General features: G+C 52.2%; 59 protein-coding genes (2 of these 59 running past the window's edge). 9 read left to right on the forward strand and 50 right to left on the reverse strand.

Features of this window, described 5'->3' with window-relative positions; translation table 11 throughout:
* A protein-coding gene (locus tag QWJ20_RS18205; RefSeq protein ID WP_433993163.1) for an SDR family oxidoreductase crosses the window boundary here: on the reverse strand, positions 1-441 show its 5' portion. The gene continues 411 nt to the left of window position 1, outside the view; the window shows 441 of its 852 coding nt (coding positions 1-441); it begins with the start codon at positions 439-441; the stop codon falls past the left edge of the window.
* A gap of 127 nt (positions 442-568) precedes the next feature.
* Here QWJ20_RS18205 and QWJ20_RS18210 point away from each other — a divergent pair, with 127 nt between their 5' ends.
* Positions 569-964 carry a winged helix-turn-helix transcriptional regulator gene (locus QWJ20_RS18210; protein ID WP_433993164.1) on the forward strand — a complete coding sequence of 132 codons (396 nt, stop codon included), beginning with the start codon at positions 569-571 and terminating at the stop codon, positions 962-964.
* Positions 965-1,009: 45 nt separating this feature from the next.
* On the opposite strand, the gene QWJ20_RS18215 is transcribed toward QWJ20_RS18210, so the two are convergent.
* Positions 1,010-1,561, reverse strand: coding sequence for a TetR/AcrR family transcriptional regulator (locus QWJ20_RS18215; RefSeq protein ID WP_039514237.1), 552 nt, complete (start codon positions 1,559-1,561; stop codon positions 1,010-1,012).
* 103 nt (positions 1,562-1,664) lie between these two features.
* Here QWJ20_RS18215 and QWJ20_RS18220 point away from each other — a divergent pair, with 103 nt between their 5' ends.
* Positions 1,665-3,167, forward strand: a complete 1,503-nt coding sequence (locus tag QWJ20_RS18220; protein ID WP_433993165.1) for an MFS transporter — start codon at positions 1,665-1,667, stop codon at positions 3,165-3,167.
* A 122-nt stretch (positions 3,168-3,289) separates the two neighbouring features.
* Here the strand turns inward: QWJ20_RS18220 and QWJ20_RS18225 are convergent, their stop codons facing one another.
* From QWJ20_RS18225 to QWJ20_RS18235, 3 genes are read right to left on the reverse strand one after another with little or no spacing between them, the layout of a single operon-like run.
* A complete protein-coding gene (locus QWJ20_RS18225) occupies positions 3,290-3,949 on the reverse strand; it encodes a DUF799 domain-containing protein (RefSeq protein ID WP_039514235.1) in 660 nt (219 codons plus the stop codon).
* Positions 3,946-4,305, reverse strand: a complete 360-nt coding sequence (locus tag QWJ20_RS18230; protein WP_095701050.1) for a DUF4810 domain-containing protein — start codon at positions 4,303-4,305, stop codon at positions 3,946-3,948. Before QWJ20_RS18230 ends, QWJ20_RS18225 begins: the two co-directional genes overlap by 4 nt.
* Positions 4,306-4,323: 18 nt before the next feature.
* Complete coding sequence (locus tag QWJ20_RS18235; RefSeq protein WP_095701051.1) at positions 4,324-4,995, reverse strand: CsgG/HfaB family protein; 672 nt, start codon at positions 4,993-4,995, stop codon at positions 4,324-4,326.
* 442 nt (positions 4,996-5,437) lie between these two features.
* On the opposite strand from QWJ20_RS18235, the gene aegA reads away from it, so the two are divergent.
* The 3 genes from aegA (at position 5,438) to QWJ20_RS18250 (ending at position 8,913) form a co-directional block, all read left to right on the forward strand.
* Positions 5,438-7,462: a formate-dependent uric acid utilization protein AegA gene (gene aegA / locus QWJ20_RS18240; protein ID WP_174877019.1), complete on the forward strand. Its 2,025-nt coding sequence runs from the start codon at positions 5,438-5,440 to the stop codon at positions 7,460-7,462.
* On the forward strand, positions 7,459-7,980 hold the full coding sequence (locus QWJ20_RS18245) for a 4Fe-4S binding protein (protein WP_119889347.1): 522 nt from the start codon (positions 7,459-7,461) through the stop codon (positions 7,978-7,980). Before aegA ends, QWJ20_RS18245 begins: the two co-directional genes overlap by 4 nt.
* Positions 7,981-8,169: 189 nt before the next feature.
* Complete coding sequence (locus QWJ20_RS18250; RefSeq protein ID WP_039475214.1) at positions 8,170-8,913, forward strand: 4'-phosphopantetheinyl transferase family protein; 744 nt, start codon at positions 8,170-8,172, stop codon at positions 8,911-8,913.
* Positions 8,914-8,968: 55 nt separating this feature from the next.
* On the opposite strand, the gene QWJ20_RS18255 is transcribed toward QWJ20_RS18250, so the two are convergent.
* Positions 8,969-10,306 carry an NCS2 family permease gene (locus QWJ20_RS18255; RefSeq protein ID WP_039487851.1) on the reverse strand — a complete coding sequence of 446 codons (1,338 nt, stop codon included), beginning with the start codon at positions 10,304-10,306 and terminating at the stop codon, positions 8,969-8,971.
* 256 nt (positions 10,307-10,562) lie between these two features.
* On the opposite strand from QWJ20_RS18255, the gene yieH reads away from it, so the two are divergent.
* Entirely contained in the window at positions 10,563-11,231 is a 669-nt protein-coding gene (gene yieH, locus QWJ20_RS18260; RefSeq protein WP_433993166.1) for a 6-phosphogluconate phosphatase, read from the forward strand.
* A gap of 181 nt (positions 11,232-11,412) precedes the next feature.
* On the opposite strand, the gene QWJ20_RS18265 is transcribed toward yieH, so the two are convergent.
* From QWJ20_RS18265 to QWJ20_RS18280, 4 genes are all read right to left on the reverse strand, one after another.
* Entirely contained in the window at positions 11,413-12,141 is a 729-nt protein-coding gene (locus QWJ20_RS18265; RefSeq protein WP_433993167.1) for an amino acid ABC transporter permease, read from the reverse strand.
* A 1-nt stretch (position 12,142) separates the two neighbouring features.
* Entirely contained in the window at positions 12,143-12,886 is a 744-nt protein-coding gene (locus QWJ20_RS18270; RefSeq protein WP_095701056.1) for an amino acid ABC transporter permease, read from the reverse strand.
* A gap of 279 nt (positions 12,887-13,165) precedes the next feature.
* Positions 13,166-14,002 carry an ABC transporter substrate-binding protein gene (locus QWJ20_RS18275; RefSeq protein WP_095701057.1) on the reverse strand — a complete coding sequence of 279 codons (837 nt, stop codon included), beginning with the start codon at positions 14,000-14,002 and terminating at the stop codon, positions 13,166-13,168.
* A gap of 127 nt (positions 14,003-14,129) precedes the next feature.
* Positions 14,130-15,314 (reverse strand): benzoate/H(+) symporter BenE family transporter, encoded by a 1,185-nt coding sequence (locus QWJ20_RS18280; RefSeq protein ID WP_433993168.1) that lies wholly within the window; start codon positions 15,312-15,314, stop codon positions 14,130-14,132.
* Between the two features lie 91 nt (positions 15,315-15,405).
* Between QWJ20_RS18280 and QWJ20_RS18285 the strand changes: the two genes are divergently transcribed.
* Positions 15,406-15,972, forward strand: a complete 567-nt coding sequence (locus QWJ20_RS18285) for a helix-turn-helix domain-containing protein (RefSeq protein ID WP_433993169.1) — start codon at positions 15,406-15,408, stop codon at positions 15,970-15,972.
* Between the two features lie 61 nt (positions 15,973-16,033).
* Here the strand turns inward: QWJ20_RS18285 and phoU are convergent, their stop codons facing one another.
* The 26 genes from phoU to glmU all read right to left on the reverse strand — a co-directional run bounded on the left by phoU (position 16,034) and on the right by glmU (position 41,256).
* Positions 16,034-16,765 (reverse strand): phosphate signaling complex protein PhoU, encoded by a 732-nt coding sequence (phoU, locus tag QWJ20_RS18290; RefSeq protein WP_039487837.1) that lies wholly within the window; start codon positions 16,763-16,765, stop codon positions 16,034-16,036.
* A 12-nt stretch (positions 16,766-16,777) separates the two neighbouring features.
* Positions 16,778-17,551 carry a phosphate ABC transporter ATP-binding protein PstB gene (pstB, locus tag QWJ20_RS18295; protein ID WP_010681437.1) on the reverse strand — a complete coding sequence of 258 codons (774 nt, stop codon included), beginning with the start codon at positions 17,549-17,551 and terminating at the stop codon, positions 16,778-16,780.
* Positions 17,552-17,637: 86 nt separating this feature from the next.
* Positions 17,638-18,525 carry a phosphate ABC transporter permease PstA gene (gene pstA, locus QWJ20_RS18300; RefSeq protein ID WP_433993170.1) on the reverse strand — a complete coding sequence of 296 codons (888 nt, stop codon included), beginning with the start codon at positions 18,523-18,525 and terminating at the stop codon, positions 17,638-17,640.
* Entirely contained in the window at positions 18,525-19,484 is a 960-nt protein-coding gene (pstC, locus tag QWJ20_RS18305; protein ID WP_039487834.1) for a phosphate ABC transporter permease PstC, read from the reverse strand. Before pstC ends, pstA begins: the two co-directional genes overlap by 1 nt.
* 162 nt (positions 19,485-19,646) lie before the next feature.
* Complete coding sequence (gene pstS / locus QWJ20_RS18310; RefSeq protein ID WP_039487833.1) at positions 19,647-20,687, reverse strand: phosphate ABC transporter substrate-binding protein PstS; 1,041 nt, start codon at positions 20,685-20,687, stop codon at positions 19,647-19,649.
* Between the two features lie 212 nt (positions 20,688-20,899).
* On the reverse strand, positions 20,900-22,327 hold the full coding sequence (locus tag QWJ20_RS18315) for a DUF4026 domain-containing protein (protein WP_127157486.1): 1,428 nt from the start codon (positions 22,325-22,327) through the stop codon (positions 20,900-20,902).
* Positions 22,328-22,354: 27 nt separating this feature from the next.
* On the reverse strand, positions 22,355-23,581 hold the full coding sequence (locus QWJ20_RS18320) for a beta-ketoacyl-ACP synthase (protein ID WP_433993190.1): 1,227 nt from the start codon (positions 23,579-23,581) through the stop codon (positions 22,355-22,357).
* Positions 23,581-24,312 (reverse strand): 3-ketoacyl-ACP reductase FabG2, encoded by a 732-nt coding sequence (locus QWJ20_RS18325; protein WP_039518089.1) that lies wholly within the window; start codon positions 24,310-24,312, stop codon positions 23,581-23,583. The genes QWJ20_RS18320 and QWJ20_RS18325 overlap by 1 nt, the downstream gene beginning before the upstream one ends.
* Before the next feature lie 38 nt (positions 24,313-24,350).
* Complete coding sequence (locus QWJ20_RS18330) at positions 24,351-24,833, reverse strand: ApeP family dehydratase (RefSeq protein WP_433993171.1); 483 nt, start codon at positions 24,831-24,833, stop codon at positions 24,351-24,353.
* Positions 24,826-25,983, reverse strand: coding sequence for a beta-ketoacyl-[acyl-carrier-protein] synthase family protein (locus QWJ20_RS18335; protein ID WP_433993172.1), 1,158 nt, complete (start codon positions 25,981-25,983; stop codon positions 24,826-24,828). Before QWJ20_RS18335 ends, QWJ20_RS18330 begins: the two co-directional genes overlap by 8 nt.
* Position 25,984: 1 nt before the next feature.
* Positions 25,985-26,560 carry a DUF3261 domain-containing protein gene (locus tag QWJ20_RS18340; protein ID WP_433993173.1) on the reverse strand — a complete coding sequence of 192 codons (576 nt, stop codon included), beginning with the start codon at positions 26,558-26,560 and terminating at the stop codon, positions 25,985-25,987.
* Entirely contained in the window at positions 26,557-28,878 is a 2,322-nt protein-coding gene (locus tag QWJ20_RS18345) for an MMPL family transporter (protein WP_433993174.1), read from the reverse strand. Before QWJ20_RS18345 ends, QWJ20_RS18340 begins: the two co-directional genes overlap by 4 nt.
* Complete coding sequence (locus QWJ20_RS18350; protein WP_233967634.1) at positions 28,850-29,455, reverse strand: LolA family protein; 606 nt, start codon at positions 29,453-29,455, stop codon at positions 28,850-28,852. Before QWJ20_RS18350 ends, QWJ20_RS18345 begins: the two co-directional genes overlap by 29 nt.
* The gene (locus QWJ20_RS18355) at positions 29,452-29,874 is read right to left on the reverse strand and encodes an acyl-CoA thioesterase (protein WP_010681449.1); all 423 of its coding nucleotides are present in this window, start codon (positions 29,872-29,874) and stop codon (positions 29,452-29,454) included. Before QWJ20_RS18355 ends, QWJ20_RS18350 begins: the two co-directional genes overlap by 4 nt.
* 2 nt (positions 29,875-29,876) lie before the next feature.
* Positions 29,877-31,589, reverse strand: coding sequence for a glycosyltransferase family 2 protein (locus QWJ20_RS18360; protein WP_433993175.1), 1,713 nt, complete (start codon positions 31,587-31,589; stop codon positions 29,877-29,879).
* Positions 31,580-31,969 carry an ApeI family dehydratase gene (locus QWJ20_RS18365; protein ID WP_433993176.1) on the reverse strand — a complete coding sequence of 130 codons (390 nt, stop codon included), beginning with the start codon at positions 31,967-31,969 and terminating at the stop codon, positions 31,580-31,582. The genes QWJ20_RS18360 and QWJ20_RS18365 overlap by 10 nt, the downstream gene beginning before the upstream one ends.
* The gene (locus QWJ20_RS18370; protein WP_433993191.1) at positions 31,956-33,311 is read right to left on the reverse strand and encodes an AMP-binding protein; all 1,356 of its coding nucleotides are present in this window, start codon (positions 33,309-33,311) and stop codon (positions 31,956-31,958) included. The genes QWJ20_RS18365 and QWJ20_RS18370 overlap by 14 nt, the downstream gene beginning before the upstream one ends.
* Complete coding sequence (locus QWJ20_RS18375; RefSeq protein WP_433993177.1) at positions 33,308-33,883, reverse strand: hypothetical protein; 576 nt, start codon at positions 33,881-33,883, stop codon at positions 33,308-33,310. The genes QWJ20_RS18370 and QWJ20_RS18375 overlap by 4 nt, the downstream gene beginning before the upstream one ends.
* A 15-nt stretch (positions 33,884-33,898) precedes the next feature.
* The gene (locus tag QWJ20_RS18380; protein WP_095701072.1) at positions 33,899-34,147 is read right to left on the reverse strand and encodes an acyl carrier protein; all 249 of its coding nucleotides are present in this window, start codon (positions 34,145-34,147) and stop codon (positions 33,899-33,901) included.
* Between the two features lie 23 nt (positions 34,148-34,170).
* Positions 34,171-34,437 (reverse strand): phosphopantetheine-binding protein, encoded by a 267-nt coding sequence (locus QWJ20_RS18385; protein WP_039493950.1) that lies wholly within the window; start codon positions 34,435-34,437, stop codon positions 34,171-34,173.
* A gap of 19 nt (positions 34,438-34,456) precedes the next feature.
* Positions 34,457-35,245 (reverse strand): lysophospholipid acyltransferase family protein, encoded by a 789-nt coding sequence (locus tag QWJ20_RS18390; RefSeq protein WP_095701073.1) that lies wholly within the window; start codon positions 35,243-35,245, stop codon positions 34,457-34,459.
* Positions 35,238-35,966, reverse strand: coding sequence for a beta-ketoacyl synthase chain length factor (locus QWJ20_RS18395; protein ID WP_433993178.1), 729 nt, complete (start codon positions 35,964-35,966; stop codon positions 35,238-35,240). The genes QWJ20_RS18390 and QWJ20_RS18395 overlap by 8 nt, the downstream gene beginning before the upstream one ends.
* A gap of 69 nt (positions 35,967-36,035) precedes the next feature.
* Positions 36,036-37,103, reverse strand: a complete 1,068-nt coding sequence (locus tag QWJ20_RS18400) for an SAM-dependent methyltransferase (protein WP_095701075.1) — start codon at positions 37,101-37,103, stop codon at positions 36,036-36,038.
* Between the two features lie 91 nt (positions 37,104-37,194).
* Positions 37,195-37,584, reverse strand: a complete 390-nt coding sequence (locus tag QWJ20_RS18405) for a hypothetical protein (RefSeq protein WP_095993261.1) — start codon at positions 37,582-37,584, stop codon at positions 37,195-37,197.
* 267 nt (positions 37,585-37,851) lie between these two features.
* On the reverse strand, positions 37,852-39,684 hold the full coding sequence (glmS, locus tag QWJ20_RS18410; protein WP_174869541.1) for a glutamine--fructose-6-phosphate transaminase (isomerizing): 1,833 nt from the start codon (positions 39,682-39,684) through the stop codon (positions 37,852-37,854).
* 201 nt (positions 39,685-39,885) lie between these two features.
* Positions 39,886-41,256: a bifunctional UDP-N-acetylglucosamine diphosphorylase/glucosamine-1-phosphate N-acetyltransferase GlmU gene (gene glmU, locus QWJ20_RS18415; protein ID WP_433993179.1), complete on the reverse strand. Its 1,371-nt coding sequence runs from the start codon at positions 41,254-41,256 to the stop codon at positions 39,886-39,888.
* A 324-nt stretch (positions 41,257-41,580) separates the two neighbouring features.
* Between glmU and pelX the strand changes: the two genes are divergently transcribed.
* The gene (gene pelX, locus QWJ20_RS18420) at positions 41,581-43,815 is read left to right on the forward strand and encodes a pectate disaccharide-lyase PelX (RefSeq protein ID WP_433993180.1); all 2,235 of its coding nucleotides are present in this window, start codon (positions 41,581-41,583) and stop codon (positions 43,813-43,815) included.
* Positions 43,816-44,120: 305 nt separating this feature from the next.
* Here pelX and QWJ20_RS18425 read toward each other — a convergent pair whose 3' ends face one another.
* The 13 genes from QWJ20_RS18425 to asnC form a co-directional block, all read right to left on the reverse strand.
* Positions 44,121-44,540 (reverse strand): F0F1 ATP synthase subunit epsilon, encoded by a 420-nt coding sequence (locus tag QWJ20_RS18425; protein ID WP_005976558.1) that lies wholly within the window; start codon positions 44,538-44,540, stop codon positions 44,121-44,123.
* Positions 44,541-44,559: 19 nt separating this feature from the next.
* Positions 44,560-45,942: a F0F1 ATP synthase subunit beta gene (atpD, locus tag QWJ20_RS18430; RefSeq protein WP_039317443.1), complete on the reverse strand. Its 1,383-nt coding sequence runs from the start codon at positions 45,940-45,942 to the stop codon at positions 44,560-44,562.
* Positions 45,943-45,988: 46 nt separating this feature from the next.
* On the reverse strand, positions 45,989-46,852 hold the full coding sequence (atpG, locus tag QWJ20_RS18435; RefSeq protein ID WP_039487788.1) for a F0F1 ATP synthase subunit gamma: 864 nt from the start codon (positions 46,850-46,852) through the stop codon (positions 45,989-45,991).
* Positions 46,853-46,904: 52 nt separating this feature from the next.
* The gene (gene atpA, locus QWJ20_RS18440) at positions 46,905-48,446 is read right to left on the reverse strand and encodes a F0F1 ATP synthase subunit alpha (RefSeq protein ID WP_005976551.1); all 1,542 of its coding nucleotides are present in this window, start codon (positions 48,444-48,446) and stop codon (positions 46,905-46,907) included.
* A 12-nt stretch (positions 48,447-48,458) separates the two neighbouring features.
* Positions 48,459-48,992 carry a F0F1 ATP synthase subunit delta gene (atpH, locus tag QWJ20_RS18445; protein ID WP_039498322.1) on the reverse strand — a complete coding sequence of 178 codons (534 nt, stop codon included), beginning with the start codon at positions 48,990-48,992 and terminating at the stop codon, positions 48,459-48,461.
* Positions 48,993-49,006: 14 nt separating this feature from the next.
* Entirely contained in the window at positions 49,007-49,477 is a 471-nt protein-coding gene (atpF, locus tag QWJ20_RS18450; RefSeq protein WP_010681466.1) for a F0F1 ATP synthase subunit B, read from the reverse strand.
* Between the two features lie 63 nt (positions 49,478-49,540).
* On the reverse strand, positions 49,541-49,780 hold the full coding sequence (atpE, locus tag QWJ20_RS18455) for a F0F1 ATP synthase subunit C (RefSeq protein ID WP_005976545.1): 240 nt from the start codon (positions 49,778-49,780) through the stop codon (positions 49,541-49,543).
* 49 nt (positions 49,781-49,829) lie between these two features.
* Complete coding sequence (gene atpB / locus QWJ20_RS18460; protein WP_039487786.1) at positions 49,830-50,630, reverse strand: F0F1 ATP synthase subunit A; 801 nt, start codon at positions 50,628-50,630, stop codon at positions 49,830-49,832.
* Between the two features lie 22 nt (positions 50,631-50,652).
* The gene (gene atpI / locus QWJ20_RS18465) at positions 50,653-51,036 is read right to left on the reverse strand and encodes a F0F1 ATP synthase subunit I (protein WP_433993181.1); all 384 of its coding nucleotides are present in this window, start codon (positions 51,034-51,036) and stop codon (positions 50,653-50,655) included.
* A 623-nt stretch (positions 51,037-51,659) separates the two neighbouring features.
* Entirely contained in the window at positions 51,660-52,280 is a 621-nt protein-coding gene (gene rsmG, locus QWJ20_RS18470) for a 16S rRNA (guanine(527)-N(7))-methyltransferase RsmG (protein WP_433993182.1), read from the reverse strand.
* An 82-nt stretch (positions 52,281-52,362) separates the two neighbouring features.
* Positions 52,363-54,252 carry a tRNA uridine-5-carboxymethylaminomethyl(34) synthesis enzyme MnmG gene (gene mnmG / locus QWJ20_RS18475; RefSeq protein ID WP_433993183.1) on the reverse strand — a complete coding sequence of 630 codons (1,890 nt, stop codon included), beginning with the start codon at positions 54,250-54,252 and terminating at the stop codon, positions 52,363-52,365.
* Positions 54,253-54,642: 390 nt separating this feature from the next.
* Positions 54,643-55,086, reverse strand: a complete 444-nt coding sequence (gene mioC, locus QWJ20_RS18480; protein ID WP_039275940.1) for an FMN-binding protein MioC — start codon at positions 55,084-55,086, stop codon at positions 54,643-54,645.
* An 89-nt stretch (positions 55,087-55,175) separates the two neighbouring features.
* Positions 55,176-55,637, reverse strand: a complete 462-nt coding sequence (asnC, locus tag QWJ20_RS18485; RefSeq protein ID WP_010300103.1) for a transcriptional regulator AsnC — start codon at positions 55,635-55,637, stop codon at positions 55,176-55,178.
* Between the two features lie 152 nt (positions 55,638-55,789).
* On the opposite strand from asnC, the gene asnA reads away from it, so the two are divergent.
* The gene (gene asnA, locus QWJ20_RS18490) at positions 55,790-56,782 is read left to right on the forward strand and encodes an aspartate--ammonia ligase (protein WP_119889319.1); all 993 of its coding nucleotides are present in this window, start codon (positions 55,790-55,792) and stop codon (positions 56,780-56,782) included.
* Here the strand turns inward: asnA and viaA are convergent.
* A protein-coding gene (gene viaA, locus QWJ20_RS18495) for an ATPase RavA stimulator ViaA (protein ID WP_433993184.1) crosses the window boundary here: on the reverse strand, positions 56,779-57,671 show its 3' portion. It continues 586 nt past the right edge of the window; only the last 893 of its 1,479 coding nucleotides appear in the window; the start codon falls outside the window, past its right edge — the gene reads right to left on this strand; the stop codon is at positions 56,779-56,781. The genes asnA and viaA overlap by 4 nt on opposite strands.

Consider the following 57,671-nt stretch of genomic DNA (forward strand, 5'->3'; position numbering starts at 1 on the left):
GCTGGCCGCGTAGTTTTCGGTATACCAGCCGTTACGCAGCAGGACATGCGGTAAGCCAGACGCTTTCAGAAGCGCTTCGGTCTGCTGGTGTTCTGCCGCCAGCGCCAGAGGCGATTTATCCGCGTGCAGCAGGCTGGTGTACGCCACCAGTTTCACACCAGCTTTCACCGCCGCATCAATGACATTGCGGTGTTGTACCGCACGCTGACCCACTTCGCTCGAAGAGATCAGCAGCACCTTATCCACATCTTGCAGCGCGGAAGCCAGCGCTTCTGGCTGATTGTAATCCGCGGCTTTCACCTGCACGCCTTTTGCAGACAGATCGGCCACTTTATTGACATCACGCACCAGCGCCACGATGTCGCTCGCCGGAACCTTCTCTAACAGTTGTGCGATAACCAAACGGCCCAGTTGGCCAGATGCACCAGTAATAGCAATCATCTCGAGCTCCTTTTATTGACTGTCTTTATTAACCATCTTTTGTTAACCATCTTTTGTTAACAAGAACTGGCTGGCATAATATCGGCAAAGCTAATTTTAAGTAAGTACATACATAAAGGTAAGTATAGTGAGTCAACCCAAAACGCCCATCGACTTATTGCCGCCCATTCTGCCAACCGGCAATGTCTTTGCTGAGAAATGCCCGTCTCGCCAGATACTTAACCACGTCACCAGCCGCTGGGGCGTACTGATTCTGATCGCATTACTTGATGATACGCATCGCTTCAGTCAACTGCGTCGACGGATTGGCGGCGTGAGCGAGCGCATGCTGGCGCAGACCCTGCAATGGTTGGAAAGTGATGGTTTTGTCCTGCGAACGGCCTATCCGGTTGTCCCGCCACATGTTGAGTATAGCCTCACCCCATTAGGCAGAGAGGTGGGTGTGCGGGTAAAAGAGCTGGCGATATGGGTCGAAGGGAATCTGGATGAGATTATGGCGACGCAGCAGTCAGGCGAACAATAATCCACCAAACCATAATCAATGCGCCTTCTGAAAAGAGGTGCTTACTCAGGAAGCAGTGCGCTCGGGTAGCAGGCGGGAAATATCAGAGAAAATGGCTTTCCAGGTCTCGTCATCGACCGTCATAAAGCCAAAATAGCGCAGCAGGAATGCCCCTTCGGATGCCAGAAACGCCAGCCGAGCATCTCGCCCTTCCTGTGAATTCAGATCAAGCCCAGCCAACTGGCTGTCATACCACGCCTGCGATCTAGCAAGGTGCTCAGGCGTATTCAACAACGAGGCCATCATGCCCGCCGCCCGATCGCCTTCTGCGGCATCCGTCCGATAAGTGATGTCAACGTGCGCACGCACTCTGGCTTCCCGACTATCATCCGTACCGATGCACACGGCAGCCATCTCATCAAACTCATCTTCCCAGCGCTGATACATCGCGTGAATCAGCTCATCTTTCGTCCCGAAGCACGACTGAATACCGCCTTTTGTCACGCCCGCCGCTTTAGCGACCGCATCGATCGTCAGCGCAGCCGTTCCCTGCGTGCGGACAATCTGCTCCGCCGCATCCAACACGCATGCACGATTAATGCTCTTATGACGCCCCATATCTTCCCCAATTTAAAATACGTTTGTATTTAAAAAGCAATTCTATATCATCAGAACGCTATCCAACAGATGAAAAATAGAAGTTCAAGGTAGAGATCCTGCTATGCAATCACCAAAAAAGTGGCTGATCCTGGCCATTGTTTCCAGCGCACTGTTCCTGATTGTTATCGACATGACGGTGCTGTACACCGCACTCCCCACACTGACTCACGACCTGCACGCCTCTGCATCGGAAAAACTGTGGATCGTTAATATCTATGCGCTGGTTGCCTCCGGTTTACTGCTGGGGATGGGCACGTTGGGCGATAAGCTGGGCCATAAACCTCTATTTATTTCCGGACTGCTGGTCTTTGGTGCCGCGTCACTGTTTGCCGCTTATTCGCCCACGCCCAGTATGCTTATCGCTGCTCGCGCGCTGCTGGCAGTCGGTGCCGCAATGATGATGCCCGCCACACTGTCGATTATTCGTCTGACCTTTACTGATGAACGGGAACGCGCACTGGCGATCGGTATCTGGGCTGCGGTGGCCTCCGGCGGCGCGGCGTTTGGCCCCGTGATGGGCGGGATACTGCTTGAGTACTTCTGGTGGGGATCGGTTTTCCTCATTAACGTGCCGGTCGTTTTGCTTGCGCTCATCATGGGAATCACCGTGATTCCACACCGGCCAGGCAACGCCTCCCACCGCTGGGATTTCATCGGATCCCTATTAATTATGGTGGGTTTGATTGGTATCACCTATGCCATAAAAGAGCTGGGCAAGCGGATTCCGTCTTATGAAGATGCGCTAATCGCTCTGCTCATCGGCGTGACGTTCATTACCCTGTTCGTTCGGCGGCAGCGTAACAGCAAACATCCCCTGGTCGATTTTTCTCTCTTTCGCCTGCGGCCTTTCAGCGCCGCCGTGGCCGCCGCTATCGTAGCCGCTGCCGCCTTGATCGGAATGGAACTGGCTTTCACCCAGCGATTGCAGCTAGTCGTCGGGCTATCTCCGCTAGAGGCGGGGTTGTTCATTTTACCGCTGTCGCTGGCGTCCTTTATATCTGGCCCGTTAACCGGAAAGATACTGCCGCGCGTGAATAGCGGGACAATGCTAGCCGCTGGCCTGTTGATTTCGGGGCTTGGAATGGGAAGCTATTTGCTGCTGCACAATGCGCCCACCATTATACAAATCATCAGCTTGACCGTTATTGGCGCAGGAGTGGGCTCCACCATGACGGCCGCATCGAGCACTATTATGCAGGTTGCGCCAGCGTCAAAAGCGGGTATGGCGGCGTCAATCGAAGAAGTGTCGTATGAATTAGGGGGCGCAACAGGCGTGACGCTGATGGGCAGTTTGCTGTCTTTCGCTTATTCCGCAACGTTTATGCTGCCCGCTGGGTTTGCCGCACCGGACACCGCCTATGACAGTCTGGACGAAGCGTTAATTTTTGCCGAATCCTTACCGGAAAATATGCGGCAGATACTCACCACGCAAGCCCATTCCGCCTTTGATTCGGGTTTTTCCATTGTGCTGGCCGCGGCCACGCTGATCCTGCTGCTGACCGCTGCCTTCGTCTGGACAACCCGCCATAATAAACCGCATCGTCATCAAGCTGCTGATGTATAGCACCACTGACTCATCGGTTAAGACAATAAAAAACGCCGTTCAATTACGAACGGCGTTGATGATTTAGCGATGTATTGCACTATAACGACGTACTGCAAGGTAACGATGTACTATCTGGAAACTTAGTAGGTTTCTTTACCGTATTGCAGTGAACGAGGTCCGTACAGCATACCGCGTGAATTTCCCGCGGCCAGCAGGCGCGCGCTAGTCACGCCAGCAATATCGTGGCCTTTGTCAGAGATCGTGTGCGCAATCTGGTTTACCGCAGCCTGCACCAGAATACCGATGATGCCGCCGTTAGCGTTTGATTGCTGCTCGTTGCTGGACGCTGTTGCGCTTCCGCTCCACAGCAGTTTTCCGGTACGCAGATCAACCAGACGAGCATCCGCAGAAACGCGGGTTTCGCTATTAATCACGATGTATGACGTGCCGTACTCTTTTACGTCCAAATACAGCGCAGCGTCAGCACCAAAGATTTGTTGCAGCTTCGCCGTACTCAGCGCATGAATATCCGACGCCGTCACCAGACCATTCTGCTTGAATGTCTCTTCTACAACCGCGACAGGGAATACGTAGTATCCCGATTCCGCCAGCGGATACGTGACCTGGGAAAGCAGGCTATAGCTCGCTTTCACATCAGGGGAATGGTTAACCGGTGGCAATACCAGAATGGACTTAGGCTTGCTCTGCTTAAACGCCGTGTAGTCATAAGGCACGGGTTTAGCACAGCCGGTCAGCACCAGCGCAAAAACCAGACCACATAATCCTAAGAAACGATTCATTTAATGCTCCCTTTATTTTTACTCAACAGGAAGTCCATAAAAGGTGCTGATTCAGGGAATTTCGCTTTTTCAGTTTCAAACTGTTGGCGAGCTTCACTATCACGGCCAGTATTGGCGTACAGCAACCCAAGTTGAGCATAGAGTCCCGGCGGGACAGGTTTGTTTGCGGCTTTCGCTTTTTCGATCGATTCATTCAAAGCAAGAATCTGCTGATCGGGGCCGACTTTATCCTGTTGATAATAATCATAAAGTGCAGGCTGATATTTATCCCAGCTGTAAATCGTTTTTGGCGCGGATGCACAGCCTGCTAATACTGTCGCTGCCAGTAGCAGGACAATTTTCTTATGAGATAACATTGTTATATTCCTATTCCATTAGTTCGTTGGGCGCCAGGCACCACTTTCAATTCCCGTAACCAAATTATTAACAGCCTCACGAATCGCCAAATCCAGCACTTTGCCGTTCAGCGTCGAGTCATAGCTGGCCGTGCCGCCGAAACCGATAATTTCACGGTTGGACAAGGTGTACTCGCCCGCACCCTGTACGGAATACACCACTTCAGAGGTTTGTACGTTCACCACGTTCAGCGTGGTTTTTGCGTAAGCAACCTGTGTTTTACCGCGACCCAGAATGCCCCACAGCTGATGGTCACCGACTTCTTTGCGGCCAAATTCGGTCACATCGCCGGTAATCACATAGCTAGCGCCTTTCAGCGTCTGCGTTTGTCCTTTAATACCCGCTTCCGCTTTCAGCTCTTCCATGTTGGTACGATCCAACACATTAAAGCGGCCGCTCTGCTGGAGATGGCTAACAAGAATGGTTTTGGATTGATTACCTAAACGGTCAACACCATCAGAAAAAATACCGTTCATGTAGTTAGAGCGGTTTTCAAATTTTCCGATGGAAATCGGGCTACGAACACCCTGATAAGGCGTACTGTAAGAAGTGACTTTCTGTGCTTCTACGGTACGGGAAGACTCTGTGGCACATCCGCTCAATAACGCAGCTGACATGAATACAGAACAAAGAACGACTTTTTTATTCATAACACTATCCCTTAGTGACAATCCATTAACCTGAGCAACGCCCTGTTATTGATTCATAATGAAAATGCCGTAAACACACTATTTAGCTGCAACATTGTTTTGATGCAACAATGTTTTGATGCATGTAAATAGCGCCCAACATTATGAGGGGAGTAAGTAAAAGTAACGAGTTATTTCATGGGGAAATTAACAAGAATAATGAAAACCAGAATGTTTACCCGAGATAAACCACTGTAAACCAGACAAAAAACAAGGTTATATGCAACCAGACCATTACTTTCACATAACATTACAACTTACTGAAACGATTCAATAATTTTATTAGCAACACGTGTGAGATTTAACATTAACCGACTTTTTACCTGCTCTATATCAAGGTCAGGGTGTTATCCAACTATTAGGATAAAGGCCACGATCGAGGGATCCAGAGTGGGAAAAGGTAATGAACCGATTTGTTATTGCCAGTACTCAAGACTGTATGGGGTGCCATGCATGTGAAATCGCCTGTGTCATTTCACACAATGACGAGCGCTATCCAGATAGCGCCGCGGTGTTTCAGCCCAGAATCAAGGCATTCAATACGCCAACGCTGCGGGCTGCGGTGACCTGCCGTCACTGTGAAGATGCCCCTTGCGCCAGCGTGTGCCCAACACAGGCCTTGATCAGAAAAGACAATAGCATTCAGCTCGTTCAGGAAAAGTGTATCGGCTGCAAAAGCTGTGTACTGGCTTGCCCGTTCGGCGCAATGTCCATGGTGACAAGCCCTGTAGACAACAGCGCCATCGCCCACAAATGCGATCTCTGCGCCGATCGTCCAGAAGGGCAAGCGTGCGTAGAAGCCTGCCCGACTCAGGCCTTACAGCTCGTCAGCGAGCAAACGTTAGCCGCCCGCCGTCAGGAGAAACAACAGGTAATGGCGCTGCGTTCCTCCGCTCACTGGCAGCGTGAAACCCCCGTGCTGAAAACGCTGACGACCCATCCGCTCAGCAAAAGAAAAAACTGGCCGCGCCGGGATGCCGAGAAAAAGCCGCTGACCCAGAGAACATCCACGTTTGATGAAATCTATCATGGCTTCTCCATGCAGCAGACGGAAGATCAGGCCGATCGCTGCCTTTCTTGCGGCAAACGCGCGATCTGCGAGTGGACCTGCCCGCTGCATAACAATATTCCCGAGCTGCTGAGTCTAGCGAAGCAGGGGCGCATTCTTGAAGCCGTAGAACTGTCGCACCAAACCAGCAGCCTGCCGGAAATCTGTGGCCGAGTGTGCCCGCAGGATCGGTTATGTGAAGGAGCCTGTACGCTGGGTAAGGAGTACGGTGCGATTACCATCGGTAACGTTGAACGCTACATTACCGATACCGCGATAAAAATGGGCTGGTCGCCCGATATGACGAATGTTGTTCCCAGCGGCAAACGCGCGGCGATCGTCGGTGCTGGTCCTGCTGGGCTAGCCTGTGCCGATGTGCTGGCACGCAACGGTGTGCAGGCCGTGGTGTTCGATCGTCACCCGGAAATTGGTGGCTTGCTCACATTCGGTATTCCGTCGTTCAAGCTGGATAAAGACGTCCTGATCCATCGTCGTGAAGTGTTCAGCGCCATGGGAATAGAGTTCCGACTGAATACCGAAGTGGGGAAAGATATTTCTCTGGCTCAGTTGCTGGACGATTATGACACCGTGTTCCTCGGCGTAGGCACCTACCGCTCCATGAAGGCCAACATTGATAATGAAGAGGCTCCCGGCGTCTTCGATGCGCTGCCGTTCCTGATCGCCAATACCAAGCACGTCATGGGGCTACCTGAATTAGAGGATGAGCCTTATATCTCGATGGCGGGCAAACGCGTCGTGGTGCTCGGCGGCGGCGATACTGCGATGGACTGCCTGCGCACGTCCGTTCGCCAGGGCGCAGCATCCGTCACCTGCGCGTATCGTCGTGATGAAGCCAATATGCCAGGATCGAAAAAAGAGGTGAAAAACTCCCGCGAAGAAGGCGTGGAGTTCCTGTTTAACGTTCAGCCACAAAAAATCTGCCTCAATGAACAGGGTGAAGTATGCGGCATTAGTCTGGTTCGCACCGAACTGGGCGAGCCTGACGCTAGCGGCCGCCGTCGTCCGCGCCCTATTCCTGATTCAGAATTCGTGCAGCCTGCGGAAGCCGTGATAACCGCATTTGGCTTTCAGTCACACAACATGCCGTGGCTGGAAGACGCCGACGTCGGTCTGGATAACTGGGGATACATCACCGCCCCGCTTGATAGTCAGATACCTTGCCAGACCAACCATCCGCGTATTTTTGCCGGGGGCGATGCCGTACGCGGTGCCGATCTGGTCGTGACTGCCATTGCCGACGGACGCAAAGCCGCATTGGGAATGATTGCGACAATGGGGCTGACCGCCGTCACGGGAACCATTCCCGCACACCCGCAGCGCCCCGAAATGAACGCAACCCGCGAGGAGCTTCGCTCATGAATCAATTTGTTATCGCCGAAGCAGAAAAATGTATCGGCTGCCGGACCTGTGAGATCGCCTGCGCGGTAGCCCATAGCGGTGGCCATAGTGCACAGCTGCGGCCTTCTCACTTCTTTCCCCGCCTGAAGGTCGTTAAAAGCGCCAGTGTCAGCGTCCCCGTTCTTTGCCGCCAGTGTGAGAACGCGCCCTGTGCCAGCGTATGTCCGAATGACGCGCTGGTGCGCGATCGGGATAGCATTCAGGTTATTCAGTCCCGCTGTATCGGCTGCAAAAGCTGCGTCGTCGCCTGCCCTTTCGGAGCCATCAATGTGGTGACAAAAGCATCGAATGACGAGGGGGAAACACACCTCATGCAAAGCGAGGTTCACAAATGTGATTTATGCGTGGATGTCGCCCAGAGCCCTTCCTGCGTCAGCGTGTGTCCGACATCGGCGCTGCGATTAGTGACAGCGGATGAGTTGCGCAAACAGACGCTGGAAAAACAGCGGCGTTCCGCACTAGGGTGGCCGAGCCATTAAAACAGACTGGAAGGTGGCGGGCAGGGAAGGATCGCCACGAAACATACGATGCAGAAAATTCGGTGTGCCTAATTAATAATTATCGCCGATTTATCCATCGATTTTTCTTTAGATCACATATTAGTCTGATAATATGCATCGGTAATGCCTGATAGGTTCCCATCTTTTATCACGATCACGGAGTGAACAATGACCTGCCATTTTGTCAGGTGGACAAGCACGGAAGCGCTTCCTGACTTACAAAGACTGCCCGATAGGCTCATCTCATCAACACAGGGTTTTTCAGCCAAACGCCGCGAGCGTTATCTGAAAAGTCGAGTGCTGCTGGCTGAGATGATGTTCTATTTTTTCGGCTATCCGCTGTTGCCCACGCTACTCGTGTCCCCTGAGGGACGCCCTTATTTTGCCGATCCCAATATGCCCGATTTCAGCATCGGCTACGCAGGCAATACTATCGCCATCCTCCTGAGTGAAGAAGGCAGCGTCGGTATGGATATCGAAATCGTTCATGTCAGGCCAACGAATCAGGTCGTCCCACAGATGCAGGCGCAGACACAGGCCGAACAGGCGTGGATTGACGCGCAGCGCGATCCGCTGGAGGCAGCAACGCAGCTATGCACCATCCGCCAGTCATTGATGAAGATCCCTGGCGTGAACAGCCACCCTCCCAATAACCTGAAACTCCACCCCGCCTCTGGCAGGTTGCGTTCAACCTGCACCCCCGCCGTAGAAGTGATGAGCGATGTTGATGATTACCTTGCCTGGGCCTGCGCCCATATCCCCACACTTAACCGATTGATCATGTGGAAATACACGTCAGCAACGGGCATGAGAAAGTCGGGGGAAATACTACAGCAGCAGCGCCAGTCTTTACGCTATATGAAATTAACCAGCCATACGATAGAAAAAGCCACCTCTACCGCCTCACAGTAGCCAGCCGCCTTGTCGCAGGCTGAGGCTCCGGGAAAGCCCCGGAGCCACGAACACATTAATGCCCGTCGATAAACACGATTTTCAGCAGGAACAGCAGCGCAACCACGACCACGCAAGGGCTGATTTCACGCCAGCGGCCCGTCGCCAACTTCATCACACAGTAAGAAATGAAGCCCAGCGCGATCCCTTCAGTAATAGAGAAGCTGAACGGCATCATCACCGCGGTAATAAAGGCCGGAACGGCTTCCGTCAAGTCATCCCACTTCACGCGCGCCAGGCTGGACGTCATCAATACGCCCACGTAAATCAGTGCGCCAGCGGCCGCATAGGCAGGCACCATACCCGCTAACGGCGACAGGAAGATCACCAGCAGGAACAGCAGACCCACAACCACAGCCGTCAGGCCGGTACGCCCACCCACAGACACGCCAGAGGAGCTTTCAATATACGCCGTAACGGATGACGTTCCGATAAACGAACCGGCTACAGAGCTGATGCTATCAACATACAGCGCCTGCTTCATGCGCGGGAACTTACCGCGAGCATCAACCAGACCGGCTTTATCCGTCACGCCAATCAGCGTACCGGAGGAGTCAAACAGGTTAACCAGCATGAAGGAGAAAATAATGCCGGACATCCCGAGATTCAGCGCCCCAGCCAGATCGACCTGACCCACCACCGACATTACGCTCGGCGGCATAGAGAACACGCCAGAATACGTCACATCGCCCAGCAGCAGGCCAATTGAGGTGGTCACCACGATGGAGATCAGTACCGCGGCATGAATATTACGTGAAGCCAGTGCCACAATAATGAAAAAGCCCAGCGCACCCAGCAGCACGCTGTGTGACGTCAGGTTACCAATCGTCACCAGTGTTTCAGGGTTAGGAACAATAATGCCGGCGTTTTTCAGGCCCATCATGGCAATGAACAACCCGATACCGCTGGCGATACCCAAACGCAGGCTAAGCGGGATATTGGCGATCATCCAATAGCGAATCTGGAAGATGGTCAGCAACAGGAAACCGATTGCGCCCCAGAAAATAGCACCCATCGCAACCTGCCATGGCAGACCCATCGCACCGACGACGACAAACGCGAAAAACGCATTCAGCCCCATTGCAGGTGCTAGCGCCACAGGCAGGTTAGCCAGCAGCCCCATCAAAATGCTGCCGAATGCCGCAATCAGACAGGTGGTCACAAAGACCGCTTTGGTATCCATCCCCGCCACACCCAGAATCTGCGGGTTAACAAAAACGATGTAGACCATCGTCAAAAACGTCGTGAAACCGGCAATCGTTTCCGTACGTGCTGTCGTGCCGTGTTGTTTAAGTTTAAACACGCGCTCCAGCAGGCCTTGCTCGGTAGCAAGACCGGGTTGTGATTTATTCATTAGTAACAATCCAAAGAAGGGAATAACTGTCGTCGGGTATCCTATAACAAAACGCTGCGTTTTTACGTTGATCCCACGTTTTTTTTCATCGAATAAGAAGAACCTATTAACGTCATGGCTATTGCTCCGCCATCCCTCGGTTGAAACCCCTTAATTTTATGCAAGATCGCTCTGAAAATGGCTTTGTAGGTCGCAATATCGGGTCAATTGGTTAAAGTAGGAGCCTCATCTTTTATTTCATCGATAAGGATTGGTCATGCCCCGTATTGAATGCGTCTTCTTCGACTGTGATGGCACGCTGGTTGATAGCGAAGTGCTGTGTTGCCAGGCTTATGTGAATATCTTCATCCCGTATGGGGTGAACTTATCGCTAGAGGAGGTGATAAAAACCTACAAGGGCGTGAAGCTGTACGAGATTATTGCCCGCATCAGCCAGCAGCATGGATTAACCGTATCGGTAGACGATGCGGAGCGTCATTTCCGGCAAGAGGTGAAGCGTCTGTTCGATGAATTCCTGCAACCTATCGAGGGCGCACGTGAGTTAGTGCGGTCGATTACCGTCCCGATGGCCGTGGTGTCCAATGGTCCGGTCAGCAAGATGCAGCATTCGCTCGGCCTGACGCACATGCTCGATCTGTTTGGCGACCATCTCTACAGCGGCTACGATCTGAAAAAATGGAAGCCCGACCCGGCGGTGCTGTATCACGCCGCCGAGCAGTTACAGCTTCCTATCGAGCACTGCATTCTGGTTGAAGATTCCGCCGCTGGCGTACAGGCTGGCATCGCTGCGGGCATTCCGGTGTTCTATTACTGCGCCGATCCCCACAACCAGCCGATCCATCATCCGCTGGTCACGATGTTCGATGATATGCGTGAACTGCCGCAAATCTGGCGCGAAAAAGGCTGGAATATCACCGCGCAGTAGCAACCATTCAGACTTATGTCAGACCGTCGGCAAATCTATTTACGGAACGAAAACGGTGGTAATGGAATAGAAGAGTAAAGCGTTTGCGCCAGGGATGGCGCAAGCCGAGCGTACACGGACGTATTCACAGCGTCTTTACGATCTATCCATTACCACCGCACAACGCACGTGATCTTCATCCTCAGGCTGGCTTATTCCGCCACCACAGAATACGGCGTTTCGGCTGCTTTTCCTGCTGGTTAAAGCGGGCATTAACCCCGTTCGCCAGCAGCTCCAGCGACAGACAAAACACAAAGTAGACCAGCGCGACAAACAGGAAAACCTCCATCGGGTAGACCATGCTGCGGTTATTAACCTGCGTAGCAAGAAACGTCAGCTCGCCGACGCCGACAATGTAGGCCAGTGAAGTGTCTTTAATCAGGGAAATCCATTGGTTGATGAAAGAGGGCACCATCATCCGCAGCGCCTGCGGCAGGACAATCTGCCACAACACCTGCCAGCGGCTTAATCCCAGCGAGAGCCCAGCCTGCCACTGACCGCGCCCGATGGCGACAATACCCGCCTTCACGCCATGCGCCAGATACGCCGAGGCGATCAGCGCCAGCGCACAAACTACGGTCGTAATTTCAGGGATATCAACGCCAAAAACGATCGGCAGCAGGAAGTAGGTCCAGAAAATCAGCATGATGACGGGAATCGCACGGAAGAACCCCAGCACCATCGCCAACAACGCACTCCACCATCCCCGGGACATCGCCAGCGCCACGCCCAAAATCGTACCCAATATGGCAGAGGCTACGCCAGCCAGCAGGCTCATCACCAGCGTCAGCGCCGCGCCACCCAGCGGACCATCCGGGAACGTGCCCCACATCAAATAGTCGATGTTATCGGTGATAACGGTAAAATCCATCTTAGTGTCTCTCCGCCAGACTGCGCTGCTGACGCCACATGCCCCAGCCTTCCATCACGGCAATAATCACGATGTACAACACCGTCGCCACGCCAAATGCCTGAAACGTGCGCAAGGTTTCCGTCTCCACCTGACGCGATGCGTAGGACAGTTCAGCGACGCCAATTGCCATCGTCAACGATGAGTTCTTAACGATATTCATGTACTGCCCAAGCAGCGGCGGCAGGGCGATTTTTAGCGCCTGCGGCAATACCACATAGCGCATGGATTGGAAGCCGGTTAATCCCAGAGCATGCGCCGCGTACTTCTGTCCACGCGCGACGCCACGGATACCGGAGCGGATTTCCTCCGCAATAAACGCGCTGGAGTAGAGCGTCAGCCCTGCCAATCCTGCCAGAAACTCAAAAGAAGGCCACGCTAACGTCATGCCCAACAGCGAAATAACATGCGGGGTGTTCAGCCATTGCATCATCCCTGAGGGAAAAAGCTGCCCGGCACCGAAATACCAGAAAAACAGCTGCACCAGCAGCGGCGTATTACGAAATAGCGAGCTATACGCCACCACAATGCCGCGCAGCACACGAATCTGGCTGTCTCTGGCCGCCGCCAACAGAAAGCCCAGCATCGTAGACAGCACGATCGTACTCAGGGAAAGACCCAGCGTGATCAGAAAACCGTGCCACAGCCAGATGAGGTATTGAGGAGCCAACAGCCACGATTCAAGCGATTGCAGCGCCGTATCCATGCGTTTTATCTCTCTTTGTCATTGCTACGAGATACAAATAGAAATGCCCCCTGCAATACAGAGGGCTGAAGTTGCTGACAAAGTCTGTCGAGCGGAAGTAACGGATAGATCGTAAAGACGCTGCAAGTACGTCCATGTAAGCTCGGATTGCGCCATCCCTGGCGCAAACGCTTTACTCTTCTATTCCGTTACTCCCGTTTTCGTTCTGCAAATAGGTTTGTCAACGGTCTGTGCCCTCTGGGTGCAGAGGGCTGAGATCATAGCACTAGGCGTCAGCTATCAGGATTTAGGTTGTTGATCCAACGAGGCAAAGGTGAAATCGCCGCGCGGCTGGGATGATTTCGTGCTCGGCCCGAACCAGCGGTCGTAAATCGTCTTCGCTTCACCCTGTTTTTCCAGATTAATCAGCGTGTCGTTAATTTTCGCCGTCAGACGTTCTTCGCCCTTCGGAATCCCGACGCCCTGATACTCTTTGGTAATGCTGAACGGAGAGATTTCAAACTCCGCCTTCTGGGCATCGGGCACGTTAGCCAGCAAGCCGACCAACTTGGCGTCATCCTGCGTGATGGCCTGAACGTTGCCGTTACGCAGCGCGGCGAAGGCCAGCGGCGTATCGTCGTAGGAAATCACTTTGGCAGTCGGGTAATGCTCGCGCAGGGTAATTTCCTGCACGGTGCCTTTATCCGCGCCAATACGCAGCGTTTTGATGTCTTCCGGCGTTTTCAGCACGCCTTTACGGGCGATGAATTTTTGCCCAGTAGCGAAGTAAGGAATACTAAAGTTAACCTGCTTGGCACGCTCATCGGTGATGGTGAAGTTCGCGGCGATCAGATCGACTTTCTGCGAGCTTAATAGCGGGATACGGTTAGCCGGATTAGTTGCGCGCAGCTCAACCTTCACGCCCAGCGCCTTACCAATTGCCTCGGCGATGTCCACGTCATAACCCACCAGCTTTTTGCTCTGCGGATCGACATAGCCGAACGGCGGATTGCTGTCGAAGACGGCAATTTTCACTACGCCCGCCTTCTGAATATCATCTAATTTATCTGCCTGTGCAGCACCAGAAACGGAAGCCAACCCGGCCAATAAACTCACTGTCAAAATATGCTTTTTCATTCCCTGCCCCTTAATTATTGCTGTATTAACAGCAGGCTATCAGCAGGGCGAAAACGCGGGAAATAACATAAATAGCTATAATATAACCTTATGTTACTTCGGTATTCTGGCAGATTATCCTGACGATTCAACGTGCCTTATCAGCGTATGCTGACAGAATAAACCAGGTCATCATCCCCCCAATCAGTCCCCAAAACGCTGCGCCGATTCCCCACAGCGTCAATCCAGAGGCGGTGATCAGGAAGGTGACCACCGCGGCATCCCGCTGTTTTTCATCCAGCAACGCGCGATACAAACTGCCTGAAATGGTGCTGAGCAGCGCCAAACCGGCGATAGCGTGAATCAGCGGCTGCGGCAAAGCTGTGAAAAGCTGCCCGATAGAACCGCCAAAAACGCCCGCCAGCAGATAAAAGCCACCAGCAGTAACGGCAGCAAGATAGCGTTTCTTCGGATCGGGATGCACGTCCGGCCCCATACAGATCGCGGCGGTAATCGCGGCGATACACACGGAAAAACCACCGAACGGCGTCAAAACCAGCGCGATTAATGCAGTAATGGTAATCAGCGGTGATATGGGAACCTGATAGCCCGCCGCTTTCAGCGTGGCAACGCCCGGTGCGTTCTGCGATGCCATCGTGACAATGAAAAACGGAATGCCGACGCCCAGCAGAGACGCCAACGAAAAATGCGGCGTAATGAATTCCGGCACAGCGAATACCAGCGGCGAATCAGAAACCGCAATTTGCCCACGAAATAAGGCCAGCAGCAGGCCAGCTAGCAGCGTCAGCACAATGGCAAAGCGCGGCAGCAGCCGACGGCTGAGCAAATAGGTCACACACATCGCAAAAGCCAGCCAGAAGTCCTGTTGCAGGGAAAGAAAGGCATCCGCACCAAAGCGCAGCAAAATACCCGCCAGCATTGCGGCAGAAATGGCCTGTGGTATCACATTCATCAAGCGGGCAAAAAGACCAGTGATCCCGCAGATAAAGATAAGCGCGGAGGCAAACAGGAACACGCCAATCGCCTCATTGAGCGACGTACCCGGCAGGCTGGTAACCAGCAGCGCTGCTCCCGGCGTTGACCAGGCCGCCAGTATCGGCGCGCGGTAATACAGCGACAGGCTAATCGACGCCAACCCCTGGGCAATCCCCAACATGCTTAACCAACCGCCGATCTGCACCGCACTGGCACCCGCCGCTTCCGCTGCCTGAAAAATGATGGCGGCTGAGCTGGTGTAGCCCACCAGCACCGCAACGAAGCCAGCGATGAGGGTCGAAAAGGTGACATCTTTTAGCGCAAATGACGCAGGCATGGTATACCTTCACTCTTGTTGTGCGTTATAACGCACAGAAAGCGTTAACATAGCAGCGTGCGTTATAACGCACAAGTAGGAGCCAATATTGATGTCTGATGAGCTAACCAGCCACATTGGCAATACGTTGAAAACGTTAAGGCAAGAGAAAGGCTGGAGCCTCACGCGGGCGGCAGAAGAGACGGGTGTGAGCAAAGCAATGCTCGGCCAGATCGAGCGCGGTGAATCCAGCCCGACGGTCGCCACGCTGTGGAAAATTGCGACCGGCATGAATGTGGCGTTTTCTACCTTTATCGAACCGACGCTCGCGGATGAAGACGTGACCTATCGCTCGGGTGCGGGATCGTCATTCAGGGAAAACGAAGCGGGAATGCACGTGGTTCCCCTCTTCCCCTTCGACGAAAAACTGCGTTTTGATATGTTGGTTATTGAGCTAGCGGCGGGTGCAAGCAGCACCTCATCGGCGCATGAAAACGGGGTGATCGAGCATATTATTGTGCTGGAAGGCCAACTGGAGATGACCGTTGATGGACAGACGCATGTGTTGTCCGTCGGGGATGCGCTACGATTTGCCGCCGACAGAGAACACCGCTACCACAATCCTGCCGATACCACGGTGCGCTTCCACGATTTGATTCACTATCCTGATAAAAGCTAAATCCTGATAAAAAATAACGCCCTGCAAGCAGGGCGTCAGCATGATAAGCGTAAGAACGGGCTTACTCTTCTTCTTTCTTATCTTTCTGCGCCAGCAGTTTTTCCAGCGCATCGCCGCCCAGATGACGGAAATCCTGACCTTTGACGAAATAGAAGATAAATTCACAGATGTTCTGGCAACGGTCACCGATACGCTCGATAGAACGGGCGCAGAACAACGCCGTTAGTACGCTTGGGATGGTGCGAGGATCTTCCATCATGTGGGTCATCAGTTGACGCACAATCCCTTCGTACTCTTTATCCACTTTTTTGTCTTCGCGATAAATACGAATCGCTTCGTCCAGATCCATGCGGGCAAACGCATCCAGCACGTCATGCAGCATCTGCACGGTGTGGCGCCCTAATGACTCCAGACTCACCAGCAGCGGTTGATGCTGATGGGAGAACTTCTCCAGCGCGGTGCGACAGATTTTATCCGCCACGTCACCGATACGCTCCAGCTCGGAGATGGTTTTGATGATCGCCATCACCAGACGCAGATCGCTGGCGGTAGGCTGGCGCTTCGCAATAATGCGCACGCAGGCTTCATCAATCGCCACTTCCATCAGGTTAACTTTGGCATCGCCTTCAATAACCTGCTGAGCCAGCTCCGCATCCTGATTATGCATCGCGGTAATCGCGTCACTCAGCTGTTGCTCCACCAGCCCGCCCATGGTCAGGACCTGCGTGCGGATGTGTTCCAGTTCGGCGTTAAACTGACCGGAAATGTGTTTGTTCAGATTCAGATTATCCATGATGCTTCCTAATCAACCGTAACGGCCGGTGATGTAATCTTCAGTCTGTTTCTGCCGTGGAGCAGTAAACAGGGTATCAGTATCGCTGAACTCAATCAGCTCACCCAAATACATAAACGCCGTATGATCTGAACAACGCGCCGCCTGCTGCATGTTGTGCGTCACGATGACCACCGTGTAGTCTTTTTTCAGCTCGGAGATCAGCTCTTCAATACGGCCGGTAGAAATCGGGTCGAGGGCTGAGCAAGGTTCATCCAGCAGCAAGACATCCGGGCGAATCGCGATACCGCGCGCAATACATAAACGCTGCTGTTGACCACCGGACAGGCTATAGCCGCTCTGGTGCAGTTTATCTTTCGTTTCTTGCCACAGCGCCGCTTTAGTCAGCGCCCACTGAACGCGTTCATCCATATCAGCACGAGACAGCTTTTCAAACAGGCGCACACCAAACGCGATGTTGTCGTAAATGGACATCGGGAACGGCGTCGGCTTCTGGAACACCATGCCGACTTTGGCGCGCAGCAGCGCGATATCTTGCTTATCCGTCAGGATGTTATTGCCATCCAGCAGGATGTCGCCTTCGGCGCGCTGCTCAGGGTAGAGCTGATACATTTTGTTCAGCGTACGCAGCAGCGTGGATTTACCACAGCCGGACGGGCCGATAAACGCGGTAACCTGATTCGCGGCAATATCCAGCGTAATGTTTTTCAACGCATGGAATTTTCCGTAATAGAAATTCAGATCGCGTACCTGGATTTTGTTGGATGTCTCAGTAGCCATACTCATCAAGACTTCTCTCTTTTTCCTGGCGCTGCCTGGCAGCGCCTTGAATTTATTTAATGTTTCTCAGAAAACGACTATTTCTTAGCGAATTAGTGCTTCTTGGCAGAGAAAATAACGCGCGCCAGAATATTCAGCAGCAGCACACACATCGTAATCAGCAGTACACCCGCCCAAGCCAGCTGTTGCCACTCCACAAACGGGCTCATGGCAAACTTAAATATGGTGACCGGCAGGTTAGCAATCGGATGCATCATATCCGTGCTCCAGAACTGATTCGACAGCGACGTAAACAGCAGCGGCGCGGTTTCCCCTGCGATACGCGCAATGGCCAGCAATACCCCGGTGATGATGCCCGATACCGATGCCTTTAGCGTAATCGCAGAAATCATTTTCCATTTCGGCGTACCCAGCGCATAAGCCGCTTCACGCAGGCTATCTGGTACCAGTTTAAGCATGTTCTCGGTGGTACGAATCACAATCGGCACCTGCAACAGCGCCAGCGCAATCACGCCCGCCCAGCCGGAGAAGTGCTGCATTTTTGCCACCACCAGCGTGTAGACAAACAGACCTACCACAATCGACGGCGCTGATAGCAGAATGTCGTTGATGAAACGAATCACTTCGGCAATCCAGGATTTACGACCGTATTCCGCCAGATAAATGCCCGCCATAATCCCCAGCGGTGTACCCAGCAGCGTTGCCCACAGAATCAGCAATCCGCTCCCGACGATGGCATTCGCCAACCCGCCACCCGCCGTATTAGGCGGCGGCGTCATTTCGGTAAACAACGCCAGAGACATGCCATCCACGCCTCGGGTCACGGTCGAAAACAGAATCCAGACCAGCCAGAACAGGCCGAACACCATCGTGGACATGGATAAGAACAGCGCAATGCGGTTTTTCTGGCGACGCCAGGCCTGCATTTTACGCCGCGAACGATCCAGAGCAGCGTCTTGCTCTATGCCTAATGCAGCCATTAGCGCGCCCCCTCATTTTTAGCCAGACGCATAACCATCAGCTTTGAACATGCCAGAACAATAAAGGTAATCACAAACAGAATCAGCCCCAGCTCCATCAGCGCTGCCGTGTGCAGGCCGGATTCTGCTTCGGCGAATTCGTTCGCCAGCGCAGAGGTAATACTGTTGCCTGGCATATACAGTGACGCGCTGTCGAGCTGGTAGGTGTTACCGATGATAAAGGTCACCGCCATGGTTTCCCCCAACGCGCGTCCCAGTCCCAACATCACCCCGCCGATCACACCGTTTTTGGTGTAAGGCAGCACAATGCGCCAGATGACTTCCCACGTCGTACAGCCAATGCCGTAAGCGGACTCTTTCATCATGACAGGCGTTTGCTCAAACACGTCACGCATCACCGCCGCAATGTACGGGATAATCATGATGGCCAGAATGACGCCAGCTGCCAGAATACCGATCCCGAATGCCGGGCCGGAAAACAGCGAGCCAACAATAGGAATACCGGACAGGACATTGCCTACCGGCTGTTGGAAGTATTTGGCAAACAGCGGAGCGAAAATGAACAGCCCCCACATGCCGTAAACAATACTCGGTATGGCCGCCAGCAATTCAATCGCCACGCCAAGCGGACGCTTCAACCAGGCTGGTGCCAGTTCTGTCAGAAATAGCGCAATCCCGAAGCTAATCGGAATCGCAATAATCAGTGCAATCAGTGAGGTAACGATGGTGCCGTAAATCGGAACCAATGCACCAAACTGCTCTGCGGGCGCATCCCACTCTTTCGTCCACAAGAAGGCAAAACCGAACTTCTCGATGCTAGGCCAGGACGCCACAATCAGGGAAACAATGATGCCACCCAATAGCAGTAGCGTGACCAGCGCCGCCAGTTTTACCAGCGCGCTGAAGAGGATATCGCCATACTTTCCCGGGGCTTTGATAGTTGGCTTGTACTCCGCCATACGTCTCTCTTCTCGTTTTAACTACATTTGATAAGCTATTGAAGGCAGAGAGGTTGCTATCACCTCTCCGCCCCGATACGACTTGTTATTCCACTACGTATTTCCCAGAACCTGACAACCTCATCACGCTCTGGGTATCAACACGACGTGTCGATACAATAATTAGTACAGTGCTTTACCGCTGCTGTCTTTTACCTGAGTTTTCCAGGCAGCACGGATTTGCTCAACCACTTCTTTTGGCAGTGTGGCGTAATCCAGCGCTTCAGCTTGCTCACCGCCTTTCTTGAACGCCCAGTCGAAGAATTTCAACACTTCAGTGCCCTGCTCAGGTTTTTCCTGTTTGGTGTGAACCAGGATGAACGTGGTTGAAGTGATCGGCCATGCATCAGCGCCTTTCTGGTTAGTCAGATCCTGAGCGAAAGACTTGCTCCAGTCGATCTCTTTAGCTGCGTTGCTGAAGCTTGCGCCAGTTGGGCTAACCGCTTTGCCATCGGCAGAAATCAGTTTGGTGTAAGCCAGGTTGTTCTGCTTGGCATACGCGTATTCTACGTAGCCGATAGAACCAGGCAGACGCTGTACGAACGCCGCGATACCATCGTTACCTTTACCGCCCAGACCGGTTGGCCAGTTCACGGTAGAACCTGCGCCAATCTTCTCTTTCCACTCTGGGTTCACTTTTGCCAGGTAGCTGGTGAACACGAAAGACGTACCAGAGCCGTCAGCACGACGAACCACAGCGATGTCCTGATCCGGCAGCTTGGCATTCGGGTTCAGTTTAGTGATTGCCGGGTCGTTCCATTTTTTGATGTTGCCCAGGTAGATATCACCCAGCGTTTTACCATCCAGCGTTAAATCGCCAGATTTGATACCAGGAACGTTCACTGCCAGCACTACGCCACCGATAACGGTTGGGAACTGGAATAAACCATCCTGTGCTAATTTGTCGTCAGCCAGAGGCGCGTCAGAAGCACCGAAATCGACCGTTTTAGCGATAATCTGTTTTACACCGCCAGAAGAACCGATGCCTTGATAGTTAACTTTATTACCGGTTTCTTTTTGATAGGAGTCAGCCCATTTAGCATAAACAGGCGCAGGGAATGTCGCACCGGCACCGGTGAGGTTAGCAGCAGCTAAAGCAGAAAATGCCGTCAGAGAAAGGGTTGCCGCAACAACACTGGCAAGAGTGGTACGCATCGGTTTCATAATCCCTCCTGTGGGATACTCAAACATGTCGACGTAACGTCGTTATCTATCAGAGTTATCAAATCAGAGTGTAGTTCGCAGGAGGAAAAATAGGACAATTTGGTGACAGTAAAATGTACGTAATATGACAGTTTTATGACAAGAACGCAGAAGGCAGGGAAATTCAGGTGCCACCAGCCAGAACAGGCGTTCTGACTGGGGAAGGAAAGAGATCAGTGAGTCTGGCTATGGCTCAGCAATTTGTAAATTGTATCAGGCTTATAGCTATCACCCTGATAATAAATCGCCCAGTCGGTTACCCACGATATATCAATAGAGTAAACACCGCCTTCCTGCATATCCTCAACGTAGAACGGATGATTGATTAATGTCCCGGTGACGACCGCATCGTCGATTTTTTCGGGCACAAACCACATGTGTTCACGCTCTTCTCCCTCTTCGCCATGAGGAATGCCAAACTTCACCATAAAGCGCCATTCACTTTCGACAGGCTCAGGTGCTTTTTTGAGTAGTTTCGCTAAAAAACCCGGCTTAGCGGGTTCGTCACTCACGTGGTAGTTTTTAAACATATTGACGAAATAGTGCCAGCGCAGCTGTGCCTTACGTGACATTTCTGCCGTTTCCGCATTCGTGCGCCAGAACATGATGGCATTCTGCTCATCAAATCCTTTAAAGAACGTTTGCAGTACAGGGTTTTCTTCGTTGGTACGAAACAGCATACAGGAAGGCTCCTGATGCACGTCATCCCGATCGGCGCGATCGCCCAGAAACACGCCTTCTGGCGTCCCTTCCAGATCGTAGCGCATGTCTTCCAGAGGCCGCAGTTGGTCAATCGGCGTGGATTGATTCACATGCCGTAGCCCTTCTTCAAACGGCAACGCCACCAGATATTCATAGCCGCTGTCCGTTTGCCCACACAAAATCGGTTCATTAAAGGTAATTTGCTGATTTTGAATGGCATTATTGACAAAACTTCTGAATAAATCCGGGATGCCATAATACGAACTGAGCGTCTCGGGAATGACTAATTCAGCCTCTGTCAGGCCGCATCGCGCCAGACCATGCGAGTGAAACCAGAATGTCGTTGGCGGATCGTTCTCGGTGTCGTACACGGCATGAATGGTATACAGCGATTCAATTTCCGGCAGGACATCATCTTCCAGCTGAAAATTCAGCCATTCGCGGGTAAACACGTTACCAGCAGCGGAAATATCGATGCCCAAGAGAAAATCCGGTATCACAGCGCTTAATAAACGAAGCTGATGAACGTAGTCTTCCAGCGGATTCTGCCCAAAAATACACTCAACCATCACTTCCTGCGTCGCCGCATTCGCTTGCGCCAGCAGCTCGGGCGAAATCGGGTCGGTTGAATACACTGGCGCGATTTGATTCTCAGGGTCACGCTCTGAAATCTCAAGATAGAAGGTCAGCTCGCGATCATGATGACGACAGGTATAAAAGAATCCCCCCTGTTCCTGCTCGGTATAGCTTACTTCGCCATCGGTGAAAAATGATTGCGCCTCTAACAGGCTTTCCAGCAGCGGATAATTCATCTCTCGTGAGGAAAAAGCCACCATCGTTGAAGGCGCTTTTTCACCCTTACCTTCAGCGATATCCAAGTATTGTTGTTTGTTATTCATCATGAACCCGTTAACGTTCTCAATCCATTATTGCCAACGACGGAAAATCAACGACGTATTGATGCCGCCAAAGGCAAAGTTATTAGACTGGATGTAATCCGTCTCAATATGGCGTGGCTCACCCATGATGTAATCCAGCTCGCCACAGTCTTCTGCAGGTTGCCGTAAATTAAGCGTCGGTGCAAACCAACCTTCACGCATCATTTCAATACTCATCCATGCTTCAAGTGCACCACAGGCACCCAGCGTATGGCCGAAATAGCTTTTTAGCGATGAAATCGGCGTAGATTTACCGAACACGGCGGCGGTAGCCTGACTCTCCGCGACATCACCCCGATCGGTTGCCGTACCGTGTGCGCTGATATAACCCACATCGCTAGGCTGCAAACCCGCGCAGCGCAGCGATCCTTCAATGCAAATTTGCATGGTTTCACGCTGAGGTTGCGTAATATGTGCCGCATCACAGTTGGTGTAAAACCCAACCAGCTCGGCATAAATCGTCGCTCCACGCGCGACGGCATGTTCAAGCTCTTCAAGCACTAACGTCCCCGCGCCTTCGCCGATAACCAGACCGTCACGGCGGGTGTCAAAAGGCGACGGCGTCGTTTCCGGCGCATCGTTGCGTTGGCTGGTGGCAAACAGCGTATCAAACACGGCCGCTTCTGACGGACACAGTTCTTCCGCACCGCCCGCGACCATTACCGTCTGATAGCCATGACGAATCGCTTCCCAGGCGTAGCCAATCGCCTGACTTCCCGACGTACAGGCGCTGGATGTAGGAATCACACGGCCGCGCAGGCCGAAAAACAGGCCAGCATTCACCGCGGTGGTATGCGGCATCATCTGCACATAGGTCGTACCGGTAATATTATTGGTGTGCTTTTCGGTCAGCATGGTGGCGAATTCGCTCACCGGCCCTGTGCTGCCCGTTGAGGAGCCGTAAGCAATGCCGGTTTCTCCGTTAGTCAGCACCGGATGACCAATCAATCCAGCCTGTTCCAACGCCAGCTCGGTTGCTCGGGTTGCCATCAGAGACACGCGCCCCATCGAGCGGATGCGTTTGCGCGTGTAGTGTTCTGGCAGACTGAAGTGATCAATCGGCGAGCCCAACTGCGTATTCAGGCCATCATAAACCTGCCATTCGGGCATTTTACGTATCGCATTACGACCCGCACGCAACCCGTCAGACACACTTTTCCAGGACTCACCGAACGCGGTGACACCGCCCATTCCCGTTACCACAACACGACGCATCACAGCATCCCTCCATTAATAGAAATGACCTGACGCGTGACATAACTCGCGATATCGGACATAAGATAACTCGCCAGCCCTGCGACTTCTTCCGCCTGTCCCATGCGCTTCATGGGAATCATCTTCATGGCTTCTTCAACGGCTACCGGCTCCATTTGAATCATGCCGGTGTCAATCAAACCGGGAGCGATGCAGTTAACAGTGATTTTTCGCTTCGCCAGTTCAATCGCCAGCGCTTTCGTTGCGCCGATAATGCCCGCTTTCGCGGCACTGTAGTTAACCTGCCCCCGATTTCCCATGATCCCGGAAACCGAAGACAGTGTGATAATGCGTCCGCCTTTACGCAGACCGATCATCGGCATCACACAAGGATGAATCACGTTATAGAAGCTATCGAGATTGGTGTGAATGACGCTATCCCACGCCTGCTCGTCGAGAGCGGGAAAAGCGCCGTCACAGGTAATACCCGCATTACTGACCACGCCATAGTAGGCACCGTTCGCCTCAATATCCTGTTCAATCACGGTGCGACACGTTTCCCGATCGGCGATATCGAAACTGACGATACGGCCGGAACCGTTTTGCGCCGTAATCTGGCGTAAGGTTTCCTGCGCCCCGTTTTCATCACGGTGATAATGCACCACCACGGTAAAACCATCCGCCGCCAGACGCAGCGCAATGGCTCGACCAATCCCTTTGCTGGCACCCGTCACTAACACAGAACGCGTCATGCTTGTTTTTCCGGTTGTCATCGTCGTTCTTCCGGTTGTCATAATAGCTTTCCCTGTTCTAAAAGTGCTTTTAACTCATGTTCTTCAGGCTGATAGGTGTTCAACCGGCCAGAGGCATACGTCTCCCCGGCTATCGCGATCTCACCCTCAAAGCTACCAATTTTATCGTCACGCATCAGCAGCGTAACGGTTACATCAAGTAGGGAGCCGGCAGGAAAACTATCCTGCTTGCAGCGATACCCTCGCCCGCCCAGCAACATGCCGGGGCGTGGCTTCTCTTGCAGCCCACCGATCTGACGCCCGTGCCAGCCAGACCAAACCCCGATCGTTTGAGCAATAATTTCAATACCAAACCAGGCTGGCAGATGTCCCTGAGCATTCAGAAACGGTGCCAAAATACTCTCACGACTGACCGCCACACGACAGTGTGCGTGTTCATCATCAACGTGGATCACCTCGTCCACCAGCACCATCGGGGATGAATGGGGCAGATAAGCTGCCGCAGCCAGATACTCATTCATGATTCGTCCCCAGAATCAGACACGTATTGTTGCCGCCAAACGCAAAAGAGTTAGACAGAATGACCGGGCGTGCAAGCGGAGCTGGCGCACTGAGCAAGCCACATGATGGCAGTGAGGCATCGGGGTGACTGCATGAGAAATCCTGCGCAGGCAAAGGAAGGTCTCGCGTCAGAAGCAGCCAGCAGATCGCAGCCTCACTAATCCCCGCCGCTCCCAGCGTATGGCCGGTAAGGTGTTTGGTTGAGCTACAAGGCACGCGATCGCCAAAAACGGCGTGAACCACGCTGGCTTCAATCTGGTCATTCAGGCGCGTAGCAGTACCGTGTAAATTGATATACCCCACGTCCTTAGGCTGCAATCCCGCTTGCGACAACGCCATATTGATCGCGCGAATCGCTCCTTCACCTTCCGGATGCGGTGCCGACATATGGTGAGCATCGGACGACTCCCCGACGCCCAATACCGCCACGCGGTCGGGTTGCCGCCCGATCAGCATAAGCGCCACGCCTTCACCGATAGTGATCCCGTTACGTTCTTCGCTGAACGGCTGGCAGCGCGTTGATGCAAGCGACTCAAGGCTATCGAAGCCATTTAGTGGCATACGGCTCAGCGTATCCGCGCCGCCGACGATAGCGACATCCACCAGCCCGGCATTAATCAATCGTTTACCACTGATCAACGCTCTGGCGCTGGAAGAACAGGCGGTTGATATCGTATAAGCCGGCCCATTTAACGCCAGATAGGCGGCCAGAAACCGGGAAGGATCGCCAAGTTCCTGCTGCGCATAGTGATAAGTGGGAAGACTTTCGCTGACATACCGATCGGCTTCATCCAATCCTGAGGTACTGGTGCCCAGAATCACCGCGACCCGCTCGGGGCCAAACTGCGCGATCGCCGCGTCAACCTGAGGCCGAATTTGCTCCAGTGCAGCCAGCAAGAGCTGGTTATTACGGCTGTTATGCGCCGCCAGCTCCACCGGAATAACCGGTAATTCCGCATCCACATTCCCTGTCCAACAGGGCTTATCGTGCAGTAGCCATCCGGTATCAGGGCGCATGCCCGGCGCATGGCCGCTGGCAAGGTTGTCGGCAATCTCATCCAGATTATTGCCCAGCGCATTCAGCGCCCCGACGGCGTTAATGTAAATCATGCTAGCTATCCAGATGTTGAATCACGATGTGATAACCAAAGACGAATTGCTGAACGCTCATCGGCACGCGCTGGTTATTCCGCGTCATATAGCGAATTTCCGTAATCAGCGTGCCGCGATCGTCACGCAGTTGTCTCTTGTCATCGCTATCTTTCAGCGTCCAACCGGCTGGCAGCTGCATCTGCCACACGGCAATCGGCCAGTGGCTCAGCATGATATCCGCCAGAACCTGACTGGCTGGCGGCAACTGTGGCAGGACGATGGACTGTTCCGTATGAACGCCCTGCGCATCATAGGTGACCTTAAACAGACGAATACCGATAGAGGAAAGCCCGACCAGTGAAAGCTGTTTATCATCGGCACTCAACATCACCAGCAGCGATTGCTGCTTACCGTCAAAGGTTCCCGTCAGCAGTTGCTGTTCGTTGACCGGCGGGGTAATCGCAGGTGCAGGTAGCGTGACTTTCACCCCCGGTTTGAGCCACGCCTGCGGGCGATTATCATCATGCTGTTTGCTGGCACAGCTGCTGAGAAGCAGCACGCCAATAAGCAGAAGCCCACGTCGCAATAATGTCATTTTCGTTTCCCTTTTGAATCAGGCAACGCCAGAGGCGCCAGCAAGAAGGCGATAAAAATACCGCTACAAAGCACAATCCCAAAGCTGCTAATGGCCTGAGTGCTGCTGAAAACCAGCATACCCAGCGTCAGCAGGGCAACGCACATCGCCAGCGTTACTGCCAGCAGCGAGGTCATCGGCGTACCGCGTGGGTTGCTGAAAAACAGCGTGTAATTGATGCCGATCCCTAGCACCAGAACCAGTGCCAGCAATGAGAACAAGTTCAGCGAATGACCGCTTAACGCCAGCACCGCCAGACCGCCGCCCAGCGACAGCACCGACGGCACCACATTGATGACGCCACGACGCAACCCAAGACGAATCACGTAGCTCAGCGCAATCACGACCAGCGCCGCCGCCAGCAGCCATCCCAGCATGGCACGATAGAAACCGAACAGAGCATCGAATGTCCCTTTTCTGTCGATCCATTCCACGCCCGGTAACGTTTTAGCCATCTGCCCCAGCGCAGCGCTATCGCTCACGCCGCTAACCGGAACCAGAACACCGCTTTTCCCATTGGGTAACGTCAGCCACAGCAGCCGCCACCCTTCACTTATCGGACTATCGAGCCAGCGCTCCGGCGTGACCGGCATCGGTCGTAGATCCGGCATGGCCACATCAACGCCCGTGTCTTTGAGCCGTTCGATAACCGCAGGCGCGGCCGACGCAATAAGCTGACTATCGCTCTGTTGCTGAGCCTGAGAAGAAAGCGGCAGCAGACGATACTGCTTTAGCCACGCCTGTTGCTGCGCATCTCGCAGTTTAGGCGCGAGCTGTTCCAGACGCAGCAATGTCTCTTCTGCGCTATCGCCGTAGACCACGAACCAGGTTTGATCGGCGCTCTGTCCCGTTAATGCCGTCAACTGCCGTTCTTGTTGCATCAAATCCTGCGGCAGCGCCTGTAGCTGGGAGATATCATCATTGATCTCCAGCCGCAGCAGCCCCACGACAGAAAGCACCAGCAGCGTCAGTGGGATCCCGAAACGCACGACACGCTGACGCCGCCATGCAGCCAGCCAGCGCCCCATCAGCACCATCGCGGGCACGGGCCTGACCGGCAGTCCCTTAACCAGAAAAGGATACCAGCACACCACGGTCAGGCAGGAGGCGGTCAGCCCGGTTGCGGCGAACACCGCCAGCTGCTGTAAGCCGGGGAACGGTGCCAGCGCCATAATCAGGTAGGCCACCACCGCCGTACCCAACGCGAGCAGAAGCGCGGGCAGCACTTTTTTAAGGCTTTCCATCGCCGAAACATGGCCGCCGTGCACCATCCGCTCGGTCAAATAATAGAGCGTATAATCCGCTGAAATCCCGACGATGCTGATGCTCATCACCAGCGTCATCAAATGCAGTTCACCGAACAGCAGCAGGGTAAAGACCGTGCCTGCCAACGCACCGATGCCTACCGATAACCCGCATAACAACAGCGGTCGCGGTGAACGAAACACAAAAAAGATCAGCAGCAGAACGCCCGCCACCGTGGCGACACCGAGGGTAGACACATCCTGTCTGGCCTGTTGGCTGGCGTAGTTGCTGAACAGTACGGTCCCGCGAGTGAGCACCTCGGCATCAGGGAATACGGCCTTGAGATCGCGCTCAAGGACACCGAGTTTATCAACCAGTTGCTGGTTACGCGCCATGTCAAACGAGCCAGCGCTGAGCTCACCGTGCAGGAAATACCAGGTGCGGCCTTGCGCATCTTTTGCCGTTAACCAGCCTTGTGACAGCCCCAACTGGCTGGCATTTTGCTGCAACGCCAGTTGCGATCCGCGCACCAGCATCAACGGGTCGTGATTTAGCTCTTTGCCGCTCACGCCAGCAAACGCGGAATAAAGCTGTGCCAGCACCCAATCGGCCTGCGCCGCACCGCCATTTTCCAGTCGCGCGCGCGTGACGGGATCGACCAGACCATTGCGATGTTCAAAAACGAATTTCCCCCATCGCTGCTGCTGTTCGGCATCAATAGGGCCATTAACCTGCTGTAGATCGGGAAGCGCACGCAGGTGTTTCAGCCACCAGTCCGCTACCGCAGAGTCCGCCTGCTTGCCCGGCGTCACCAGCCACACCATTTGCCGATCGAGGCGCTGCATAAAGCCTTGCTGTAGCTCAGGGGGAAGTGCGCCCATCGACTGCTTGGGCAACAGCGCCAATACGCTACTGTTGATCTGCGCCTTTGGTAGCAGTAGCGCCAGCGCGGCGATCAGCACGACACAGCAGCCAATCCAAACCCGCGCCGCGCGACGAATGCCGTCAGAAAACGAAACGCTGTTGCTCATCATCACTCAACATCCGGGGTTCGATCCGCTGATTGCTCAGCGTAATTCGGGTCATATCACCTTGGCGATCATCCAGCGCAATCCCGTCAAGAAACTCACCGCCGTTCAGCGTAATCGTGTTGAACAGTTTATCTAACGGCGACGTTTTGGGCGTCAGCACCAGTTTCCATTGCTGCTTACCGAGATCGGTAAAATCAATGGAAAAATTCTGATCTAAGACGAGGCGATCGGCCTGAAACAAGGCGCGTAACAGGTGGTTAAACTGAAACATCTGCGGATTGCTTTCCGCGGTGACGATCTGCGGCGCTTGCCCGTTCATCACCTGAACCATACGCGTTTCATCCAACACCATCGTCAGTGGAAACGGCGTGGCCTGATGCCACCACAGCCCTTTGTCCTGCGCGATCAGCAGTTGTCCGCCAGATTTCAGCGGCTTTGCCATGCCCTTTATTTCACGCAGTTGGGTGAAATCAGCCCGCACAACAGGCTGGCTACTGAACCGCTGTTGTAAATCATCCAGCGTAACGGCCTGCGCCACACCGCTCAACAACACAAAAACCGCGACAATCAGTCGTATCATGGCGTCACTCCAAGGCGCTCAAACAAAATGGGGGGAGAAACAAAACTCAGCTCACGGCATCCTTCCTGTACCGCGACCTGAATCGTATAGCCCGTCGTGGCACGTTGGCCGCTTTCGGCATCGAAAATCTGGTAGGCAATGCGCAAGCGATTCTCGACTTCCTCAATAGTGGCGCGAATGCGTATACGCTGCTCGTAAGTCAGCGCCGCACGGTATTTCACCCGCGTATCGACCACAGGCCACACATAGCCAGAGGCCTGCATTTCGCGATAGCCATAGTTAAATTTGCTCAGCAGCGCCTCACGCGCCACTTCGAAAAAACGAAAATAGTTACCATGCCACACCACGCCCATCGGGTCGCAGTCATGGAAAGACACCGTTAGTTCAACTTCATGGCTTAAGCGAGAATCGTTTAGCACCCTTACTCCTTTTTCCCAGCAGCTTGGCCGTCATCATCAGGCAGGCTCCAGAAATCAAAAAAATTAAACCAGTCGAGCGGGGATTTCAGCGCATAGTGCGCCAGCCGTTCGGCATAGCGATCGACGACCTGCTGTAAGGCTTGCTGTCGGGTTGGACGCGGCAACGCAATGCTCTCGGCAAAGGGCTCGCAGTAGACGCGCAGCTTTTTCTGCTCGCGAATGACAAACATCAGCAACACGGGGCAACGCAGCGCCGCCGCCAGAATAAAAGGCCCTTGAGGAAAAGGCGCTTCTTTTCCCAAAAACGGGCTCCACACCACGCGTCGCACACCGCCGCGCTGACGATTGACCGCCGTGCGATCGCCGACAATCGCCACCCATTCACCGGCATCCAGCTTTTCTTGCAGCATGATGGCGGTATCCGGCCCGATGTCGCTGACGGGGATAAGGTTCACACCGGCCTGCGGGGCAATCTCTTCCAGCACCTGCTTAAAACGCTGGGAGTTTTCAGTAAACACCAGTGCGTTAATCACCAGCCCGCTCACCTGCTGCGCCAGCGCCCGGCACACCTCGATATCACCAAGGTGTGAAGCCAGAATCAGTTGCCCCTTTTGCCTGCTTTGTTCAATGGTTTGCAGAGCGCCGGGGGCAAAATCAATATCGCGGCCCCAGTGTAGATCGCCGCGCCAGCTGGCGATTTTATCCAGCATCGCCTGACCAAAACGGAGGAAATGGTGATAGCTGTTGAGCGGTTTAGGCAGCGGGATATCGTGCTGACCCGCATACTCCCCGACTTGCCGCAGCCATGACTGAGACGCCTGACGCGCGGTACGGCCGGTCAGCCAATAAAACGCGATCACAGGCCAGAGAAACAGCGTAAACACCCCGCGACCTAACCGTTGATATACCGCCAGCATGAACCGCATACCGAGCAGGCCCTTGCGCTCCGACACGCCAGCCCAGTGTTGCTGACGCTGCCGCATTAGCAACAGGGGAATGCGCGGAAGCATGCCGAAAAACAGGCGGGTATGCATCCAGGAAATCCGCAGGTTATCGTGTAGCGCATCGAAATGAGACAGACCGTTTTCTGGATACGTCACCGCCGTGTCAATAAAGCGGCTGGGCGTTCCCGCCCAATACAGACGCACCATAATTTCCGTATCGAAATCCATACGGTGACCGAGAGACTTGCGGGAAAGAAGAGAGACCGTGGCGACAACCGGATAGACACGGAAACCGCACATGCTGTCCTTGATGGAGAGGGATAGCGTTTCAATCCAGACCCAAACATGGGTGACATAGCGCCCATAAAGGCGTGATTTCGGTACAGAGGCATCGTAACGCGGTCGACCGGAAATCAGACAATGCGGGTGCGTTTTCGCCTCATCCAGCAGAAGCGGTGCATCTTCAATCTGATGCTGCCCGTCGGCATCAACCTGTAAAGCATGGCTAAAGCCAGCCTGCGCTGCGGCGTCGATACCACGAATCACCGCCGCACCTTTGCCGCTGTTGTGCGCTAATCGAATCAGCGTCACACCGTCATTTTCCGCGGCCAGCTGAGCGAGAACGTGTTGCGTTGCCGCATCGCTTCCATCATCAACAATGAAAACGGGCAGCGCTAGCGGTGCCAAACGTGCCAGCACTGACGCCATCATGGCACCGTGGTTATAACAAGGGATCACCACGCAGGGCGAGAAGGCGCCATTTACTGACATGGGCGATCTTCCATCATCGGCGTGAGCTTTATTTTCCCGCTGCTAGCCGTGCGCTCAGCCTCGCCATCCAGAAGGGTGTAGCTAAAGGCCAGCTGTTGCTTTCCGGCGTTCCAGGTCAGCACCAGACGCAGCGTTTTGCCGGGCAAAATCGGCTGCTGGAATTTAATGTTCTCAATGGACAAGAACGTCCACCCTTGCGCCAGCACCGTCGTTGCGTAATGCATGACCCAATCCAGCTGTGCCACGCCAGGCAATAGCGGCTGGCCCGTAAAGTGGCCCTTGAACCAGAACAGTTCAGGGTCAGCCTGTAGCATCAATTCAATCTGAGACGTTTCATCCGTCTTTTTTACATCGTGCCGGGCAAGCTCAACGGGCAACATGAAACAATTCCTGTATCTGCGGCCAGGCACGTTTACTCTGGCTATTGTGGGGAATAACGTCGACAACGCGCCAGAAACGCGGCATCGCTAACGGCTCCAGCCATTTTTGCAATTCATGCCGCCATTGGCGTTTCAAATTCGGTAAGTCATCGGCCTTATTGGGAGTATTCAACACCAGCACCACGCCAATACCGCTCCGCTCCGGGCGCGTCACCTGAAGCGCAACCGCATCAGCAATGTCGGGCAGATCAAGTAAACGCCGTTCTATCTCGCTTAGCGAGATGCGCTTATCTTCGATCTTCACCACGCGGTCGTGTCGGCCGCACAGCTGAAAATGCCCCGCGTCATCAAACGCCAATCGGTCATCCAGCTTGTGCCCCTGAGCATGTGGAATCAGCGCCGACTGCGCCCACCAGTTATCTTGTTCATCATGCCTCAGCGACACGCCGGGGAACAGCTGCCACGGCACGGTATCCGTCTCACGCGAGCGCCATGCTAAAACGCCCGTTTCTGTACTGCCGTATATCTCATTGATGGGTTGCCTAAACCACTCTGCCGCAGCCTCGGCATGCAGCCAGGGCAAGGTTCCCCCCGCAGAGACGATTAACGAACACAAGGGAGCGGGGAGCGCACGATCGATACGGCGTAAGAATGCCGGGCTACTGATAAACACGTAACGCCGCTGGCGATCTTGTGAAGTAAGCTGTTCGGTATAAAGCAGTTGGCGGCTATCAAAGCGCAGCCCCAGCGCCATCGGCAGCCAGATGCGAAACGTCAGCCCATACAAATGCTGGTGGGTGACGGAAGCGATCACATCACAGCCTTGCAAACGTGTGCCCCAGCGATCCGCCAGCCAACGCGACTCTTCATCCAGACAGCGTACCGGTTTAACAATCTGACGAGGCTTTCCGGTGGAGCCTGACGTGAACAACACGACACAGGCATCATCCGGTATAGAGGGCAACACGGCATCAGCGACGCTCTCCGTCTCCGCCGTCAGGCCAAACACCGGGCAATCCAGATTCAGGGACACATCGGTCAACACCCCGTCAAATTCATCCGCCTGTTCTTCTAATACGGATTGGCGACAATGGCCGGGGATAACCGGGGTTTTTCCCGCATGCAGAGCAGCCAGAAGCCCGATAGTAAAGCGATAGCTGTCTTCAAAACACAGCGCCCAGCGCGTCTCCTGTCGCAGACTTAGCTGCTGACAAAGCGCGATCACCTGCGCTTTCAACGACCCCAGCGTAAACGTACTGGCACCATTACTGGCAACAATGCGCTGAAGGGAATCATTTCCCGCCAGCCAGTCATTGACGGCGCGGACAGTCGACCCGTTCATACGCGCTTCTTCAGACGCTGGCGTATCAACCACTCTCCCCCCATCAACAACCCCATAAGCACATAGCTGATCACGCCATTCCATAACGTCCACCAATGAAGATTGCCGACAAGACAGGTCAGCACGGCGATACTGCCGTTAAAAATAAAGAACCAACACCAGACTTTCGTCACGCGACGCGTATAGGCAATGGCCTGAGCAGGGAGTTCTGGTTCCTGAAGGCGGGCAAGACGCTCGACAAGCGGCATACCGCGATAAAGCGATCCACCAAACAGCATCAACATGACGCTATTTACCGCAACGGGATACCACAGCAGCCAACCGCCATCGCGCAGTAATAAACTGGCAACGGAAAGCACCACCCCAGCCGCGGCCAGCCACAGCGCAGTCCCTTTGAATGCCTTGTTTTCAAATAAATTGTTTTCATCACGCAACGTAGCGAAACGCAGAACAAACATCAGCGCCAATACCGCGAGTAACCAGCGATACTCAGGGTGCGTGATGCTAAACCAGGCCAGAAAAGGCCAGGCGAGCGTCATTAAGATGTTCAGACTACTTATCAGCACACGCATCACTTGGCGAACTCATCAACCTTCACGGAGTAGGTCTTCTACCGCATCAACCACATCCTGCACGGTACGCACCGATTTAAAAATTTCTGGCGATATTTTTCGCCCGATGCGTTTTTGCAGGTGAACCACCATATCAACCGCATCAATGCTATCTAGCTCAAGATCTTCATAGAGGCGGGATTCAGGTTTGATATCATCAGCATCCAGTTCAAACAGCTTGACCAGTAAGCCAGTAATTTCCTGATAAATTTCGTTTTTATCCATCATCAACTCATTTTATTTTACTATCAGGCACTCACGGCGCGCTGAGTGTTGATAAAAGCTGCAAGGGTTGCAACGGAAAAGAAGTGCTGGCGTACCTCTTCACTTTCCGCAGAAAGCACGACGCCATAACGGTTTTTTACCGCTAATCCCAGTTCAAGTGCATCGATAGAATCCAGACCAAGACCTTCGCCAAAAAGCGGGGCGTCCGTTTCTATTTCATCAACGCTGATATCTTCAAGATTAAGAGAGTCGATAATCATCTCTTTGATTTCAACAAACATACTTTCCATATGTATTTCCAAATGGTGATCAGCTTTCTGGTGTTAAAGATTGCTGCAAAAGGCGATTCAAACGGCGAGCCGCCAAGGATCGCGCCTCTTCAGGCGCCATAAAAGTGTCGTTATTGATGCGTTCGCGTACGCTCACCGTGAAACACGGTTTTTCAGGCGGAATGTGATACCAGCGACTTTGTTTTCCCAATGTTTTTTGGCTACAGCGAATATGCACAACCCGTAAATCACAGCCGCAACGCACCGCAATATTTGCGGCACCGCGTTGCAGGACAAGGGGTTCGCCATAACGCGTACGTGTACCTTCAGGAAAAATAATGATCGCATCACCGTTATCAAGCCGTCGCTGACAGTCCGGCAATAGCGCATCAGACTGGCTGTTAAGCAGGTAATCCGCCGCACGAATGACGCCGCGGAAAAACAGGTTTTTCTGTAAATCGGCCTTAACCAGACAGTCGGCATCTGGCATGACGGATGCCAGCAAAACATAGTCAATTAACGTCGGGTGATTGGCGACAATCAAACAGCTGCGATCGCGCTGTAAGGTTTCGATGCCGTCAATGTGGTAATCCAGCACCCCTAATCTGCGGGCACTGCATAAAAAAAAGCGGAAGCTGGCGGAAATGCTGCGGCGAGCCAACTGGCGGCGGCGAGTAGTATCACGCTGAATCAGCAACACATTGAACCACACCAGAGAAAGCAGTAAGCCGCCAACGCCAAACATGGCAAAACACACGCCGGTCATCATTAATCGCCATAAACGATTCAGATAAGTCGAAGAACGAAGCACCAGCGATGACTCAGACATCCCTTCTCTCCCACGTCCAGTCAACGCGTTCGCCAGATAGGGAAAAACTCGGTTTCTCGGCAAGAAAAGCCTGCAAGAACAACAGGCTTTGTGGTGAATCGCCGCGGTGACATTCCACCTGAGGTCGCGATTCACACACCATTTCATCACCCTCCCCTAGCAATAGGGCGACGGCGTAGGGGTAGCGAGGCATATCTGCCGAAACATGTGGGTGGTAGAAATCAGGGATCGCGCCATCAAAATCAACCAATAGAACATTGCGGTATCCCGCAGCCTGTAATGCCTTCGCTTCGATAAGGCCTTGCTGGAAAGAGTCCATTCCTGCGGCAATCGACGTAGAAACCAGCGGGGCTTTTGCCGTAATCGTCAGGCTTCCCACTGCCGCGTTGTGTACCGACATCGCAAAATCAGTAGGAGAAATATTCTCATTTTCTGACAGCGCCTTCAGGATATTCAGGTTGCGTTCCAGCTCGCCGTGGCGCGAGGTGAAGACAATGGCATCCACCGACTGGCGACGCAGTAGCGCTAACCCACTATCGACCGCCAAACGGCTCCCTTGATTGAGGCGACGAGCCATCATCATGGGTAAATGTCGACATTTATCCAAAGGTTGCTCAGCATTGATAGCAGCAGACACCCGCGACCAATTCAGCCAATCGTCCGCGCTGCTGAGGCCCGGCGCGCTGGCCTGCCAATCAATGATTGAAAATGCTAATCTCATACTGCCTTCTTCCAGTCCGACCTATTTCGGCGTTATCGCTGCAATTTCCCGTTTACGTCCGCTATTTTATTATCGCTTTTTACAGATCAGCAGCGTGTGACCAATACCAATATTATCGATTTGATTTTCAACGATAAATCCAGCCTGCTCTAGTAAAGGTAAAAATCGTCTGGCCGCATAGAAACGGCTGGTGCCATTGGCGAGACAGGTAAAGTAGAGCGAAGAAGCATTCAGGCTAAAAGCCCCAGCTTCCCACCGCTGACGATCCCAAAAAATTTCCAAAATGCAGACCCTGGCATCCGGCTTCATTACGCCGGCGATTTTACGCAGGATAGCCACGATTTGTTCTTCGCTAAAACAGTCGAGGAATTGGCTCATCCACCATATGTCCGCTTCACCCGGCAACGGGCAATCGGAGAGCATATCGACAGCACAGCCCTGAATACGATCAGATTTCCCTGCTTCTGCAATATTTTCTGTCGCCAGCGCAATTTGCTCCGGCAAATCCAAAATCGTCACGTTCACATCACGATCGTAGTCATAGCAGCGCATTGCCCATTTACCGGTATTCCCGCCGACATCGTAGAGATGTTTTGGCTTTAACTGGAAGACATGCGGCAAGGCAGCATCAAATGCGGCATCGGAATAGAAATGATCGAATGCAAACCAACTCGACTTTGCCTGCGGCGGCAGTTGGCTTAACGCTGGATATATTGTCGGCCACTCACCAAAGACTTTTAATCCTGAAGGTTCATTTTTTGCCAACGCCTCATCAAGGTAAAACATCCCCTGATAACAAACATCCTGTGTAAAATCCATGTTGACGCGCGTCATGCGGTCATGGAGCAGATAATGACCAATTTTAGCCAGCGCGTAGGTTTCCTCTTTCTGGATAATAATGCGGCCACTCAGCCCGACATCCAGCAGCAGTTCAACGGCGTAACGATTTAATGAGGTAATGGCAACGATGTCATCAAGATTGGCTCCCTGATGACCGCGCTTATCCAGAAAATCTAAAATACCGTGGTTACGCAGATTGATAGCAGCCTGAAACAGCATGGGGGCAAACGCAATTCGCTGCGCTTCAGTAATAGCATCCAGCGCGCTGACATTATCTTTGTCATATCCGTAATACACTGACTTTTCCCTTGAGGTCGGACAAAAATGATCAGAAAAGAACAACAAAAAAATAGAGTCGGATAGCAATGAAGATATCCGACTATTAAAATTATTTAATCTGTTGACCGGCAAGTGTTAATTGAATTTCATGATCCAGACTTTTTATCCAATTATTATAATTTCGGTGAATCTTCCCACCTCCTGCCAACAAATTCTCACTTCCAACATAGCTGATGGAATAACTGGTTTGCGAATAGGTAATGCGAACATTTGCCACATGGCTACGCTGAACCAGACGGCCATCAATCGCACCGACATAAGCCTGAGTCATTGCCCACTTACGCTTTTGCCCTGCTTCAATAATGGCATTCTTTACCTGTTCAGTGGTGTGCTGCCCAGCGATGGACTGTGTCACATTCGCTACCGGAACCGTACGCTCAGCACAACCCGTCAATATAAGAACAGAGACTAAAGCGGCGAAAATAATCTGTTTTTTCATAAAATCCCTATCAAACAAAAACATCACTGCCAAAAAAGAATTCGTCTCTGATGCAAGATGTAAAATTAATGCATCATTAAAACTATTTTACACAAAATAGAGATAACCTGACAAAAGAAACATGGTTCCCTGCCTCAGGTTTTTATCAAACAGATATCTGTAGTGTGAGGCAGAACAATAATCACAATTAAAAAATGGATATAAAAAAATCCGCCTTATGCTTTGCGACATAAGGCGGACGATCGTGACGAACAAAATACCGGAAAGTTACTCTACCGTAACGGATTTCGCCAGGTTACGTGGCTGATCGACATCGGTGCCTTTAATCAGCGCGACGTGATAAGACAGCAGCTGCAACGGCACCGTATAGAAGATTGGCGCAATCACTTCTTCGATATGCGGCAGTGGAATAATCTTCATATTTTCGCTGCTGGTGAAACCCGCATCTTCGTCAGCGAAGACATACAGCTCACCGCCGCGCGCCCGAACTTCTTCAATGTTGGATTTCAATTTCTCCAACAGCTCGTTGTTCGGTGCCACGACGACAACCGGCATATCAGCATCAATCAGCGCCAGCGGGCCGTGTTTCAGCTCGCCTGCCGCATAGGCTTCCGCGTGGATGTAAGAGATCTCTTTCAGCTTCAGCGCCCCTTCCATCGCGATCGGGTACTGATCGCCACGGCCGAGGAACAGCGCATGGTGCTTGTCAGAGAAACCTTCCGCCAGAGCTTCGATGAGCTTGTCCTGAGACAGCATCTGCTCAATACGCGCTGGCAACGCCTGCAAACCATGAACGATTTCATGCTCAATTTTTGCATCCATACCGCGCAGGCGGCCAACACGCGCCACCAGCATCAGCAGAACGGTAAGCTGAGTAGTAAAGGCTTTGGTTGAGGCCACGCCAATCTCTACGCCCGCTTTGGTCATCAGCGCCAGATCGGATTCACGCACCAGCGAGGAGCCCGCAACGTTACAGATAGCCAGCGATCCCAGATAGCCCAGCTCTTTGGACAAACGCAGTGCTGCCAGCGTATCCGCCGTTTCACCGGATTGAGACAGGGTAATCATCAGGCTGTTCTTACGCACGGCAGGTTTGCGGTAGCGGAATTCGGAAGCAATCTCCACGTCGCACGGAATCCCGGCCAGTGCTTCAAACCAGTAGCGGGAAACCATACCGGAGTTGTAGGACGTCCCGCAGGCAATAATCTGAACGTGTTCAACCTTCGCCAGCAGCTCATCCGCTTTCGGGCCTAACTCAGACAGATTGATCTCACCGTGGCTGAAACGCCCTTCAAGGGTGTTCTTGATCGCCATCGGCTGTTCGTAAATCTCTTTTTGCATGTAGTGACGATACGCGCCTTTGTCACCGGCATCGTAATTCACTTTTGATTCAATTTCTTCGCGTGCGGCAAGCTGGCCGGATTTATCAAACACGCGCACATCACGACGGGTGATTTCCGCGATGTCGCCTTCTTCCAGGAACATAAAGCGACGCGTCACAGGCAGCAACGCCAGCTGATCGGAGGCGATGAAGTTTTCACCAACACCACGGCCAATCACCAGCGGGCTACCAGAACGAGCGGCAACCAATACGCTTGGGTCACGGTTATCCAACACCACCATGCCATACGCACCGCGCAGCTGTGGGATCACGCGCTTAACGATTTCAACCAGCGTTCCGCCATTCTGCTGCTGTTCGAAATGAACCAGATGGGCAACCACTTCCGTATCGGTTTCGGAGACAAAACGATAGCCGCGACCGATCAACAGTTCGCGCAGCGGCTCGTGGTTTTCGATAATGCCGTTATGAACGATAGTGATATGTTCAGAAACATGCGGGTGTGCGTTCTCTTCAGAAGGTTCGCCATGCGTTGCCCAACGGGTATGAGCAATGCCGGTACCGCCGTGCAGTTCATGCTCTTCGGCTGCCTGAGACAGCACCTGCACTTTCCCCAGACGGCGCAAACGGGCGACATGTCCTTCGCTGTCAACAACCGCCAGACCCGCAGAGTCATAGCCGCGGTACTCAAGACGGCGTAAACCTTCCAACAAAATTTCAGCAACATCACGTTGCGCAACTGCGCCTACAATTCCACACATCGATGGTATTCCTATAAAAGTGACATATTGTGTCACCAGGGATGTCTTAGACCTGATTGTTCCGGTTTTTCCGGGTTCCCCGAGCCTTGTAGAGAGTTGGGGATTATTATGTTTTGTTCTGTACTCTGGGATCGACCCACACAGGGGATCGGCCAAAGTACAGGACAAAACTGCCTCCGCTGCGTGCAGAGGCATTGAATATTATTTCTTTTTCACCGGACGTTGCCAGCCGGAAATATGCCGTTGTTTCACGCGGCCGACCACCAGCTCATTCTCTGCCACGTCGCGCGTCACCGTCGTTCCCGCGCCGATAGTCGCACCGCTGGCAACGCTAACGGGTGCCACCAGTTGACTATCCGAACCGACAAAGACATCGTCACCAATAATCGTTTTATGTTTATTCGCGCCGTCATAATTACAGGTGATCGTTCCCGCGCCAATATTAACACCGGAACCGATATCCGCATCACCCAAATAGCTAAGGTGACCCGCTTTTGATCCTTTACCTAAACGCGCTTTTTTCAGTTCGACAAAGTTGCCAACATGCGCGCCCTCAGCCAGTTCCGAGCCTGGACGCAGGCGGGCAAATGGGCCAACGGTACACTGTGCTTCTAGTACTGCATCTTCCAACACGGAATAAGGGCTGATCTCACTGTCATCGCCAATGATGCAGTTTTTGATCACGCAACCAGCACCGATTTTCACTCGGTTACCCAGCTTAACATTGCCTTCCACGACCACATTGATATCAATCACGACATCGCGACCATGAGCCAGTTCGCCACGCAGATCAAATCGAGCCGGATCGAGCAGCATCACCCCCGCCAGCAGCAGCTTATCTGCCTGTTCACGCAGATAAACTCGCTCCAGCGCCGACAGTTGCAGACGGTTATTGACGCCCTCAACTTCGCTCAGTCGCTCGGGATGGACCGCTTCGACACGCTGACCTTCTTCCGCTGCCATCGCAATAATATCGGTGATGTAAAACTCGCCCTGTGCGTTGTTGTTATTCAACTGGCTTAACCAACGCTTCAGATCCTTGCCGTTCGCGATCAGAATACCGGTATTGATTTCGTTAATCTGGCGCAGTTCTTCGCTGGCATCTTTGTGCTCGACGATCCCGACGACAGCACCTTTTTCACGCACAATTCGCCCATAGCCCGTCGGATCGTCCAGCTTCACCGTCAACAGACCGATACCGCCCTGCGGCTTAGCCTCACGTAAACGCCCCAGCGTTTGCGATGAAATCAGCGGCACATCGCCATACAACATCAAGATATCTTCATCATCAGCAAAATGAGGTGCGGCTTGCTGCATCGCATGCCCGGTTCCCAGCTGTTCTGCCTGCAATACCCAGTTCAACGCCGGATCGGCCAATTCACGTTTTAGCAAATCGCCGCCGTGGCCATAGACCAGATGAACGTGCTGTGCGCCTGTCGTCATCGCAGCGTCAATAACGTGCTGAACCATCGGTTTACCCGCCAGTTTATGCAGCACCTTGGGAAGGTCGGAATACATACGGGTTCCTTTACCCGCAGCAAGGATCACCACACTCATCGCACTATTTGACATAAGTATCCTGACAGTACGGAGCCACCGCTCCGCAAGAATAAAATGGCTAGCCTGTTACGGCATGAATAACCAGAGTTTACCGAAACTCATGCTCAACGCGGATACTTTTTGGTGAGTTTTTTCTGAAAATCTCGCTCAAAACGACGAATGTTCACGAGAAGAAGATACAAGCACCATACTCTCAACCTAAACAGAAATGACACAGGGTTTCATAAAAAACAGACTTTGTTTTTAAGTATTTCCATTTGTGACATACACAAAAGAAACAGCGTTTCATTTATAGCAATATACGCGGGCAAATAATTCAATAACGAAGGAGATACAATGAAACGTTGTTCTTCACAAAAATGTGATTCATTACGGAAACACCGTTCTTCACGCCTCGCAGCCGTCGCGTTGACGAATGCATTACTCTTTAGCTTTAGTACACACGCCGCGACAGAATCAACCCCTGTCTGGCACGGCATCGCCTTTGGTCAATCAACAGACGTAAACTTCTCATCCAATGTCCTGCCGGAAAAAATTGGTGTTAACGACGTCACCATTAACGGCAAAAAATTAGCACCGGGGGATAACGCTGATTTGTCCGCACCTATCACGATCGAAAGTCGTGGCGGAAAGATTGCCAACACCCATGACGGGCTGACGTTCTTCTATACGCAGCTGCCTGCAAATGTGAATTTTACGCTTCAGTCTGATATTACCGTGGAACAGTTTGGGCCAGAAAACGGCGCCAAGCCTGCTGCTCAGGAAGGGGCGGGGATTCTGGTGCGCGATATTATTGGCGTGCCACGTCAGGAACCGCTGAAAGAAGGGTATGAGGAATTCCCTGCGGCATCCAACATGGTGATGAACGCCATCATGACGCAGGATAAGAAGTCTCATACCGAAATCAAGCTGCAGGCTATTTTGCGTAATGGCGTCACACAGCCGTGGGGCAATGCCGGCGCGAAAATTACCAAGACCAGCTACCAGGAAAATGTGAATCTGGAGCAAACGCCAACGTTCCGTCTGAAACTGGAACGTACCAACGACGGCTTTATTACCTCTTATGCGCCGAAAGGCACGGATAACTGGGTATCAAAAGAAGTTAAAGGCGCAGATGCCGTCACCAAGCTGGATAAAGACCACTACTACGTCGGTTTCTTTGCTTCCCGTAACGCAAAAATCACCGTCAGCAATGCACAGTTGACGACAACGCCAGCGCAAACCAAAGCGTCACCGGAGTTCAAGGCTAAGGCCTATGATCCTTTGCTTCAGGTGATGTCATCGCCTAAAACCACCAGCGAACACTATGTGGTTCAGGCAAGAGCCAATTACGATGGCACGATCGCGGTTTCGCAAGACGGTAAATCTCTGGGTGATGCGAAGCAGGTAAAAGCGGGAGAAACCTTATCTCTGCCAGCGAAAATTGCCGCTAACGGTGCTGAGTTCAAAATTGCCTACCAGCCTGCGGAAGGCGATGATAAAGCCGTAAAAGAGAGTACGTTCAAGGTTGAAAGAGTGGCTTATGCAGACGCTAAAAATCTGTATGTTTCGCCACAAGGTTCAGCCAGCAATGACGGCAGTAAAAATGCACCGATCGATTTAGCCAGCGCCGTCGCCGCTCTGCCAGCTGGTGGCACAATCTGGCTCAACGATGGTGATTACAGCGCAACTGAAATCCCTGTCAGCGCCAGCGGTCAGCAAAAAACCGTTAAGAACCTGTTTGCTGTCGGCAATAAAGCCGTGATTCATGGCCTACAGCTGAAAGCGAGCCATTGGCATGTTAAAGGGATTGAAATCACAGAGAAACCGTTCCGTATCGAAGGAAGCTACAACACCATCGAACGCGTTCTGGCCCACCACGCTGACGATACCGGTATTCAAGTGACCTCGACTGGTGATGTGGGTAGACCACTGTGGGCCAGCCATAACCTGATTCTGAATTCAGAATCTCACAGCAATCAGGACCCAGGTAAAATTAACGCCGACGGCTTCGCGGTGAAAATGCGTGTGGGTGAAGGCAACGTGATTCGCGGCGCGTTCTCGCACAACAACATCGATGACGGCTTTGACCTGTTTAACAAAATTGAAGACGGCGCAAACGGCGTTGTGGTGATCGAGAATTCAATTGCCATGAACAACACCAGCAACGGCTTCAAAATGGGTGGCGAAGGCCAGCCAGTGGCGCATCAGGTCAAAAATAGCATTGCTGTAGGCAACAAACTTGATGGTTTCACTGACAACTTCAACCCTGGTGCATTGATCGTTGAAGACAACATCGCGTTAGATAACGAACGCTTTAACTTCATTTTCCGTCCAAGCCCTTACTCTGGCCCGGAAAAACAGGGCGTCTTCAAGAACAACGTTTCGCTGAAAACCAAAGCGGGTAAATATGATGATGCGGTTGTCGGCAATATCGATAACACCAACTATTTCATCAAAGGCGACCGTTCGGTTAACGCGCAAGGTAAGGAAATCACCGTAAATAATTTCGTGTCGGTAGCCATCCCTGAGACGTTTACGCGTGATGCCAAAGGCAATCTGGTACTTGGCGACTTCCTGAAGAAAAAATAAGTCACTTCAAATAAACCCCGCCTAATAAGGTGGGGTTGCTAATAAAACGCGTCGAGCGCGGTAGTAACGGATAGATCGTAAAGACGCTGTAAACACATCCGTGTGCGCTCGGCTTGCGCCATCCCTGGCGCAAACGCTTTACTCTTCTATTCCGTTACTACCGTTTTCGTTCGGTAAATAGGTTTGTCTACGATCTGAATGCCTGCTCTTGCAGGCATTTTTTATCTCGGCGTATAACCTCAGCTTAAATAAAAAAGGCCAGTCAGTGTGAACTGACTGGCCTTCAATTATTGCAAGCTTATCTGTTACATCGCTTTTCTGGTCAGCTCGATAACACGCAGCTTCGCAATCGCTTTAGTCAGCTCTGCGGAAGCCTGAGCATAATCCACATCGCCATGCGAATTGCGGATATGATCTTCAGCTTTGCGTTTCGCTTCCAGCGCACGTGCTTCATCCAGATCCTGCCCACGGATAGCGGTATCAGACAGTACGGTGACCATATTCGGCTGCACCTCAAGGACGCCGCCAGAAAGATAGATATACTCTTCTTCACCGTGCTGCTTAACGATACGAATCATACCCGGCTTAATGGCAGTGAGCAGAGGGGCATGTCCCGGATAAATACCCAGTTCGCCTTCGCTCCCCGTTACCTGGATCTTCTGCACCAGACCGGAGAACATTTGCTGTTCTGCACTCACGACATCCAGATGGTAAGTCATAGCCATGTCACCCTCCTACAAGGCGTTACAGTTTCTTGGCTTTTTCCACGACTTCTTCAATGGAACCAACCATGTAGAACGCCTGCTCTGGCAGGTGGTCGTATTCGCCTTCCATAATCCCTTTAAAGCCACGGATAGTGTCTTTCAGGGAAACGTATTTGCCCGGAGAACCGGTAAATACTTCCGCTACGAAGAACGGCTGAGACAGGAAGCGCTGAATCTTACGCGCACGGGATACTACCAGCTTGTCTTCTTCAGACAGCTCGTCCATACCCAGAATCGCGATGATGTCTTTCAGTTCCTGGTAACGTTGCAGAATAGACTGCACGCCACGAGCAACATCATAGTGTTCCTGACCAACAACCAGCGGATCCAACTGACGGCTGGTGGAATCCAGCGGGTCAACGGCCGGGTAGATACCCAGAGAAGCGATCTGACGGCTCAGTACCACGGTTGCATCCAAGTGAGCAAAGGTGGTAGCTGGTGACGGGTCAGTCAAGTCATCCGCAGGAACGTAAACGGCCTGAACGGAGGTGATAGAACCGGTTTTGGTTGAGGTGATACGTTCTTGCAGAACGCCCATCTCTTCCGCCAGCGTCGGCTGATAACCTACCGCAGAAGGCATACGACCCAGCAGTGCGGATACTTCCGTACCAGCCAGGGTATAACGGTAGATGTTATCGACGAACAGCAGTACGTCACGGCCTTCATCACGGAATTTTTCCGCCATGGTCAGACCGGTCAATGCTACGCGCAGACGGTTACCCGGCGGCTCGTTCATCTGGCCATACACCAGTGATACTTTATCGATTACGTTGGAGTCGGTCATTTCGTGGTAGAAGTCGTTACCTTCACGGGTACGCTCACCTACGCCTGCAAACACGGAGTAACCGGAGTGCTCGATCGCGATGTTACGGATCAGCTCCATCATGTTTACGGTTTTACCTACACCCGCACCACCGAACAGACCCACTTTACCGCCCTTGGCAAACGGACACATCAGGTCGATAACCTTGATGCCGGTTTCCAGCAGTTCCTGTGAGTTTGACAGCTCTTCATAGCTTGGAGCTGAACGGTGGATAGCCCAACGCTCTTCTTCGCCGATGTCGCCTTTCATGTCGATTGGGTCACCCAATACGTTCATGATACGACCCAGCGTTGCTTTACCTACCGGTACTTCGATCGGGTGGTCCAGGTTATTCACGTTCAACCCGCGACGCAGGCCGTCAGAAGAACCCATTGCGATACAACGAACAATGCCGCCGCCCAACTGCTGCTGCACTTCCAGCACCAGTTTTTCAGCGCCGTTCTCTACCTCAAGCGCATCGTACACTTTCGGTACGGCATCTTGCGGGAACTCGACGTCCACCACGGCGCCGATTACCTGGATAATCTTTCCAGTAGCCATCTTGAATCCTCTACGTAATTCGACAATACGTAATTCGTAAACCTGCTTAAACCGCGGAGGCTCCCCCGACGATTTCGGTGAGTTCCTGGGTGATGCTGGCCTGACGAGCCTTGTTGTATACCAACTGCAGCTCTTTGATCAGGCTACCGCCGTTATCGGTCGCGGCTTTCATCGCAACCATTCGCGCGGCCTGCTCACTAGCCAGATTTTCTACGACGCCCTGATAAACCTGAGATTCTACATAACGGCGCAGCAGGGTATCCAGCAGCGACTTAGGATCGGGTTCATACAGGTAATCCCAGGCTTTCTTCTTCAACTCACCGTCATCCGAAGGCGGTAACGGTAACACTTGAACAACAAGCGGTTCCTGAGACATGGTATTAATAAACTTGTTGCTGACGATATACAGCTTGTCCAGACGACCTTCGTCATAGGCTTGCAGCATAACTTTAACCGGGCCGATCAATTCTGATACGGAAGGGTTATCCCCCATACCGGTAACCTGAGCAACAATGTTTCCGCCTACCGAACCGAAGAAAGAAACCGCTTTGGAACCAACCAGCGCTAAATCAGTTTCAACGCCTTTGTCGCTCCAGGATTTCATATCAGCCAGCAGTTTCTTGAACAGGTTAATGTTCAAACCACCGCACAGGCCACGGTCAGTAGACACCACCAAATACCCAACGCGCTTAACATCGCGTTCTTCCAGGTACGGGTGTTTATATTCCAGATTTCCTAACGCAAGGTGACCAATCACATTGCGTATGGTTTCCGCATAAGGACGGCTGGCCGCCATACGATCCTGCGATTTACGCATTTTGGAAGCGGCGACCATTTCCATTGCTTTGGTGATCTTCTGCGTATTTTGGACGCTTGCGATCTTACTACGTATCTCTTTTGCGCCGGCCATCTTTGCTTCTCCTCAAAGCCTTGCGGCCTGCTTTACAGCAGGCCACCGGGCGTTACCAGGACTGGGTTGCCTTAAAAGTATCGAGGATGCCTTTAAACTTGCCCTCGATCTCATCGTTATAAGCGCCAGTCTGGTCGATTTGTTGCAGAAGTTCGCCATGCTCACGGTCAGCATAAGCCAACAGTGCCGCTTCAAAGCTACCGACTTTCGACAGCTCAACATCTTCCAGATAACCACGTTCCGCCGCAAACAGAACCAGAGACTGCTGTGCGACAGACATCGGCGCATACTGTTTCTGTTTCAACAGCTCGGTCACTTTCTGACCGTGGCTCAACTGCTTACGGGTTGCATCATCAAGATCGGAAGCGAACTGAGAGAACGCTGCCAGTTCACGGTACTGTGCCAGCGCGGTACGAATACCACCGGACAGTTTCTTCATGATCTTGGTCTGTGCTGCACCACCCACACGGGATACGGAGATCCCTGGGTTAACCGCAGGACGAATACCGGCGTTAAACAGGTTGGATTCCAGGAAGATCTGACCATCGGTAATAGAAATTACGTTGGTCGGAACGAACGCAGAAACGTCACCCGCTTGCGTTTCGATGATCGGCAGAGCGGTCAACGAACCGGTTTTCCCTTTCACTTCACCCTTGGTGAATGCTTCAACGTAATCGGCGTTAACACGCGATGCACGCTCCAGCAAACGGGAGTGGAGATAGAAAACGTCACCAGGATAAGCTTCACGACCTGGCGGACGGCGAAGCAGCAGAGAAATCTGACGATAAGCAACGGCCTGTTTAGACAGGTCATCATAAATAATCAGCGCATCTTCACCGCGGTCACGGAAGTACTCGCCCATTGCACAACCAGCATACGGCGCCAGATATTGCAGAGCCGCAGATTCAGACGCGGTAGCAACAACAACAATGGTGTTTTCCAGTGCGCCGTGCTCTTCCAGTTTACGTACCACGTTAGAAATCGTGGAAGCTTTCTGGCCGATAGCGACGTACACACATTTGATACCGGAATCACGCTGGTTGATGATGGCATCGATGGCCAGTGCGGTTTTACCCGTCTGACGGTCACCGATAATCAGCTCACGCTGACCACGACCAATTGGAATCATGGCATCAACGGACTTATAGCCCGTTTGTACTGGCTCATCAACGGACTGACGTTCGATAACGCCAGGCGCAATCGCTTCAACCGCAGAGAAACCGTCGTGATCCAATGCGCCTTTACCGTCAATCGGTGCGCCCAGTGTGTTGACCACACGACCCAGCAGGCCGCGGCCAACTGGAACTTCAAGAATACGGCCGGTGCATTTTACTTTCATGCCTTCAGCCAGATCCGCATACGGACCCATAACTACCGCACCAACGGAGTCGCGCTCCAGGTTCAGTGCGATCGCATAACGGTTACCCGGCAGAGAGATCATCTCTCCCTGCATCACGTCTGCCAGACCGTGGACGCGGATGATTCCGTCGCTGACGGAAACAATAGTACCTTCATTGTGAGCTTCGCTCACCACATTGAACTGAGCAATGCGCTGCTTGATCAGTTCGCTGATTTCGGTGGAATTCAGTTGCATGCTCCAGTCCCCTTAAGACTGCAAGACGTCTGCCAGACGTTCCAGACGACCGCGAATGCTGCCATCTATCACCATATCGCCCGCGCGGATAACCACGCCGGCCATGACAGACTTATCAATTTTGCAATTCAGCTTCACTTTGCGTGACAGACGTTTTTCCATAGCGGCAGCGATCTTTGATTGCTGCTGCTCACTCAACGTGCTGGCAGAAATCACATCGACGTCAACCGTCGATTCCAGAGTTGCCCGCAGTTGAATAAATTGTTCCAGTACTTCAGGAAGCACTGGTAAACGTCCGTTTTCGGCCATCACCTTAATCAGGTTCTGACCGGCTTCATCAAGTTGATCACCACAAACGGCAATAAATGTTTTCGCCAGCTCAATCGGTGCAACCGCACCAGAAAGCAACTCGGCAATCTGCTCATTGCGCGCCACTTCGGCCGAAAATGCCAGCATGTTCTGCCAGCGATCCAAGGCCTGATTCTCAACCGCAAAGTCAAAAGCTGCTTTGGCGTAGGGGCGAGCTACCGTGACAAATTCAGACATCAGCCCCTCCCTCCTTACAGTTCAGCGACCAGTTTATCAACGATGTCGCTGTTAGCAGCTTCATCCACGGAACGTTCAATAATTTTCTCGGCACCGGCAATCGCCAATACGGCAACTTGCTTACGCAGCTCTTCACGAGCACGTTTACGTTCGGCTTCGATTTCAGCCTGCGCCTGCGCCACAATCTTGTTACGTTCAGCTTCCGCTTCAGCTTTCGCCTCATCCAGGATCTGAGCACGGCGTTTGTTCGCCTGCTCGATGATAACCTGAGCATCCGCTTTGGCTTTCTTCAGTTGATCTGTCGCATTGGCCTGAGCCAAGTTCAAATCTTTTTTGGCACGTTCAGCAGAAGCCAGACCGTCAGCAATTTCTTTCTGACGTTTCTCGATGGCTGCCATCATCGGCGGCCATACATACTTCATGCAGAACCAGACAAACAGGACGAACGCAATGGCCTGGCCGAGGATTGTTGCATTAATATTCACAGCACAATGCCTCTTTCAAAGTTAAATAAGTTGATGTTTTAACCTCAGCAGAAAACATTCTGCTTAGGCCACCGCAAACATCACATACAGCCCCAGACCAACAGCGATCATCGGGATGGCGTCAACCAGACCCATGACGATAAAGAACTGTGTACGCAGTAAAGGAATCAGGTCAGGCTGACGAGCAGCACCTTCCAAGAATTTACCACCCAGAATGCCGATACCGATCGCAGCACCGATTGCCGCCAAACCCATCATTAACGCGGCAGCCATGTACAGCAGATCCACACTCAGGTTTTCCATGACAGTCTCCAGTTTGTTTCAGTTAAAAACGTTATTTGTTGAAAGAAAATCAATGCTCTTCAGATGCCATCGAGAGATAAACAACCGTCAGAACCATGAAAATAAAAGCCTGAAGCGTAATAATCAAAATGTGGAAAATAGCCCAAGGCACATTTAACAGCCATTGTGACCACCACGGCAACAGACCGGCAATCAGGATGAAGATCAACTCACCCGCATACATATTGCCAAACAGTCGCAAGCCTAAGGAAATAGGTTTGGACAGCAGGCTGACACCTTCAAGAATCAGGTTGATAGGAATAAATACTGGATGGTTGAACGGCTGCATGGTCAGTTCTTTAACAAAACCACCGAGACCCTTCATTTTGATGCTGTAGAACAGAACCAGAACAAACACCCCAAGCGCCATCGACAGCGTGATGTTCACGTCAGCCGTCGGTACAGCACGCAGATAAGCATGCGCCGGATCGTATCCCAGCAGGCTATAGATACCCGCCCAGGCTTGTGGCAACAGATCGATAGGCAGCAGGTCCATCAGGTTCATCAGGAAAACCCAGACGAAAATGGTCAGTGCCAGAGGAGCAATCAGTTTGCTTTTGCCATGGAACATATCGCGTACGGTGCCATCAACGAAGCCGATAATCAGTTCGACAGCCGTTTGCAGCTTACCTGGCACACCGCTGGTCGCACGTTTCGCTACGCGGTGAAAGATAACCAGAAAGAGGACCCCAAGAGCGATGGAGAAAAACATCGAATCGACGTTGATCGACCAAAAACCCGTCCCGACCTGCAAATGCTGCAAGTGGTGACCGATATACTCTTGCGGAGTAGAGATTTCTCCAGCAGCCATGATGTCTCTTACCCTTTTGTTGTTAATTACGGTAACGATTAATTACGGCCGGTGCCACGATCTGCATAACCAGCACCGATAAATAAGTCAGGCCAAGCGGAAAGAATGCCGCTTTAAACACGCCTAACGCCACCACTAACAGCGCAATGGTGATAAATACCTTGAGCGCTTCGCCAATCGCGAATGACCAGGCCACTCGCCCATCAGCAGGCTTGTGTGACTGATGACGCAAGGTAAACAGCACAAACAACACATTCGGTAACCAGGCTGCCAATCCTCCGCCTAATGCAGAAGCAGCAGCGTTGACGCTATTGAGGCTGAAAGCAGCACTCAACAAAGCAAAAGTCACTAACTGTAGCAACAGCAGCCTTAAGGCTACTTTTCCGCTGTAAAGGGATACAGGCATGACGTTTGCTCTCTCCGTACCTTTTCAGAGGTATACCGAATGACGTATAAAACTGCCTTTACACCACTGAGTCAAGCAGCAAAAAACGAGCAAATTATACGGGTCATACCTGCGAATTCAATCGATAAGTAGCGAAAAGGTGAACAATTATTTAAATTTCTTTCTGAAGCCCCGTTTTTACTAACAATCCTCACGACTCATGTCTGGTGTCATTAATGACTAAAGGCCTCCAATCTGTGATATGACTCACATAAAAGGGCTTACGAATATTTACAACAGGATGTGTCTTTTTTTGTCCTTAGCAATAAAACATATTTATTTTGTTTTATTTCAACAAGTTAATAAAAACCCTATCCCAAAAGCGCAATAAACAACGTTTCAACCACCTATTGACATTATTGATATCGTTTTTTTACTCAATTAACACAAAAATAACTAAATTTTCATGCCGATGATTTATTTTCGCTCGTTATTATTCAGTGCGAAAGTAAAAGGACAACGCTGAAAAAACGAAGATGTAAAATTTCAGTGATCGCGATGCATTCTGGGACAATGCCACCGATAGATGAGATGGCATCCTGACACGCAATATTTAGTTATAATTTTTTTGATAAAAAACAAAATTAGTTTGGTTTAAGCACAACCAAATGGCGCTCACCTTCCAGATCGGGAACGGATAAGCGAACAACCTGATCCAATAGGACACCGTGTGGCAAGGATGACAATTCATCCTCTGGAAGTACGCCTTTTAGAGCATAAAACCGCCCTGTCGGTCTGGCCGGAAGGTGGCTACACCAGCTGATCATGTCCTGCAAAGAGGCAAATGCCCGGCTGATCACACCATCAAAAGGCGGTTCTGCTGGAAACGCCTCAACGCGACTCTGTACTGGCGTGATATTTTCAAGCTGTAGTTCATGCTGAACCTGACGCAGAAAGCGCACACGCTTACCCAGGCTATCCAACAAGGTGAAATGCGAATCAGGGCGAACAATTGCCAATGGAATTCCCGGTAATCCAGGCCCGGTACCCACATCGATAAAACGCTGCCCATGTAAATGTGGCTCAACCACGATACTGTCCATGATGTGGCGGACAAGCATTTGCTGCGGATCGCGTACCGATGTCAGGTTATAAGCTTTGTTCCACTTATTCAGCATGTCAACATACTGTATCAGAAGGTTTTTTTGCTTATCTGAAATCACAATGCCAGCCGCGTTTAGCAGATTATCGAGTGTGTTGCGCACAATAAGATCCCGATGAAAAATATGAGGTTAATAATAAAAATAGCCGGAGAACCGGCTATTTAGGGGATAAGTTTACCTTAAATCAGGCGCTGCGACGCAGCAGACCCTGTTTTTTAAGCCAGATCAGCAGAATGGAGATCGCCGCAGGCGTAATGCCAGAAATCCGTGAAGCCTGACCGATCGACGAAGGTTTATGATCGTTCAGCTTGGCAATCACCTCATTGGACAATCCACTCACCTGTTTATAATCCAGATCGGCAGGCAGCAGTGCGTTTTCATTACGCTGCTGTTTCTCGATTTCATCCTGCTGACGAGCAATATACCCTTCGTATTTGACCTGAATTTCAACCTGTTCGGCAGCCTGCTCGTCGGTTAATCCTGGGGCAAACAGCGGTAGCGCAGTAAGCTGGACGTAATCCACTTCTGGGCGACGCAGCAGTTCTTCACCATTCGCTTCACGGGACAACGGGGTCTTCAGCAGTGAGTTGATCTGGTCTAGCTGCTCAGATTGCGGGTGAACGTGAATGTCGCGCAGGCGCTGACGCTCTTTTTCAATACTCTCGAGCTTCTCGTTGAAACGTGCCCAGCGATGATCGTCGACCATTCCCAGCTCACGACCCATTTCAGTCAAACGCAGATCGGCGTTATCTTCACGCAGCATCAGACGATATTCAGCGCGTGAGGTAAACATGCGGTAGGGTTCTTTCGTCCCCAGCGTACAGAGATCGTCAACCAACACGCCGAGATAAGCTTGATCGCGACGTGGAGACCAGCCTTCCTTATCGGCAGCCAGTCGAGCCGCATTCAGCCCTGCCAGCATGCCTTGTGCGGCGGCTTCTTCATAACCTGTAGTGCCGTTGATCTGTCCCGCGAAGAACAAGCCATGAACAAATTTGTTTTCCAGCGTAGGTTTCAGATCGCGAGGATCGAAGAAATCGTATTCAATCGCATAGCCAGGACGAACGATGCGTGCATTTTCCATCCCTGCCATTGAGCGAACAATCTGCCACTGGACGTCAAACGGCAAACTGGTTGAGATCCCGTTAGGATAGATTTCGTTGCTGGTCAGTCCTTCTGGTTCAAGAAAGATCTGATGTGTATTTCGATCGGCAAAGCGCATGACTTTGTCTTCGATCGATGGGCAATAGCGTGGGCCGATCCCTTCGATGATCCCGGCATACATTGGGCTACGATCCAGATTATTACGGATCACATCATGGGTCTTCTCGTTGGTATGCGTGATGTAGCACGGCATTTGTGCCGGATGCTGGCTCGCATTCCCCAGGAATGAGAAAACCGGCATCGGGTTGTCACCGTGCTGTTGAGCCAGCACGCTAAAATCAATCGTTCTGGCGTCAATTCGTGGCGGCGTACCGGTTTTCAGGCGGTTGACGCGCAGAGGCAGTTCACGCAGGCGGCGCGCGAGGGGAATGGAAGGCGGATCGCCTGCACGGCCACCGCTGTAGTTATCCAGCCCAATATGAATTTTGCCATCAAGGAAAGTGCCTACCGTCAACACCACGGCTTTTGCACGGAATTTTAGTCCCATCTGGGTAACTGCACCGACGACGCGATCGTTTTCCACGATCAGATCGTCAACAGCCTGCTGGAAGATCGTCAGGTTTGGCTGATTCTCCAGTGCGGTGCGAACAGCCTGACGATAGAGCACGCGATCCGCTTGTGCGCGCGTTGCTCTGACGGCCGGGCCTTTACTGCTGTTTAGTATCCTAAACTGTATACCTGCCTGATCGACGGCACGCGCCATCAAGCCTCCCATGGCATCGATCTCTTTAACCAGATGACCTTTCCCAATACCGCCGATCGCCGGGTTGCAAGACATTTGTCCCAGCGTGTCGATATTGTGTGTGAGCAAAAGCGTCTGTTGGCCCATTCGGGCAGAAGCCATTGCTGCTTCTGTTCCGGAATGACCGCCACCGATCACGATGACGTCAAATGGATCTGGATAAAACATGGTACTGCTCCTCGCATTATCGCGAATGATGAGTGGCGAACGATCGTTATTTGCCCTGGGGAGGGGATTCTACTCAACTTTGAGCCAACGACCAAGTCCGTTGGATCCTCGTTAATTAAAGAAAGATCTTTTTATTTAAAGATCTCTTTATTAGATCTCTTATTAGGATCGTCATGTTGTGTGGATAAGTGATTATTCATATTAAAGATCAAGAGAATGGAGATGATCCTTACCTGTGAATGATCGGTGATCCTAGCCAGTATAAGCTGGGATCTTAATGCGGAGTTATACACAGGACAAAAAACATACTTGGGTTGTTATTGGGATAACTACTGCTTTTACACCTGAAATAAGCATAGTTATCCACATTCAACTGCCGAATATTTCATCTTATTTGAGTAAATTAACCCATGATCCTAGCCATTCTTCTGCTGGATCTTCTGGAATTTGATGCTGGGTGATGTCGATCTCGAGGATTTCACCGATCCGTTTGGCCCCTAATTGAGCTAGTACACGATCCGCTGTTTGGATCGCGCCACAGAACGTGTCGTACTCTTTACTACCGATCCCCACTGCACCGAAACTCACCTGAGAAAGATCGGGCTTTTGCTGTTCCAGCTGTTCAAACAGTGCTTTCAGGTTGTCAGGGAATTCCCCTGCACCGTGTGTAGACGTCACCACCAGCCATACACCGCTTTCAGGCAGTGCATCAAGCGTGGGGCCATGGAGAGTTTCAGTGGAAAAATCATCCTTCTCCAGCAGTTCAGCCAAATGCTCTGCAACGTATTCGGCACTGCCAAGGGTACTGCCACTGATTAAGGTAATGTCTGCCATAGCGATCCCATCCGATAAAAGACGGGACATTGTACGCTGTGATCTGGCTGGGATCTACCTGTGGATAATATGGGTATAGGAAAAAAGCATTACGGCGCGATCGTCCGCATGATGGGGTTTTGCAGGGAGATCAGTGTTTCAGTGGACTGAATTTCATCAATTGTTTGGATCTTGTTGATAAGCACATGTTGCAGTGCCTCGATCGAGCGGCACATGACCTTAATAAAGATGCTGTAATGCCCCGTGGTGTAGTAGGCCTCGACCACTTCTTCCAGATTGTTCAGCTTCTCCAGCGCAGAGGGATAATCTTTGGCGCTTTTCAGAATGATGCCAATAAAACAGCATACGTCATAGCCCAGCTGTTTTGGATTCACATCCAGACGTGTACCGACAATGATGCCCGCCTGCTTCATTTTTTCCACCCGAACGTGGATCGTGCCTGGACTGACGGAAAATTGTTTTGCCAGTTCGGCATAAGGCGTGCGTGCATTTTCCATTAAGGCGGAAAGAATGCCGCGATCGAGATTATCGATCTGATAAATTTCTGCCACTTTGAGCCCCCTATTTTATCGAATAATGATTTTATACCGCTATAAAATGACGGATTAAAAGCACAAGTGCAATTTATCCATAAGATTATTGAATGACTGGTGGTTTTTATTGCTTAATGAATAACTAAATACGATGAATAAGAGACGCGGCAATGAAAAAGCAGTACATCGAAAAACAACAGCAAATCAGCTTCGTTAAGTCTTTCTTCTCCAGCCAGCTGGAGCAGCTTCTGGGATTGATTGAAGTCCAGGCTCCGATTCTCAGCCGTATCGGCGACGGTACGCAGGATAACTTGTCCGGTACGGAAAAAGCGGTGCAGGTTAAGGTTAAAGCCCTGCCAGATGCCACATTTGAAGTGGTGCACTCCCTGGCGAAATGGAAACGTAAAACGCTGGGTGCGTATGATTTTAGCTTCGGCGAAGGTATCTATACCCACATGAAGGCACTGCGCCCGGACGAAGATCGTCTGAGCCCGATTCACTCTGTCTATGTCGATCAGTGGGATTGGGAGCGCGTGATGGGGGACGGAGAGCGTCATGCGGAGTACCTGAAATCGACAGTGACGCGTATTTATCAGGGCATTAAAGCAACGGAAGCTGCGGTACATCAGGCGTTTGGCATTCAGCCTTTCCTGCCGGAACAGATTCACTTTGTGCATACCGAAACGTTACTACAGCGCTATCCCGATCTGGATGCCAAAGGTCGTGAGCGAGCTATCGCTAAAGAACTGGGTGCCGTCTTCCTGATTGGGATTGGCGGTAAGCTGTCCAGCGGACACTCTCATGATGTGCGTGCACCGGATTATGATGACTGGACGACGCCGGGCGAGCAGGAACTGGCGGGTTTGAACGGCGATATCGTCGTGTGGAACCCGGTTCTGAACGATGCATTTGAGATTTCATCCATGGGCATCCGTGTTGATGCGGAAGCGTTAAAACGCCAGCTGGCGCTGACGCAGGATGAAGAACGTCTGAAGCTGGAATGGCATCAGGCGCTGCTGCGCGGTGAAATGCCGCAAACCATCGGTGGGGGAATAGGTCAGTCTCGCCTGGTCATGCTGTTGCTGCAATTGCCGCACATTGGTCAGGTTCAGTGCGGCGTGTGGCCACAGCCGCTGCGTGAGTCAATTTCCGGCCTGCTTTAATAAGCTTTGCCGTGCTGCCAACGGCGCATTAAGCGGCTTTTTAACCCGGTATCAAAGCGCCAGATATGGTCAAAGATGTGCATGATGCCGGGTTTGCCATGATCGGACATCGCTACAGCATGGAAACGATGCTGTAGCTGCTTCTGACGGCTTTTCACCTTATTTACCACCTCATCCGGCAACCGCTGGGCGATAAAATCCGAAATCACCACCGCGTCGGCATCATGCCAGAGTGCGTCATCCATCTTATCCAACAATGCTGACAGACAGGCGCTCATATCCGTGCCGCCGCGGAAGGACTGGCTGAGAAAACGTATCGCCTGCTCTAACCCGTCCGCAGACGTGAGCTCGTATTTCACCACGCCGGTAGAAAACAACATGATGTAGCAACGGCGGTTGTCGGCGAGCGCGATGCGCATCAATGCCAGACAGAAAGCTTTGGCACAGCGCTCATTAAAGCCGCCCATGGAACCTGACGTATCAACGCAGACGATAAACGGGCCACGCGGCTGCTGTTCGTTTTGCTGATGGACCACGGGGCGCTCGGTGATTTTCTCGCGCCAGCTCTCCCCCTGTAAGCGATAGGTCAGCAGCCGATGTTCCAGCAGGCGACGATAGAATTCATATTCCAGTTCGCTAATACCCAGAGTGACCAGTTCTGTGGGCATCAAACGCAAAATGTCATCGCTCTGATGCACGCCGCTCACCTGCTCAGGCACGGTGGCGGGTTCCCGCACTCTGACCCGGAAGGCTTCTTTCGGTGCTTCCTGCGTGAGGATGGATTTGGTTTCGCGGCTGCGGCCTAAGCGTTCAGCCAGTTTTTGTAATGCAGGCTGGCGTTGCAGGAAAGCGCCGAAATCCAGTAACGGACGGGGATCGGTGTGAATAC

This window comes from Pectobacterium sp. S5 (assembly GCF_051707265.1).
Taxonomy (GTDB): Bacteria; Pseudomonadota; Gammaproteobacteria; order Enterobacterales; family Enterobacteriaceae; genus Pectobacterium; species Pectobacterium polare.

Coding starts and splice junctions, on each gene's coding strand:
- QWJ20_RS18315 (WP_127157486.1), bottom strand. CDS start 22,327: ATGAATAACAAACAACAATACTTGGATATCGCTGAAGGTAAGGGTGAA.
- QWJ20_RS18425 (WP_005976558.1), bottom strand. CDS start 44,540: ATGGCTATGACTTACCATCTGGATGTCGTGAGTGCAGAACAGCAAATG.
- QWJ20_RS18330 (WP_433993171.1), bottom strand. CDS start 24,833: ATGAATGAGTATCTGGCTGCGGCAGCTTATCTGCCCCATTCATCCCCG.
- QWJ20_RS18215 (WP_039514237.1), bottom strand. CDS start 1,561: ATGGGGCGTCATAAGAGCATTAATCGTGCATGCGTGTTGGATGCGGCG.
- QWJ20_RS18325 (WP_039518089.1), bottom strand. CDS start 24,312: ATGACGCGTTCTGTGTTAGTGACGGGTGCCAGCAAAGGGATTGGTCGA.
- QWJ20_RS18220 (WP_433993165.1), top strand. CDS start 1,665: ATGCAATCACCAAAAAAGTGGCTGATCCTGGCCATTGTTTCCAGCGCA.
- QWJ20_RS18385 (WP_039493950.1), bottom strand. CDS start 34,437: ATGGAAAGTATGTTTGTTGAAATCAAAGAGATGATTATCGACTCTCTT.
- QWJ20_RS18320 (WP_433993190.1), bottom strand. CDS start 23,581: ATGCGTCGTGTTGTGGTAACGGGAATGGGCGGTGTCACCGCGTTCGGT.
- QWJ20_RS18275 (WP_095701057.1), bottom strand. CDS start 14,002: ATGAAAAAGCATATTTTGACAGTGAGTTTATTGGCCGGGTTGGCTTCC.
- atpH (WP_039498322.1), bottom strand. CDS start 48,992: ATGTCTGAATTTGTCACGGTAGCTCGCCCCTACGCCAAAGCAGCTTTT.
- QWJ20_RS18230 (WP_095701050.1), bottom strand. CDS start 4,305: ATGTTATCTCATAAGAAAATTGTCCTGCTACTGGCAGCGACAGTATTA.
- QWJ20_RS18235 (WP_095701051.1), bottom strand. CDS start 4,995: ATGAATAAAAAAGTCGTTCTTTGTTCTGTATTCATGTCAGCTGCGTTA.
- yieH (WP_433993166.1), top strand. CDS start 10,563: ATGCCCCGTATTGAATGCGTCTTCTTCGACTGTGATGGCACGCTGGTT.
- atpB (WP_039487786.1), bottom strand. CDS start 50,630: ATGGCTGCTGGAGAAATCTCTACTCCGCAAGAGTATATCGGTCACCAC.
- QWJ20_RS18405 (WP_095993261.1), bottom strand. CDS start 37,584: ATGAAAAAACAGATTATTTTCGCCGCTTTAGTCTCTGTTCTTATATTG.
- atpG (WP_039487788.1), bottom strand. CDS start 46,852: ATGGCCGGCGCAAAAGAGATACGTAGTAAGATCGCAAGCGTCCAAAAT.
- aegA (WP_174877019.1), top strand. CDS start 5,438: ATGAACCGATTTGTTATTGCCAGTACTCAAGACTGTATGGGGTGCCAT.
- QWJ20_RS18395 (WP_433993178.1), bottom strand. CDS start 35,966: ATGAGATTAGCATTTTCAATCATTGATTGGCAGGCCAGCGCGCCGGGC.
- QWJ20_RS18345 (WP_433993174.1), bottom strand. CDS start 28,878: ATGATGAGCAACAGCGTTTCGTTTTCTGACGGCATTCGTCGCGCGGCG.
- QWJ20_RS18350 (WP_233967634.1), bottom strand. CDS start 29,455: ATGATACGACTGATTGTCGCGGTTTTTGTGTTGTTGAGCGGTGTGGCG.
- QWJ20_RS18390 (WP_095701073.1), bottom strand. CDS start 35,245: ATGTCTGAGTCATCGCTGGTGCTTCGTTCTTCGACTTATCTGAATCGT.
- QWJ20_RS18365 (WP_433993176.1), bottom strand. CDS start 31,969: ATGTTGCCCGTTGAGCTTGCCCGGCACGATGTAAAAAAGACGGATGAA.
- atpD (WP_039317443.1), bottom strand. CDS start 45,942: ATGGCTACTGGAAAGATTATCCAGGTAATCGGCGCCGTGGTGGACGTC.
- QWJ20_RS18370 (WP_433993191.1), bottom strand. CDS start 33,311: ATGAACGGGTCGACTGTCCGCGCCGTCAATGACTGGCTGGCGGGAAAT.
- pstB (WP_010681437.1), bottom strand. CDS start 17,551: ATGAGTATGGCTACTGAGACATCCAACAAAATCCAGGTACGCGATCTG.
- glmU (WP_433993179.1), bottom strand. CDS start 41,256: ATGTCAAATAGTGCGATGAGTGTGGTGATCCTTGCTGCGGGTAAAGGA.
- QWJ20_RS18380 (WP_095701072.1), bottom strand. CDS start 34,147: ATGGATAAAAACGAAATTTATCAGGAAATTACTGGCTTACTGGTCAAG.
- atpE (WP_005976545.1), bottom strand. CDS start 49,780: ATGGAAAACCTGAGTGTGGATCTGCTGTACATGGCTGCCGCGTTAATG.
- asnA (WP_119889319.1), top strand. CDS start 55,790: ATGAAAAAGCAGTACATCGAAAAACAACAGCAAATCAGCTTCGTTAAG.
- QWJ20_RS18340 (WP_433993173.1), bottom strand. CDS start 26,560: ATGACATTATTGCGACGTGGGCTTCTGCTTATTGGCGTGCTGCTTCTC.
- QWJ20_RS18335 (WP_433993172.1), bottom strand. CDS start 25,983: ATGATTTACATTAACGCCGTCGGGGCGCTGAATGCGCTGGGCAATAAT.
- QWJ20_RS18360 (WP_433993175.1), bottom strand. CDS start 31,589: ATGTCAGTAAATGGCGCCTTCTCGCCCTGCGTGGTGATCCCTTGTTAT.
- phoU (WP_039487837.1), bottom strand. CDS start 16,765: ATGGATAATCTGAATCTGAACAAACACATTTCCGGTCAGTTTAACGCC.
- pstS (WP_039487833.1), bottom strand. CDS start 20,687: ATGAAACCGATGCGTACCACTCTTGCCAGTGTTGTTGCGGCAACCCTT.
- atpI (WP_433993181.1), bottom strand. CDS start 51,036: ATGCCTGTATCCCTTTACAGCGGAAAAGTAGCCTTAAGGCTGCTGTTG.
- mnmG (WP_433993183.1), bottom strand. CDS start 54,252: ATGTTTTATCCAGATCCATTTGACGTCATCGTGATCGGTGGCGGTCAT.
- glmS (WP_174869541.1), bottom strand. CDS start 39,684: ATGTGTGGAATTGTAGGCGCAGTTGCGCAACGTGATGTTGCTGAAATT.
- QWJ20_RS18225 (WP_039514235.1), bottom strand. CDS start 3,949: ATGAATCGTTTCTTAGGATTATGTGGTCTGGTTTTTGCGCTGGTGCTG.
- QWJ20_RS18375 (WP_433993177.1), bottom strand. CDS start 33,883: ATGCGTGTGCTGATAAGTAGTCTGAACATCTTAATGACGCTCGCCTGG.
- mioC (WP_039275940.1), bottom strand. CDS start 55,086: ATGGCAGACATTACCTTAATCAGTGGCAGTACCCTTGGCAGTGCCGAA.
- QWJ20_RS18250 (WP_039475214.1), top strand. CDS start 8,170: ATGACCTGCCATTTTGTCAGGTGGACAAGCACGGAAGCGCTTCCTGAC.
- QWJ20_RS18270 (WP_095701056.1), bottom strand. CDS start 12,886: ATGGATACGGCGCTGCAATCGCTTGAATCGTGGCTGTTGGCTCCTCAA.
- QWJ20_RS18245 (WP_119889347.1), top strand. CDS start 7,459: ATGAATCAATTTGTTATCGCCGAAGCAGAAAAATGTATCGGCTGCCGG.
- QWJ20_RS18265 (WP_433993167.1), bottom strand. CDS start 12,141: ATGGATTTTACCGTTATCACCGATAACATCGACTATTTGATGTGGGGC.
- atpA (WP_005976551.1), bottom strand. CDS start 48,446: ATGCAACTGAATTCCACCGAAATCAGCGAACTGATCAAGCAGCGCATT.
- pstC (WP_039487834.1), bottom strand. CDS start 19,484: ATGGCGGAGTACAAGCCAACTATCAAAGCCCCGGGAAAGTATGGCGAT.
- QWJ20_RS18285 (WP_433993169.1), top strand. CDS start 15,406: ATGTCTGATGAGCTAACCAGCCACATTGGCAATACGTTGAAAACGTTA.
- QWJ20_RS18255 (WP_039487851.1), bottom strand. CDS start 10,306: ATGAATAAATCACAACCCGGTCTTGCTACCGAGCAAGGCCTGCTGGAG.
- QWJ20_RS18280 (WP_433993168.1), bottom strand. CDS start 15,314: ATGCCTGCGTCATTTGCGCTAAAAGATGTCACCTTTTCGACCCTCATC.
- pstA (WP_433993170.1), bottom strand. CDS start 18,525: ATGGCTGCATTAGGCATAGAGCAAGACGCTGCTCTGGATCGTTCGCGG.
- pelX (WP_433993180.1), top strand. CDS start 41,581: ATGAAACGTTGTTCTTCACAAAAATGTGATTCATTACGGAAACACCGT.